The following is a 55,751-nucleotide window of genomic DNA, read 5'->3' on the forward strand; positions in this document are numbered from 1 at the left end:
TCGTAGCTGGCATGCACGCCGAGGGCGCCAAAGCTGCCGTCGTAGCCCAGCGTCCAGCCCTGGATCCGGGCACGCGGAACGTTCTGCGGCGTGGTGGTGTTGGTGATGAAGCCGGTGATCTTGTTGTCGAAGGCGACCAGCTTCACGCTGTGCGCGCCCTCCGTCCAGGTGATGCCGACGTCGATGTTCTTGCCCTCCTCCGGCTGCAGCCGCGGGTTGCTGAAGAACGGGAAGTAGAGCTGGTTGAACGACGGCGCCACGAAGCTCGTGCCGTACGACGCATTGACGCGCCAGTTTGGCGAGATGCGGTAGCCGTAGCCGGCGAACCAGGTGTCGTGGTCGCCGAACTGAGAGTTCTCGTCGCGCCGCGCATTGAGCTGCCAGCTGTGCGCACCGGCATTGCCGTTCAGCCCGACGAAGGCCGAGTTGATGGCGCGGCTGGTGACGTCATAGGCCGTGCTGCTGTCGATGGACTGCACCGTGCGCTCGAGCCCCGCAATGACGGTGCCGATCGGCGTCGTCACGTTGTTCTGCCAGTTGAACTGGCTCTGCGTGGTCCTGAAGGTACCCGGCAGGCTGAAGGCAGCCGCCACCTTGGCCTGCGACAGGTCGACACCCTGCGCCACGCGAAACTGCGTGGTCCAGTTGTCCATCACCTTGCCCTGCAGGCCCACGTATTCCGTTTCAGTGCGCACGACGCCGAAGGTATCGCGGTTGGGACCGTCGTCATAGTGGTTCTCGCCGTTGGCATAGGTCACGCCGGCGCTGAGCTTCCAGTCGTTGTTGAACTGGTAGCCGAGCGAGAGGGTGCCGGCATCCTGCGTGAACGGATCAGTGTCCGGGTTGAACTGGCCGAAGGGTACGCGCGGATTGGTGGCGGAAAAGCCCTTGTCGCGCGTGTGCTGCAGGTCCAGCGAATAGGTGAAGCCCCCCTCCGCGCCGCTGAAGCCCAGCCCCTCCTGCGAATAGCCCTGACTGCCGATCGTGACCGAGGCCCGCGGCACGAAGGCCGGATCGCCCGGCTGCCCCTTGCGCATGAACACCTGCACCACGCCGCCCACGCCGTCGCTGCCGTAGAGCGCCGAGGCCGGCCCCTTCACCACTTCGATGTGGTCGATCAGGTCGACCGGAATGTTGTCCCAGATCGGCGTGCCGGCCGTGGCCGAGCCGTAGCGCACACCGTCGATCAGCAGGATGGTGTGGCGCGCCTCGGTGCCGCGGATGAAGACGCTGCTCAGCTTGCCGGCGCCGCCATTCGACGAGACCTGCACGCCGGCTGTGCGGGCCAGCAACTCGGGCAAGGTGCGCTCGCCCAGCTGATCGATCTGCGCGCGGTCGATGACGACCACGTCGGACACGAGTTGATCGGCGCGCGTGGGCGTCCGGGTGGCGGTGACCACGGTTTCACGCAGCGTCGGCGGCTCCGACTGCGCATGCGCAGGCAGGATCGCGAATGCGCCGAGCGCAAGCGTGACGGCCGGGAGACGCGTGGTGGCCCGGGAGGTGGTATCGCAGGAAGTCATGATGAGAAAGGAGTCGCAGACAAATGCCCGTCCCCGGCTTCCCCGCCGGTGCTTGGGCGTATGGCCGCCTCGCAGAGGAGGCAGCCGCCTCGTTGGCCGGTATCCGGGCTGGCAGCGCTTCCTTCACCCGCCTTCCCAGGCGCCTGTTTCAGGGCGCCCAGTGGCTTGTGGGGTGAAAGTGGCGCCTGAAGCCTGGACTTCGGACGCCGTCTGCTTGACCGTTGCGGGGGCAGCGCAGGTGGCTTTGGCCGGTGACACGGCGTCGACTCCTGCTTCCCGTTGAACTGCGCCGCGTGAACCACGGCGCGAGCACCAACGGGCGGGATTTTAGGCGCACGGCGGGGCGCTCCATCAGGAGGTCGGAAAGGCAGTGTTTTCCCCCTGCTCCGGGCGACAAGGCGCACGGCGCGGCGCGCCGGGGGCCACATACAATCCCCAGCCATGCCCGCCCCCAGCCCCATCGACCAGATCGCCGAGCGAGTCGAACGTTTGCTCGTGCGCCATGAAGAGGTGCAACGCACCAATGCGCTTTTGCAGGAGCAGGTCGAGTCGCTGACGCGCGAACGCGATGCGCTCAAGGCACGGCTGGCGGCGGCACGTACCCGCATCGACGCCATGCTCGAGCGCCTGCCAGAAGAACCGCCCGCCACCGAATAAATTCCAGTCGAGATGATGAAGCAGATCGAAGTTCAGATCATGGGCCAGAGCTACCTGCTCGGCTGCCCCGAAGGCGGAGAAGAGCAGTTGCGCAGCGCGGTCGAGCGCGTCGATGCCGCCATGTGCAAGATCCGCGATGCCGGCAAGGTCAAGGCGCGCGACCGCATCGCCGTCCTGGCATCGCTGAACCTGGCCTTCGACTTGGTGCAGTCCGAGGCGGCGACCTCTGCCGCGGCGGCCGCCCTGCTCGCCGTCACGACCGGCGCTGCACCGGAGAATTCCGGTACCACCGATCCCCGCGTGCCGCAACTCATCCATAGGCTCGATCAAGCCCTCGCGGGCGATGGCCATTTGCTCTGAAATTTAGGACTTTCAGGGCGGCGTCGAGGGCGTAAAATCCACACCGTCTGCAGTACGCGCCGGGCTTAATATTTCCTTGTTCCAATGCTCTACGGAGCAGGGCTTGGTACATCGCTTGACGGGCGTGATCATCTCGCGTCAGATGAACCCGAAGTCTTGCTGCCCTCGCCCACCTGAACCCTGGTTCAGGATGCGGGTCCGGTGCACCCTACTGCAGACACCTATTCCAGAAGCCAGCGGCCCTCCTCGTAGGGCCGTTGGCTTTTTTGTTTCCGCCGCGCCCAAGGGTCAAGCTCGTGCATCCGATGGACTGGCGTTATAAGCGGGTGTCCTGAACCAAAGAGGTACGTCATGAAAATCGTGATCGCGGTCGATGGCAGCAAGCACAGCCAGAAGGCGATGGACTACCTGGCCAAGCACCGGGCCAACCTGGTCGACGGCCATGAGTTGGTCGTGGTGCATGTCTGCAGCGGTATCCCGAATCACGCGGCGCGCCATGTCGGGAAGGAAGTGCTCGAGGGCTACTACGCCGAGGAAACCGGCAAGGTGATGGGGCCAGTCAAGGCTGGATTGGCCGAGCGCGGCATCACCGACTACACGCTCGAGCAGCGCCACGGCAATGCAGCCGAGGAAATCCTCAAGGTCGCCACCAAGGTCCATGCCGACCTGATCGTGATGGGCACGCACGGCCACGGCATCTTCGGCCGTGCGCTGATGGGCTCGGTCACCACCAAGGTGATTGCCGAGACCGATATTTCGGTGCTGCTGGTGCAGTAATCAGCGCCGCGCGAACAGGCCCTTGTGCTGCTCGCGCAGCAGTGCCTTCTGCACTTTGCCCATGGTGTTGCGCGGCAACTCGGGTACCACGAAGCAGCGCTTGGGAATCTTGAAGTTCGCCAACTGCGACTTCAGCGTGGCCAGCACGGCGTCGCCATCGACCGTCGCGCCGGCTTTCGCGATGACGATGGCCACGCCCACTTCGCCGAAGTCCGAATGCGGAACGCCGACGACCGCGCTCTCAGCCACTCCCGGCAACTCGTTGATGTAGCCCTCGATCTCGGCGGGATAGACGTTGTAGCCGCCGCTGATGATCAGGTCCTTGCTGCGGCCGACGATGGTGACATAGCCCAGGCCGTCGATCTTGCCGACGTCGCCGGTCTTGAAGAAGCCGTCGTAGGTGAACTCCTCGCGCGTCTTCTCGGGCATGCGCCAGTAGCCGATGAAAACGTTGGGGCCGCTGACCTCGATCGCGCCGATTTCGTCGGTGGTGCATTCACGGCCATCCGCGCCCTCCTCCGTCGACATCACGCGCAACTGCACGCCCGGCAGCGGAAATCCGACCGTGCCGCCGCGCCGCTCGCCCTGCACCGGGTTATAGGGGTTGGAGGTGAGCATGGCCGTCTCGCTCATGCCGTAGCGCTCCAGGATGGTGTGGCCAGTGCGCTCGCGCCAATCGTTGAAGGTCTCGATCAGCAGAGGCGCCGATCCGGAGATGAACAGGCGCATGTTGCTCACCGCCTCCTTGGTGAGCGTCGGTTCCGCCAGCATCCGCACATACAGCGTCGGCACGCCCATGAACAGCGTCGCCTCGGGCAGCCTGGCGATCACGCGCTTCGGGTCGAACTTGCCGAACCACAGCATCTTGCTGCCGTTGAGCAGCGCGCCGTGCAGCGCGACGAACAGGCCATGCACATGGAAGATGGGGAGCGCATGGATCAGCACGTCGCCCTCCTTCCAGCCCCAGTAGTCCTTCAGCACCTCGGCATTCGACAGCAGGTTGCGGTGGGTCAGCATCGCACCCTTGCTGCGGCCGGTGGTGCCGCTGGTGTAGAGGATGGCAGCCATGTCGTCATCTGCCTTCTGCGCGATGACGTGCTGGTCGCTGCACTGCGCGGCCACGTCGAGCAGCGATCCGGTCCGGTCATCGTCGAGCGTGAACACATGGCGCGTGCCGGCGGCCTGCGCGATCGTGCCGACCCAGCTCGCGTTCTCGCTGGTGCACACGACCACGGCCGGTTCTGCGTTGCTGATGAAGTACTCGATTTCGGCACTCTGGTAGGCCGTGTTGAGCGGCAGGAAGACATAGCCGGCACGCAGTGTGCCGAGGTAGAGCGCCATCGCCTCGACCGACTTCTCGACCTGCACCGCGATGCGCGCGCCGGGCTCCAGTTTCAAGGCGTCCAGCAGGTTGGCCATCATCGCGCTCGCGCGGTCCAGGTCGCGCCACGAGTACAGCAGTCCGTTGTCGGTCTCGACGGCCACCGCGTCGAGGTCGGCCGGAAAAGCGGCGCGCAGGGCCGCGAAGAGATTGGCGTTGGTCGTTGTCATGGTTGTCTCAGAAAGCGGGAGATCGTTTGGCAAGAAATGCGGCGATGCCTTCGCGGTGTTCGGGCGAGTCGGCGTAACGGTAGGCGGTAGGAACCAGGTCCGATGCGGCGGAACGGTTCAACGCGAGAAAGGTGGCTTTGTTGAGCCGGGCGGCGGCCGGCGCGAGTGCGGTGATACGGGTCGCATGGGCCAGCACGGCGGCGGGCAATTCGTCGTCGGGCAGCGCCTGCAAGAGGAAGCCCGCATCGTAAAGCCGCTGCGCGCCATGCACGCTGGCCGCCAGCAGCATGTCGCGCGCCAGCACGTCGCCGACGGCACGCTGCACGAGGGCAGCTTCGCGCGGCGCCATCTTGAAGCCGAGCTTGGCGATGGGCGCACCGAATTTCGCGGAGGCGGCGGCCAGGCGGATGTCGCAGCAGCTTGCGATCTCGATGCCTGCGCCCATGCAGGCGCCCTCGATCTGCGCGACGATGGGCACCGGGCAGTCCAGCATCGCCTGCAAGCCGGCCCACACCTCGTCCTCATGAAAGGTGCGCAGGCTGTCTTCCTCGAAGCGGAAGGACGGGTACTCCGAGATGTCGCCGCCCGCGCAGAAGGCGCCGCCCTCTCCGCGGATCACGATGCATCGCAATGCCTCATCCGTCGACAAGGCTTCGAAATTCGAACGCAGGGCGAGCCACATCGCGCGCGACATGGCGTTGAGACGACCGGGATGCGACAGCGTGACGAAGGCCATGGAGCCTTCGCGACGGACCTCGACCGAACCACTCATCGACGCCTCCACGCTTGGCACTGCGCCTGACTTCCCCCCAATGCCACGCTCATTCCAGCTTGGCGCCGGAGGTCTTTGCGACCACGGCCCAGCGCTTGATTTCCGCGCTGACGAAATTGCCATAGGCCGCCATCGTGAGGTCCGGAATGTCCGAGCCGTTGGCGGCCCAGATGGTCTTCAACTCGTCGGCGGTCCAGGACTTCTTCACGCTCTCGACGATGCGCGCCTGCACGTCCGCCGGCGTGCCCTTCGGTGCCCACAGGCCGTACCAGGTCGTCACCGTGTAGTCGGGCAGGCCGACCTCGGCAGCACACGGCACGTCCGGGAACGCGGGATTGCGCTTGGCACCCGCCATCATCAGCGCCTTGATGCGCCCGCCCTTGATGTGCTGCGACGACGAACCGAGCCCATCGAAGCACACGTCCACGTTGCCGGAGATCAGGTCCTGCAGCATCGGACCGGCGCCACGGTAGGGGATGTGGGTGATGAAGGTGCCGGTCTGCTGCTTGAACAGTTCGCCCGCGAGATGGTGCGACGTGCCCGCGCCGGCCGATCCATAGTTCATCTTCGCCGGGTTCTTCTTGGCATAGGCGATGAACTCCTGGATGGTGTCCTGCGGCACCCGCTTCGGATTCACCACCACCACTTGCGGCGGCCGGGCCAGAAGCATCAGCGGCACGAAGTCCTTCTCGATGTTGTAGTCGAGCTTGGGATAGATCGCCGGTGCGATCGCATGGTGCACCGCGCCCATGAACAGCGTGTAGCCGTCGGCCGGTGCCCGCGCCGCGATGCTCGCGCCCAGCGTGCCGCCGGCACCGCCACGGTTGTCGATGACGAGTGTCTGTCCCGTGACCTTGCTGAACTGCGCCGACAGCGGCCGCGCGAAGGCATCGGTGCCGCCGCCCGCGGGAAAGGGCACGATCAACGTGACAGGCTTGCTCGGCCAGTTGGCGTCGGCGCGTGCCGCGCCGCACATGACGGCCGCACCGGCCGCGGCCATCCGCAACGCGTCTCGCCGATGAATGTTCTCGATCATCCTGAATGTCTCCTGTCGTCGTGGTGATTCAGCTCTTGAAGTAGAGCCCTTCGATGTCGCCTGACACGGCCACCCGGCCATTGGCAAGCCAGGCTCGATGTTTATCGAGACGCTTGAGGTCGTACAGGTAGTTAACCATGAGGCCCCACGACTGCTTCTGCCCCTTGGACGACGGATCGCCGCCCCAATTGAGCCGCTCCACGCGCGCGCCATTGCCCAAGTGGAAGCGCGCCACCGGGTCGACCGGCTTGCCGTCCGTCATCGCGCGACCCAGGTATTCGGCCGCGCACTGCGTCAGCCAGTGGCGCAGCGGCGACTTGGGATCGGCCAGCGAGCCTGGCGCCTCCACCGCGGCCAGCAGGCGCTCCGCGGTCGGCGGCAGCGAGCCGATCAACCGGCCGAGCTCGTTCGCGCGCTTCTCGTCGAGCAGCGGGACCAGCGTCGCCGCGTTCTTCACGAGCCAGCCTCTGAAGCCCGGAATCGGCGACAGCGTCGCAAAGACCTTCAGGCGCGGCAACTCGGCCTGCAATGTTTCGACCACGCGCTTGATCAGCGAATCGCCGAAGCTCACGCCGCGCAGGCCGGCCTGCGTGTTGCTGATTGAATAGAAGATCGCGGTGGTCGCCTTGGCCGGTTGCAGCGGAGTCGCGGTTTCGTCCAGCAGCGGCGTGATGCCGTCGCTGATGCGGTCGACCAGCGCCACCTCGACGAAGATCAGCGGCTCGTTCGGCAGCCGCGGATGGAAGAAGCCGTAGCAGCGGCGGTCGATGTGGTCGAGCCGGTTCTTCACGTCGTCCCAGCTCTTGATGTCGTGCACCGCCTCGTAGCGGATCAGTTTCTCGATCAGCGACGCGGGCGAGTCCCAGTCGATGCGGCGCAATTCGAGGAAGGCCACGTCGAACCAGGTGGAGAACAGGTGCTCCAGTTCCGCGTCGAGCGCGAGCAGGCGCTGATCGGCCTTCAGATGCGGCAACAAGTCGGCGCGCAGGTCGACCAGGAAGCGCATGCCCTCCGGCTCGACCGCGAAGCGCTGCAAGAGACGCATGCGCGGCGACACCAGCGCGCGGCGCAAGCGCATCTCGGCTTGGCCCTCCTCGGGTGTTCCGACAGCGGCCTGATGCTGGTCCCGCGCGGCCTTGAGCGTCTCCGCATCGGCGGCGAAATGCTCGCTCATCAGCGCCCAGTAGTCACGCCGCTCACCCGGGTCGGCCGCCAGGTAGTCCAGCGCTACGGCATGCGCGCGCCTTCCACCTTCGACCTCGCTGACGCGCGCGTCGATGACCGCTTCGAGGGCCGTCAGCACCTTGCGCAGCATGCGCGGCGACAGCACCTCGTCGGACTTGCGCAAGGTCGCCTGCAAGCGCTCGTGGGTCGAGCGCTCGCTCGGCTTCGCAAGCGACTTCGCAGCCGGCCAACGCGGCAGGGTGAGTGCCATCGGCACTTTCGATTTGAACCATTCCGTTGCGCTCACGATGCCCCTTTGAATACTGTTCGCGCTCTCATTGTGGAAGCTCGCACGCGCAATTCACAGCCATCTGCCGTAAGCCTTACGGATTGAACGTCCACTGGAACGCAGGCGCAGCGCGCGGGATCTCCGCGGCCTGCCCGCCCTGGATCAGCGGCTGGCAACCGCCACCGCCGGCCGCCGCGCCGCCCAGATCCACAAACCGATACCGAACACGATCATCGGCAGGCTGAGCCACTGACCCTGGCTCAGGTTCAATGCCTGCAAGCCCAGGAAATCATCCGGCTCTCGGTAGAACTCGGCGATGAAGCGGAACACGCCGTAGCCCATGGCGAACACCGCTGCCACCTGCCCCTCCTTGCGCTCCTTGCGCGCATAGAGCCAGAGCAGGACGAACAGCAGCAAGCCCTCGAGCAGGAACTGGTAGACCTGCGAGGGATGGCGCGGCAGCATCGAACCGCTTTGCGGAAACACCATGCCCCAAGGGAGGTCCGGACTCGAGAAGCGCCCCCACAACTCGCCATTGATGAAGTTGCCGACGCGCCCCGCCGCCAGGCCGGTCGGCACGCACGGCGCGACGAAGTCCATCACCTGCCAGAACGGCCGCTTGCGCGAATGCGCGAACCAGATCATCGACCCGATCACACCCAGGAACCCGCCATGAAAACTCATGCCGCCTTGCCACACCATGAAGATCTCGAGCGGGTGCGACAGGTAATAGCCGGGCTTGTAGAAGAAGCAGTACCCCAGCCGGCCGCCGATGATCACGCCGGCCACGCCGAGGAACAGGATGTCCTCGATGTCCTTGCGCTCCCAACCGCCCGGACCTCCGAGCGAACGATAGGGCTCGTGCTGCAAGCGACGCGTGCCGAGGAACCAGAACAAACCGAAGGCAGCCAGATAAGTCAGGCCATACCAGTGAATGGCGATCGGCCCGACTTGCAGCGCAATCGGGTCGATGTGGGGATACATGAGCATCCGGCTATTGTGCCAACCCGCGCTCCCGCACAAAGTCGACGAAGCGCGCAAGCGCCGGGTTGTCGCTGGCGGCCGGCCATACAAGGCTGGTTTCGCAGCCGGGCAAGGCCAACGCGGCGCGGCGCCGACCGGGCTGCGCGGCAAACTCGGTTTCCGTCCGATATACCACGCCAGCCCGACGGAACTGCGTGACGCTCTCCGGCACCCAGGCCACGCCCAGGCCACCCGACACCAGGTTCACGATGGTCTGCATCTGTATGGCTTCCTGTGCCACCTCCGGCACACGCCCGACCCCGTGATACAGCGCCAGGATCGCGTCGTGCACAGAAGGCAGGATGCGGCGCGGGAACGCGACCAGCGGTTCGGCCAGCACGTCGTCGAGCACGAGTTGCCTGGCGCGTGCAAGCGGATGCTGCGTGGGCACGGCAAGGACCAGCGGCTCCGTGGCCACGGCCAAACACGCCAGCCCCGCAGGCGCAGCGCCCGGTGAATGCAACACCAGACCCGCATCGATTTCGCCACGCGCCAACGCCTCCAGTTGCACGTCACCCGTCGCCTCAACCAGCTCCAGGGCCACCGCCGGGCACAGCGCGCGGAATTCGCGCACCCAGGCCGGCAGCCGCTCGAAGCCGATCGTCGAGACAAAAGCCAGCCGCACCCGCCCCACTTCGCCCGCCGCAGCAGCCCGCGCGCGCGCCGGCAGCGCCTGGGCCCGCGCCAGCAACTCGCGCACTTCCGGCACCAGCGCAGCACCCGCGGGCGTCAACGCGACGCTACGCCGCGTGCGGTCGAACAGGCGCACCCCAATCGCCTTTTCCAGTTGCGCAATTGCCTGCGTCACCGGCGGCTGCGTCATGTGCAGGCGCGTGGCCGCACGACCGAAGTGCAGTTCCTCGGCCACCGCCAAGAACTGCCGCCACACACGCAGGTCGATCGAAGCTGTCATTCACACAGCATATCAATAGACGCTTTGAAATGGATTGGCGGCAATCACAGAAGGAGCCGATACTTGGCGCCCCACGAGATATTCCGCTAGAGAGGCACACCACATGGCTGACACCCCGATCAACCGCCGCAGCATCAACATCGTCGACGGCAAGTCGCGCGCACCCAACCGCTCGATGTTCTACGCGATGGGCTACGAAGAGAGCGACTTCAAGAAGCCGATGGTCGGCGTGGCCAATGGCCACAGCACCATCACTCCCTGCAACTCCGGCCTGCAGAAGCTGACCGATGCGGCCATCGAAGGCATCGAGGAAGCCGGCGGCAACGCGCAGGTGTTCGGCACGCCGACCATTTCCGACGGCATGGCCATGGGCACCGAGGGCATGAAGTATTCGCTGGTCAGCCGCGAAGTCATCTCGGACTGCATCGAGACCTGCGTCGGCGGCCAGTGGATGGACGGCGTGCTCGTCGTCGGCGGCTGCGACAAGAACATGCCGGGCGGCATGATGGGCATGCTCCGCGCCAACGTGCCGGCCATCTACGTCTACGGCGGCACCATCCTGCCGGGCCGCTACAAGGGCCAGGATCTCAACATCGTCAGCGTGTTCGAGGCCGTCGGGCAGAACGCCGCCGGCAACATGAGCGACGAGGACCTGCTCGAGATCGAGAAGCGCGCCATCCCCGGCACCGGCTCCTGCGGCGGCATGTACACGGCCAACACCATGTCGAGTTCCTTCGAGGCGCTGGGCCTGTCGCTGCCCTACTCGTCCACGATGGCGAACCCGCACGACGAAAAGCAGAACTCGGCCAAGGAATCGGCCAAGGTGCTGATCGAGGCCATCAAGAAGGACCTCAAGCCGCGCGACATCGTCACGAAGAAGGCGATCGAGAACGCCGTCGCCGTGATCATGGCCACCGGCGGTTCCACCAACGCGGTGCTGCACTTCCTGGCGATCGCCCATGCCGCCCAGGTCGACTGGACCATCGACGACTTCGAGCGCATGCGCAAGAAGGTGCCGGTGCTGTGCGACCTCAAGCCCTCGGGCAAGTACCTCGCGGTCGATCTGCACCAAGCCGGCGGCATTCCGCAGGTCATGAAGATCCTGCTGAAGGCCGGCCTGCTGCACGGCGACTGCATGACCATCAGCGGCCAGACCATCGAGGAAGTGCTGAAGGACGTGCCCGACACGCCGCGCGCCGACCAGGACGTCATCCGTCCGATCGACAAGCCGATGTACGCCGAAGGCCACCTCGCCATCCTCAAGGGCAACCTCTCGCCCGAAGGTGCGGTCGCGAAGATCACCGGCCTGAAGAACCCGGTCATCACGGGCCCGGCGCGCGTGTTCGACGACGAGCAATCCGCGCTGGCCGCGATCCTCGCCGGCAAGATCAAGGCCGGCGACGTGATGGTGCTGCGCTACCTCGGCCCCAAGGGCGGCCCGGGCATGCCGGAAATGCTGGCACCGACGGGTGCGCTGATCGGCGCGGGCCTGGGCGAATCCGTCGGTCTCATCACCGATGGCCGCTTCTCCGGCGGTACCTGGGGCATGGTGGTCGGCCACGTCGCACCCGAAGCCTATGCCGGCGGCACCATCGCTTTCGTGAACGAGGGCGACTCGATCACCATCGACGCGCACGAACTGAAGCTGGAACTCAACGTGCCCGAGAGCGAGATCGCGAAGCGCCGTGAAGGCTGGAAAGCACCCGCGCCGCGCTACACGCGTGGCGTGCAGGCCAAGTTCGCGTTCAACGCATCCAGCGCCAGCTCGGGCGCGGTGCTCGACAAGTATTGAAGTGGAGCAGGCGCAGCAGGGGTCAACTCTTGCTGCGCTTTCTGCGGGACGGGCTGTTCAACATCCCCAGCCGGCTGCGTTGCCGGTCGATGCGTTCCGCCCTCCGCTCGTTTTCCTTCTTGATGACCTGGCGCTTTGTGTAGCCCGACCAGTCGGCCCAGGCCCACCAGACCACGGCGAGCGCGAAGGGAATCAGCACGATCCACCAACTCAGCGTGGCAACCGGCCCGATCTCGAAGTACTTGAGCGCAACGCCCAGTACACCCAACAGAAGAAACCACATGACGCAACCCTCGGGAAATGACTGGTGCGTCACACTTCGCCACGCACCCGCTCCCCTAGAATCTCATTGGAGACTGACTGTAACGCAACCGTAACGATTCCCCATGAGAAGAATTCATCTGTTGATAGCCCTTTCACTGTTCACCGCCGGCCCCGCCATGGCGGACCTCGCACTGGCCACCTCGAAGAACTGCATGGCCTGCCACACGGTCGACAAGAAGGTCCTCGGCCCGGCCTTCAAGGACATCGCCGCCAAGTACAAGGACGACAAGACCGCGCCCGAAAAGCTCGCGGTCAAGATCATGAAGGGCAGCACGGGCGTCTGGGGGGCGCTGGCCATGCCGGCCAACACCCAGGTCAGCGAGAGCGAAGCCGCCCGACTGGCGACCTGGGTGCTCTCGACCAAGTAATCAGCAGTTCAACCGCGCTGCGGAACCACCTCGCCGATGGCGGGGCGAAAGCGGTCTTCCAGTTGGCCGACATGCGCGGCCGTCGTGTTGTCCGACTCATCGACGCGCTGGCGCAATGAGGCTTCGAGCTGCTGGACGCGCGCCAGCAACGCTTCCTGCCGCTGGTTGGCTTGCGTCACCCGCGTGAGCTCCTGCGCTTCGAGGAAGCTGCGCAGTTCGGTGAAACGCGAGAGTTCGGCCTTGTCGGCCAGTTCGCGCTGCGATTGCAGTTCCTTGGTGTGGCGACGCGTCTCCAGCATCACCGTACTCTGCAGGTAGAACACGTAGGCCAGGAACAGCACCCCGAGTAGCGAGGTCAGTCCCAGCATGATCACGCCGAACGGCGCGGTCACCTGCATGAAGCCGATCGACATCAGGGTCGGTTGAATGAGGATGCCCCAGTTCAACGTCGCCAGTGCCGCGATCAGCACCACCAGCAGAATCAAGATACCCGATCTAACACCCATGATTTCGTCCCCGTTTTGTCTGTAAGAGCCCGTTTGTAACTCACCCGGGCTCGGAGGCGGCGTCAGACGTGGGCGCAATGCGTCTCAAGTCAAAGTGGCTTGGCCACCTCGGATTGATCGCCTGCGGGGAGCGGGCCGGGGTGAATCCGGCCGCGGGGCGCTCAGTAAGCCTGCCCCAATTGCTCCAGGATGGCGGGGTTCTCCAACGTCGACGTGTCCTGCGTGATGGCCTCGCCCTTGGCGATCGAGCGCAGCAGGCGCCGCATGATCTTGCCGCTGCGCGTCTTGGGCAGGTTGTCGCCGAACCGGATGTCCTTGGGCTTGGCGATCGGGCCGATTTCCTTGGCGACCCAGTTGCGCAGATCGGTCGCGATCTGCTTGGCCTCGTCGCCGCTGGGCCTGCCGCGCTTGAGCACCACGAAGGCGCAGACCGCCTCGCCGGTCACATCGTCCGGCCGGCCGACCACCGCGGCCTCGGCCACCAGGTCGGTCTTGGACACCAGCGCCGACTCGATCTCCATCGTGCCCAGTCGGTGCCCCGATACGTTCAGCACGTCGTCGATGCGCCCGGTGATGCGGAAATAGCCGCGGTCGGCGCTGCGGACCGCGCCGTCGCCGGCCAGATAGATCGTGCCGCCCATCTCTTCCGGGAAATAGCTCTTCTTGAAGCGTTCCGGGTCGTTCCAGATGGTGCGGATCATCGAGGGCCAGGGGCGCTTGATGACCAGCATGCCGCCGGCGCCGTTGGGCAGGTCCTTGCCGGTTTCGTCGACGATCGCGGCCATGATGCCCGGCAGTGGCAAGGTGCAGGAACCCGGCACCAACGGCGTGGCGCCCGGCAGCGGCGTGATGACGTGGCCGCCTGTTTCAGTCTGCCAGAAAGTGTCGACGATCGGACAACGCTCGTGGCCGATGTTCCGGTGGTACCACATCCAGGCTTCCGGGTTGATCGGCTCGCCGACGCTGCCGAGAATGCGCAGGCTGGACAGATCCCAGTTCTTGGGATGCACCTTCTCGTCGGATTCGGCAGCCTTGATGAGCGAGCGGATCGCCGTGGGCGCGGTGTAGAAGATCGTGACGCGGTGCTTCTCCACCATTTGCCAGAAGCGCCCGGCGTGTGGATAGGTGGGGATACCTTCGAAGACGACTTGCGTCGCGCCGGCCGCCAGCGGGCCGTAGGCGACGTAGGTGTGGCCGGTGATCCAGCCGATGTCGGCCGTGCACCAGAACACGTCCTCGGGCCGAAGGTCGAAGGTCCAGTCCATCGTGAGCTTGGCCCACAGCAGGTAGCCGCCCGTCGCATGCTGCACGCCCTTGGGCTTGCCGGTCGAGCCGGAGGTGTAGAGGATGAACAGCGGGTGTTCGGCATTGACCGGCTCGGGCGGGCACAGGCCCTGCCCTTCGACTTCGGCCAGCGCCTCGGTGAAGCTGATGTCGCGGCCCTCGACGCGCTTCCAGTCGGTCAAGGTGCGTTCATAGACCAGCACCGTCTTGATCGTCGTGCAGCCGCCCAGCGCGATGCCGTCGTCGACGATGGCCTTGAGCGGAAGTTCCTTGCCGCCACGCAGTTGGTAGTTGGCCGTGATGACCGCGACGGCGCCGGCATCGATGATGCGCTCCTGCAGCGCCTTGGCCGAGAAGCCGCCGAACACCACGCTGTGGGTCGCGCCGATGCGGGCGCAGGCCTGCATGGCGATGACGCCCTCGATGGTCATCGGCATGTAGACGATGACGCGGTCGCCCTTCTGGATGCCTTGCGCCTTCAGCGCGTTGGCGAATTGCGAGACGCGCGTGAGCAGGTCCTTGTAGGTGATCTTCGTGACGGCGCCGTCGTCGGCTTCGAAGATGATCGCGGTCTTATCCTCGGTCGGCGTGCCGATGTGCTTGTCCAGGCAATTGGCGCTGGCGTTGAGTTCGCCGTCGCCGAACCATTGGTAGAACGGCGCTTTCGATTCGTCGAGGGTGCGCGTGAAAGGCTTGGTCCACTGCACGTTCTCGCGGGCCAGGCGGGTCCAGAAGCCATCGAAGTCGGTCTCCGCTTCCTTGCACAGCGCCTCGTAGGCGGCCATGCCGGAGATGCGCGCGCCTTGGGTGGCGCGGTTGTCAGGCGGGAACACGCGGGTCTCGACCAATACGGACTCGATGTTCTTCGATGTGCTGCTCATGTCTGGAGGTCTCCTCGGCCTTGTAGTGGGTTCGGGCGTAATGTCGATCGTGGCACTTACGGGTCACTGACGTTCACATCCTAAGCCGTAAGGGCTTCAGCCGCGCATAAGGCTGGCACTTCTAGAATCGCGCCCTCGCTTTGTTAACCAACCGATGACACTTCAAGACCCGTCTTCCGCCGCGCCCCGCAAGGGCTCGCCGCTGCGTCCCCTGCCCAAGCTCATCTTCGCGAGCCGCTGGCTGCAACTCCCCCTGTACCTGGGCCTGATCGTGGCGCAGGGCATGTACGTCGTCCACTTCCTGGTCGAGCTCATGCACCTGGTGCAGGCCGCGCTCGGCAGCGACCACGCGTTGCAGGCGCTGATCACCGGCATCGGCTACAAGACGACCGCGCCCATCACCACGCTGAACGAGACGGTGATCATGCTGGTGGTACTGGCGCTGATCGACGTGGTGATGATCTCGAACCTGCTGATCATGGTGATCGTGGGCGGCTACGAGACCTTCATCAGCCGCATGGACCTCGATGGCCATCCCGACCAGCCGGAATGGCTGAGCCACGTGAACGCCTCGGTGCTGAAGGTGAAGCTGGCGATGTCGATCATCGGCATCAGCTCCATCCACCTGCTCAAGACCTTCATCAACGCCGAGAACTACACGGACAAGGTGCTGATCGCGCAGACGGCGATCCACATCACCTTCCTGCTGTCGGCCATGGCGATCGCCTATACCGACAAGATCATGTCGGCCATCGCCGAGGAAAAACACTGATCCTCATCGGCCCGTCATGTTTTCCGGGATCACCCACTGGTCGAACTGCTCGCCCGTGAGGTGACCTGACGCCACTGCCGCCTCGCGCAGGCTGCTGCCTTCCTTGTGCGCCTTCTTGGCGATGTAGGCGGCCTTGTCATAGCCGATGTGCGTGTTGAGCGCGGTCACCAGCATCAGCGAGCGCTGCACGAGTTCGGTGATGCGCTCCCGGTTCGGCTCGATGCCGACGGCGCAATGGTCGTTGAAGCTGACCATGCCGTCGGCCAGCAGCCGCACGCTCTGCAGGAAGTTGTGGGCCACCATTGGGCGGAACACGTTGAGCTCGAAGTTGCCCGAGGCACCGCCGATGTTGATCGCCACGTCGTTGCCGAACACCTGCGCGGCCAGCATCGTGACGGCTTCGCTCTGCGTGGGGTTGACCTTGCCCGGCATGATCGACGAGCCGGGCTCGTTCTCCGGGATGCTCAGTTCGCCGATGCCGCTGCGCGGGCCGCTGGCAAGCCAGCGCACGTCGTTCGCGATCTTGGTCATGCTGGCCGCCAGGGTCTTGAGGGCGCCATGGGCGTGCACCAGGGCATCGACGCTGGCCATGGCCTCGAACTTGTTGGGGGCGGTGATGAAGGGCAATCCGGTGAGCCTGGCCAGTTCGGCGGCCACCTGCTCGGCATAGCCCTTGGGCGCATTGAGGCCGGTGCCGACGGCCGTGCCGCCCAGCGCCAGCTCGCAGAGGTGGGGCAAGGCAGCTCGAACATGCGCCTCGCCATGCGCCAGTTGCGCCGCGTAGCCGGAGAACTCCTGGCCAAGCGTCAGCGGCGTCGCATCCTGGAGGTGGGTGCGTCCGATCTTGACGATGTCCATGAAGTCGGCTGACTTCTTCTCCAGCGTGCCGCGCAGCTTGGCAATGGCTGGCAGCAGCTTGCGGGTGAGTGCCTCGACCGCCGCCACATGCATCGCGGTCGGAAAGACGTCGTTGCTCGACTGGCTGCGGTTGACGTCGTCATTGGGATGCACCAGCCGCCCTTCGCCGCGCTCTCCACCCAGCAACTCGCTCGCGCGATTGGCCAGCACCTCGTTCACGTTCATGTTGGTCTGCGTACCGGAGCCGGTCTGCCAGACCACCAAAGGAAACTCGTCCGTGTGTTTTCCGGCGATCACCTCATCAGCCGCGGCGACGATGGCCTGGGTCTTCTTCTCGTCCTGCAGGCCCAGCGCATGATTGACCACGGCAGAGGCCCGCTTCACCTGCGCCAGCGCCGTGATGATCTCGCGTGGCTGCTGCTCACCGGAGATGTCGAAGTTCTGCAGCGAGCGCTGCGTTTGCGCCCCCCAGAGCTTGTCCGACGGGACGTCGATGGGTCCAAAAGTGTCACGTTCGGTACGAGTCGTCATGCCTAAGGTCTCATCTGCGAAAATGGAAGGCTGGCCAGTATCGCGCCAGCCGCATAACCCTATAAAGCCTCACCATGACCACGACGATCCAGCAAGCCGACCTGATCGAATCCGTCGCTGCCGCGTTGCAGTACATCAGCTACTACCACCCGACGGACTACATCGCCCACTTGGCCAAGGCCTACGAGCGGGAGCAGAGCCCCGCCGCCAAGGATGCGATCGCCCAGATCCTGACCAACAGCAAGATGAGCGCGACCGGCCAGCGCCCGATCTGCCAGGACACCGGCATCGTCAACGTCTTCCTCAAGGTGGGCATGGACGTGCGCTGGGGCGGCTTCACCGGCAGCCTGGACGACGCCATCAACGAAGGCGTGCGCCGCGGCTACAACCATCCGGACAACACGCTGCGCGCCTCGGTCGTGGCCGATCCGCAGTTCGATCGCAAGAACACCAAGGACAACACGCCGGCCGTGATCTTCACCGAGATCGTCCCCGGCAACACCGTCGAAGTCACCGTCGCGGCCAAGGGCGGTGGCAGCGAGAACAAGAGCAAGCTGGTCATGCTGAACCCCGGCGACAGCGTGGTCGACTGGGTGCTCAAGACCGTGCCGACCATGGGCGCCGGCTGGTGCCCGCCGGGCATGCTGGGCATCGGCATCGGCGGCACGGCCGAGAAGGCCGCGCTGATGGCCAAGGAAAGCCTGATGGACGACCTCGACATGCACGAGCTGCAAGCGAAGAAGGCCTCCGGCGCCGAGCTGACGAAGGTCGAGGCGCTGCGCATCGAGCTCTACGAGAAGGTCAATGCACTCGGCATCGGCGCGCAGGGCCTGGGTGGCCTGTCGACCGTGCTCGACATCAAGATCAAGATGTACCCGACACACGCGGCCAGCAAGCCGGTCGCGATGATTCCCAACTGCGCGGCCACCCGCCACGCGCATTTCGTGCTCGACGGCAGCGGCGCGGTCTACCTCACGCCGCCCTCGCTGGACCTGTGGCCCGACGTCAACTGGGCGCCCGACTACAACAAGAGCAAGAAGGTCAACCTCGACACGCTCACGCCCGAGGAAGTCGCGAGTTGGAAGCCCGGCGACACACTGCTGCTCAACGGCAAGATGCTCACCGGTCGCGACGCCGCGCACAAGCGCATCCAGGGCATGCTGGCCAAGGGCGAGAAGCTGCCGGTGGACTTCACCAATCGCGTCATCTACTACGTCGGCCCGGTCGATCCGGTCAAGGGCGAAGCGGTCGGCCCGGCCGGCCCCACCACCGCCACGCGCATGGACGGCTTCACCGACATGATGCTCGCGGAAACCGGCTTGATCGCGATGATCGGCAAGGCCGAGCGCGGCCCGGTCGCCATCGAGGCGATCAAGAAACACAAGAGCGCCTACCTGATGGCCGTGGGCGGCGCCGCCTACCTGGTCAGCAAGGCGATCAAGACCGCGAAGATCGTGGGCTTCGAAGACCTCGGCATGGAAGCGATCTACGAGTTCGACGTGGTGGACATGCCCGTCACCGTGGCGGTCGATTCCGGCGGCACCAGCGCCCACATCACCGGCCCGGCCGAATGGCAGAAGCGCATCGCCTCGGGCGAGTTCAAGACCATCACGCTGGAACCGGCTTGAGCCTGCTGCCGATCGATGAGCCTGCGAACGCCGCTCGATCGATCGGCGAGCGGGCAGCCGCAAACGACCCCATTGGCGTGTTCGACAGTGGCGTAGGCGGCCTGAGCGTCCTCAACGCACTGCGCGCCGAATTGCCGCACGAGCGCTTCGTGTATTTCGCCGACACCGCGAACGCGCCCTATGGCGAACGCGGCGAAGACTTCGTCACGCAGCGCACGCTGGCGATCACGGCCGACCTGGTCGAGCGGCATCGCATCAAGGCGCTGGTGGTGGCCTGCAACACCGCGACCGCCGCGGCCATTCACCTGGTGCGGACGACGTATCCAGCGCTCCCTGTGGTCGGCGTGGAACCGGCGCTCAAGCCCGCCGTGGCGCTGAGTGCGACCGGAAGCATCGGCGTGCTCGCCACGCGCGGCACGCTCGCCAGCCTGAAGTTCAGGAAGCTGCACGACAGCCTTGCGGGCCAGGCGAAGTTCAGCCTGGTGCCCTGCGACGGACTGGCGGCGGCGATCGAAGCCTCGGCCACCGCAGCCATTGGCGAACTGTGCGTGCGGTACATGCGAGCGGCAGGCCGCTTCGGCACAGCCCCGGGGCAAATCGACACGTTGGTGCTCGGCTGCACCCACTATCCCTTCGTGGCGGACGAACTGCGGCGCCATGCAGGCCCCACCGTGCGCTTCATCGACACCGGCGCGCCGGTCGCCCTGCAGACGCGCCGCCTTCTGGCCGCCACGCATGCATTGGCCGCTGAACGCGATGGCAGCACAGCTCCCGTGCTCGAGACCAGCGGCCCACCGGAGGCGCTGGCGGCGGCTGCCGCGCGCTGGCTGCACCGAGCCACCGTGCCCGCCTGATGGCGCGGAACCAAACGAACGTGCGCCCCTCCCGATTCGCCGCGGCCCTGCTCCTCGCCCTGCCCACCCTCGCGGCGCAGGCCGCTTGCGAGAGCGGCCTGGCCGAACGCATGCACGCCAAGCTGCATCCGGACCGGCCACTCGACGAGGAGCGCGCCGCCTGCAAGCCCTGGCCCGCCTACCCGGGCCGCAGCATCGTCGTGCTGCCGATGCCGCGCCCCTCTTCCGATCCCGGCGTGACCAGCTACGACCTCGAGCTGCTCGTCATCCAGCGGCCCGACAACGGCAACACCGAGCGCGACACCATCCTCGCCCGGATGTTCGAGCCCAATGCGCTGACCGAAGACGCTGTCGCCATCCAGGACATCCGCATCGACACCGGCCGCTACGCGCTCGCGGCCAACACGCGCGCCTTCGGCATCCGCGTGCGCTACCGCGGCGCATCGCGCGTCAACCCCTATGCCAGCGAGACGCTGCAGCTCTACGTGGCCCAGGGCGCCAAGGTGCGCAAGGTGCTCGACGAGATCGAACTCGACATGGACGGCGGCGAGTGGGACGCCACCTGCACCGGCCATTTCGAGCATGTACGCGGCACGCTGGCGGTAGGGCACGGCGTCAGCGAAGGCTTTGCCGACCTGATCGTGCAACGCACCCAGACCCAAAACCGAGCCGAGTGGCAAGAAAGCGGCGAGTGCATCGAGAAAGCGCTGCCGGTGAAGCTGCGCACCTTCACGCTGCGCTACGACGGCGAACGCTACCCGATTCCCAAGGCGCTGCGAACCGAGTAGCAGCCCCGCCTCAGCGCGCGGCCTCCAGGGCGGCTGCCCGACCGCGCTTCATGTCGATCGGCAGCAGCAACAGCAGGCCGGCAATGAACAAGCCCGAGGTCGCGAAGATCGCAATGCGCTGGTTGCCACCGGCCATCCAGGTGATGGCGCCATAGCTCAGGGGCCCAATGATGCTGGCCAGCCGCGTCGAAAAGCTCCAGAGGCCGAAGAACTCACCCAGCTGCTGCGGCGGCGCCAGCACACCCGCCATGGCGCGCCCCGCCGATTGGCTGGAGCCCATGGCGAGCCCTGCGATGGCGGCGGCGCACCAGAACCCGCCCTTGGTGGTGACAGAACCCGCAATGATGCACACCGCAATCCAGGCCACCAGCGTCGTCGAGAGCGAGATCTTGTGACCGATGCGGTCCTGCAAGTAGCCGAAGCTGAACGCACCCGCCGCCGCGGCCAGGTTCAGCGCAAAGATTAGGACCATCGTCTCCTGCGGCTTGAAACCGATCACCTGCTCTGCATAGATCGCCGCCAGCGTGATCGCCACCGCCACGCCGCCCTGGTAGGCCACGGTGCAGGCCAGCAGCCACATGAAATCGGAGAAGGCGCGTGCCTGGTCGAAGGTGCGGCGCAACTGACGCCAGGAGTCGCTCCACGAGACACGGCCGGAAGCCGCCGCCGGCTTGGCGCGCTCGGGCAGCAAGGCAAAGGTCACGCACGCCGCCAGCCCATACATCAACGCGGTCACCAGCATCGTCACCGGCACGAAGTGCGAGGCCGGCAGCCCCTGCGACTGCGCCCACAGCACATAGGCCAGACACACGCCCAGCGTCAGCATACCGCCGATGTAGCCAAAGCCCCACCCCCATCCGCTGACCTTGCCCATGCCCTCGGCAGTGGCCAGTTCAGGCAGGAAGGCGCCGGTGAGCGATTCCCCGTACGAGTAGAAGGTGTTGGACACGATGACCAGCAGCATCGCGAGCCCGACCGCTTCCATGCCGGAGAGACGCGGCGTCAGCGCCAGCGCGGCGGTGCTGAGGATGCAACCCGCCGTCGCCAGCATCAACACCCGCTTCTTGGCGGCGCGCAGGTCCGCCCAGGCGCCGATCATCGGCATGGTGAACATCACGATCGCGTACGCGATGCTCAGCGACAGCGTCCAGGCGAAGGCGCCCCAGGCCGCCCCCTTCGCCAGGCCACCCACGAAGTAGGCGGCGAACACCGCGGTGATGACGACCGTGGTGTAGCCCGAGTTGGCAAAGTCGTACATCGCCCAGCCGAACACCTCGCGCTTGCGCACGCCAGCATTCAAGGCCGAGGAAGGAAACAGCGCCAAGCGTTGTGTTGCGTAGTCGGGATCAGTGGAGATGGCGCGGACGGCGACCGCCGCCGTGCCCACCCGCTCCCGGCGCACCGCCGCTGCCGCGCGGGCGCTTGCCGATCTCGAGCGAGCTGACCAGCGCGTCGAAACGGTCGCCGAACAGCTTGTCGATCTCGCCGACCACGCCGCCGAGCTCCGAGCCGTCGAAGTGGCGCTCCATCAGCGCCACCACGTCCTCCACCAGCAGGTCGCGTTGCACCTGCATGATCGCGGCGGGGTTCGGCCCCACGAACAGCATGATGAAGTCGTCGCGCGATTCTTCGTCGGCGTCGCCTTCTTCCTCGTCGTAGTCGGTGTCGTAGAAGGTGATCTCGATGGCCGCGCCCTGCTCGGCCAGCTCGTTGAGCGCCATGCACATCTCGTCGAGTTCCTGGCGGAAGTCCTCGTCGCCGGGGACGGTCCAGCACATCGTCAGCATGTGCTCCTTCTGGTCGAAGCGGATGCCGGGCTCTTCTTCATAGGCGCTGGTGGCGCCGTCGGCCAGCGACTTGGCGCCGGCGTACTTCCAGAGCGGGCGCAGGGCCTCCTGGATCTGGTCGAAGCTGACGTCGGCGCGCAGCGGCACATCGCCGTGCACGTGTATTTCGAACGGAGCGTTGTAGCGAGGCATGTCTTGCTCCCTTGTAAGTTGGTGCCCGGGGCCGGAATCGAACCGGCATGCCCCTTTTCAGGAAGCGGCGGATTTTAAGTCCGATGTGTCTACCAGTTTCACCACCCGGGCGATGGAGGTCAATGCGTCGAAGATAACCCAAACAAAAACAGCCTCTCCAACGAAGTTGATGAGGCTGTACAAATGGTCTCTCGCGAACGATGACCCAAGAGGTGGAGGCGCGATCCGGAGTCGAACCGGACTAACCGGATTTGCAATCCGGGGCATAACCGCTTTGCTATCGCGCCACGCTTGTCACTGACATTCAACCATACCGACTCGTCGTCGACTGGTCGAAAAAAAGGGAAGCGGAAGCTTCCCTTTTTCAAAAACTGGAGCGGGAAAAGAGTCTCGAACTCTCGACCTCAACCTTGGCAAGGTTGCGCTCTACCAACTGAGCTATTCCCGCGTTTCGAGCCTCGAATTATATACCGGTTTTTCGAGACTTGGCAAACATCCCGCTCAATGTTTCACGGAAGACGAATCTTCCGCGGGTTGCACGGCCGCACGTTGCTTGGCCAGTTCGGCGACGGCGGCTGCGGATGCGGCCACCTCTTCGTCGGACAGCGGCGTCGGCGTCTTCTCGAGCGCGATCTCCAGCACCTTGTCGATCCACTTGACCGGGATGATCTCTAGGCCGTTCTTCACGTTCTCGGGAATGTCCTGCAAGTCCTTGGCGTTCTCTTCGGGGATCAGCACCGTCTTGATGCCGCCGCGCAAGGCGGCCAGCAGCTTTTCCTTCAGGCCGCCGATGGCAGTGACTTCACCGCGCAAGGTGATCTCGCCGGTCATCGCGACGTCGGCCCGCACCGGGATGCCGGTGAGCGCCGACACGAAGGCCGTCGTCATCGCCGCGCCCGCGCTCGGGCCGTCCTTCGGCGTCGCGCCATCGGGCACGTGGATGTGGATGTCGCGCTTCTCGAAGATCTCGTCCTTGATGCCCAGGCGGCGCGAACGGCTGCGCACCACCGTGCGTGCAGCCTCGACCGATTCCTTCATCACGTCGCCGAGCGAACCCGTGCGGCTGATGATGCCCTTGCCCGGCATGGTCACGGCCTCGATCGTCAGCAGGTCGCCGCCGACTTCGGTCCACGCGAGGCCGACCACCTGGCCGACCTGGTTCTGCTTCTCGGCACGGCCGAAGGTGTACTTGCGAACGCCCAGGAAGTCGTTGAGGTTCTCGCCGGTGACCGTGACCTGCGGCGTCATCTTCTTCAGCAGCAGGCCCTTGACCACCTTGCGGCAGATCTTGGACAGCTCGCGTTCCAGCGAACGCACACCGGCTTCACGGGTGTAGTAGCGCACGATGTCGCGTACGGCTTCCTCGGTGACCAGCAGTTCGCCTTCCTTCACGCCGTTGTTCTTCAGCTGCTTGGGCAGCAGGTACTTCAGCGCGATGTGGGTCTTCTCGTCTTCCGTGTAGCCGGCCAGGCGGATGACTTCCATCCGGTCCAGCAGGGCCGGTGGGATGTTCATCGAGTTGGACGTCGCCACGAACATCACGTCGCTCAGGTCGAAGTCGACCTCGACGTAGTGGTCGCCGAAGGTGTGGTTCTGTTCCGGGTCCAGCACTTCCAGCAGCGCGCTCGACGGGTCGCCACGGAAGTCCGTGCCAAGCTTGTCGATCTCGTCCAGCAGGAACAGCGGGTTGCGCGTGCCGACCTTGTTCAGGCTCTGCAGCACCTTGCCCGGCAGCGCGCCGATGTAGGTGCGGCGATGGCCCCGGATCTCGGCCTCGTCGCGCATGCCACCCAGCGCCATGCGGGTGTACTTGCGACCGGTCGCCTTGGCGATCGACTGGCCCAGCGAGGTCTTGCCCACGCCCGGAGGGCCGACCAGGCACAGGATCGGGGCCTTCACCTTGTCGACGCGCTGCTGCACCGCGAGGTATTCGAGGATGCGGTCCTTGACCTTGTCGAGGCCGTAGTGGTCCTCGTTGAGCACTTCCTCGGCATGCGCCAGGTCGTGCTTGATCTTGGTCTTCTTGCTCCACGGCAAGCCGACCAGCACGTCGATGTAGTTGCGCACGACGGTCGCTTCGGCCGACATCGGCGACATCAGCTTGAGCTTCTTGAGTTCGCTCTCGGCCTTCTTGAGCGCGTCCTTCGGCATCTTGGCAAGCTTGATCTTCTTCTCGATCTCCTCGATGTCCGCGCCCTCTTCGCCTTCGCCCAGTTCCTTCTGGATCGCCTTGACCTGTTCGTTCAGGTAGAAGTCGCGCTGGTTCTTCTCCATCTGGCGCTTCACGCGGCCGCGGATCTTCTTGTCGACGTTGAGGATGTCGACTTCGCGTTCGAGCTGGCCAAACAGGTTTTCCAGGCGTGCCTTGACATCAGCCAGGTCCAGCACGGACTGCTTGTTGTCGAGCTTGAGCGGCAGGTGCGCGGCGATGGTGTCGGCGAGGCGGCCCGCATCGTCGATGCTGGAGATGGACGTGAGGATCTCGGGCGGAATCTTCTTGTTGAGCTTCACGTACTGGTCGAACTGCTGCATCACGGCGCGACGCAGCGCTTCGATCTCGGTGCCGGTCTGCGCGGCGCCTTCGCCGCCGCCGATCGGGCTCACGTTGGCCGAGAAGTGCGTCTCGCCATCGTCGATGCGGTTGACGCGGGCGCGTTGCTGGCCTTCGACCAGCACCTTGACCGTGCCATCGGGCAGCTTGAGCATCTGCAGGATGGTCGAGACGCAGCCGACTTCGAACATGTCCTCGACGGCGGGCTCGTCCTTGGCTGCGGCCTTTTGCGCGACCAGCATGATGCGGCGCTCGGCTTCCATCGCGAGTTCCAGCGCCTTGATGCTCTTGGCGCGGCCGACGAACAGCGGAATCACCATGTGAGGGAACACCACGACGTCCCGCAGCGGCAGCAGCGGCAGGTCGATGGCTTCAGGTGGCAGGGGTGTATGACCGGACATGCGAATCCTCTTGTTGTGTCAGGCAAAGATGGAACGCGCCGCGCGAATTTCAAGCCCGCGCGGCGCGTTCAATGTGAGGCACACGCCGCCTGGCGTGTGAGAGGTCGGCGTGAAGACCGCGGCCACCTACGCCTTTTTGGCCGCCTCGCGGTAGACGAGCAACGGTGGCTTGCTTTCGTCGATGGTCGATTCCTCGACCACGACCTTGTCGACATTGGTGGCATTCGGCAGTTCGAACATCGTGTCGATCAGCGACTGCTCGAGGATCGAGCGCAGGCCGCGCGCGCCGGTCTTGCGGGCCAGTGCCTTGCGGGCGATGGCCTTCAGAGCGGCGGGGCGGATCTCCAGGTCCACGCCCTCCATCTGCAGCAGCTTGGTGAACTGCTTGACGACGGCGTTCTTGGGCTCGGTCAGGATCTGCACCAGCGCGTCTTCGCTGAGCTCGGCCAGCGAGGCGACGACCGGCATACGACCCACCAGTTCAGGAATCAGGCCGAACTTGATCAGGTCTTCGGGCTCGACCTCGCGGAACACTTCCGTGAGGCTGCGCTGCTGCTTGCTGCGCACCGATGCGCCGAAGCCGATGCCCGAAGCCTCCGTGCGGTTCTCGATGACCTTCTCCAGCCCCGCGAACGCACCGCCGCAGATGAACAGGATGTTGGTCGTGTCGATCTGCAGGAAGTCCTGGTTCGGATGCTTGCGGCCGCCCTGCGGCGGCACGCTGGCCATGGTGCCTTCGATGAGCTTCAACAGCGCCTGCTGCACGCCCTCGCCCGACACGTCGCGCGTGATCGACGGGTTGTCGGACTTGCGCGAGATCTTGTCGATCTCATCGATGTAGACGATGCCGCGCTGGGCACGTTCCACTTCGTAGTTGCAGCTTTGCAGCAGCTTCTGGATGATGTTCTCGACGTCTTCGCCGACATAGCCGGCCTCGGTCAAGGTGGTGGCGTCGGCCATCACGAAAGGCACGTCGAGCATGCGCGCCAGCGTCTGCGCGAGCAGCGTCTTGCCGGAGCCCGTGGGGCCGATCAGCAGGATGTTGCTCTTGCTGAGTTCGACGTCGTCGCCCTTGGCCTTTTCCTTGTGGCGCAGGCGCTTGTAGTGGTTGTAGACCGCCACCGCGAGCATGCGCTTGGCCGGCTCCTGGCCGATCACGTAGTTGTCGAGGTTGGCCTTGATTTCGAGCGGCGTCGGCAGGTCGTTGCGGGCGTCGCGTGCTTCCTCGCCGGCCGGCAGTTCATCGCGAATGATCTCGTTGCACAGGTCGATGCATTCGTCGCAGATGAACACCGACGGACCGGCGATCAGCTTCTTGACCTCGTGCTGGCTCTTCCCGCAGAACGAGCAGTAAAGCGTCTTTTCGCTGGAGGAGCCTTTTTTCTCGGCCATGAAGGTGCCTCGTAACTGGAATTTAACAATGATAGCGAAACAAAAACGGCGTTCCCCGTGTGGGCAAACGCCGTTGTTGCTCGAATACCCGCCCCCGGCGGGGTACTGGCGCCGCAGCGCAATGCAGCCGAATCAGCTGCGCTTGGAAATCACCTGGTCGATGAGGCCGTATTCCTTGGACTCGTCGGCCGTCAGGAAATAGTCGCGCTCGGTGTCGCGGGCAATTTTCTCAAAGCTCTGGCCGGTGCGTTCGGCCAGAATTTTGTTCATTTGCTCGCGCGTCTTCAAAATATCACGGGCATGGATCTCGATGTCCGTGGCCTGGCCGCGTGCGCCGCCAAGCACCTGGTGGATCATGATCTTGGAATTGGGCAGCGAGAAGCGCTTGCCCTTTTCACCCGCCGCCAGCAGGAAGGCGCCCATGCTGGCCGCGAAGCCGATGCACAGCGTCGACACGGCCGGCTTGATGAACTGCATGGTGTCGTAGATCGCCATGCCGGCGCTCACGCTGCCGCCCGGAGAGTTGATGTAGAACGAGATGTCCTTGTCCGGGTTTTCGCTCTCGAGGAACAGCAACTGCGCCACCACGAGATTGGCCGTCTGGTCGTTGACCTCGCCGACCAGGAAAATCACGCGCTCTTTCAGCAAGCGCGAGTAGATGTCATAGGACCGCTCGCCGCGGCCCGATTGCTCGATCACCATCGGCACCATGCCGAGAGCTTTAGTGTCCAGTGCGCTCATGAATTGCTCCGTTCAGTGCTTGACCTTGCCAGCGGATGCCGGCACGGTGCAAATGGGGTGGGCCTGCGCAGTTGCAAGCCCGCCCGATCGTGCAGTATCGGTCAGACCCGCGATCAGCCTTGTTGCTGCTGCGCCATCAGTTCGTCGAATGAGACGGCCTTGTCGCTGACTTGCGCCTTGCTCATGACGAAATCGGTCACGTTGTTCTCGATGACCACGGATTCGACTTCGGCCAGGCGGTTGTTGTCGCTGAAGTACCAGCGCACGACGTCTTGCGGCTTCTCGTAGCTGGCGGCCATTTCGTCGACGTGGGCCTTGATCTGCTCCGGCTTGGCTTGCAGGTTGTTGGCGCGCACGAGTTCGGCGACGACCAGGCCCAGGCGCACGCGGCGCTCAGCTTGGGCCGTGAAGATCTCTTCGGGGATCGGCGCCTTGTCGGCGTCCTTGATGCCGCGTTGCTTGAGTTCGGCGCGGGCGCCTTCGACCATGCGCTGGACTTCCTGCTGCACGCTGGCCTTGGGCAGGTCGAGTTCGGCATTGGCGATCAGCGCGTCCATGACGGCGGTCTTGTTCTTGGCCAGCAGGCGGAACTTCACTTCGCGCTCGAGGTTGCGCTTGATGTCGGCGCGCAGGCCTTCCACGGTGGCTTCGGCGATGCCGAGCGACTTGGCCAGCTGCTCGTTGACTTCGGGCAGGTTCGTCGATTCGATCTTCTTCACGGTGACCATGAAGTCGGCTTGCTTGCCGGCCACGTCCTTGCCGTGATAGTCGGCCGGGAAGGACAGCGGGAAGGTGCGGCTGTCGCCGTTCTTCAGGCCGCGCACGGCGTCTTCAAATTCCTTGAGCATCTGGCCTTCGCCGACGATGAACTGGAAGTCCTCGGCCTTGCCGCCCTGGAAGGTCTCGCCGTCGATCTTGCCTTCGAAGTCGACCGTCACGCGGTCGGTGTCCTGCGCTTGCGCGTCGAGCGCGCGTTGCGCGAAGGTGCGGCGCTGCTTGCGCAGGATGTCGAGGGTCTTGTCGATGGCTTCGTCGCTGACATCGGCGGTCAGGCGCTCGATGGTGGCGCCGGACAGGTCGTTGATCTTGACTTCAGGGAACACTTCGAAGACGGCGTCGAAAGCGAGCTGGCCTTCGGGCGCTTCTTCCTTTTCCGTGATGCGGGGCTGGCCGGCGACACGGAGCTTGGCCTCGTTGGCGGCTTGCGAGAAGGCTTCGCCGACCTTGTCGTTCATGACCTCGTAGTGCACCGAGTAGCCATAGCGCTGGGCCACGACGTTCATCGGCACCTTGCCCGGACGGAAGCCGTCCATCTTGACGGTGCGCGCGAGCTTCTTGAGGCGCGAATCGACTTCGTTCTGGATGGAGCCGACCGGCAGGGTCAGCGTGATCTTGCGCTCGAGCTTTTCGAGGGTCTCAACAGTCACGGTCATTTTTTGTTCCTCAAAAGGAGTTTGGAGCTGGTGCGCGGGGCCGGACTCGAACCGGCACGTTCTTGCGAACGTCAGGACCTAAACCTGGTGCGTCTACCAATTTCGCCACCCGCGCGGTCCGATGAAATCAACGAAAAACGGGCGGCCCTCTGTGGAGACCACCCGCTCGAAATCGGTCAACTGCGCATTTTAAACTGGAACGGAACCCGCTTTTGGTTCGCGCCTGATGCGAAACGCCGCGGCGTACATCGCGGGCAGCGCCAGCAGGGTCAATACGGTGGCCACGATGAGACCGCCCATGATCGCCACGGCCATCGGGCCCCAGAACACGCTGCGCGACAGGGGGATCATCGCCAGCACCGCGGCGGCGGCCGTCAGCACGATCGGGCGCAGGCGGCGCACGGCCGATTCCACGATCGCATCCCAGGCCGGCACGCCGGCGCGCCGGTCGCTTTCGATCTGGTCGATCAGGATCACCGAATTGCGCTGGATCATGCCCATGAGCGCGATCACACCCAGCAGCGCGACGAAGCCGAAGGGCCGGTCCAGCAGCAGCAGCGCACCGGCCACGCCCGCAATGCCCAGCGGACCGGTGATGAAGACCAGCAGCGAGCGGCTGAAGCTGTGCAGTTGCAGCATCAGCAGCGTGAAGACCAGGAACAGCATGATCGGCACGCCGGCCACGATCGACGAGGAGCCCTTGCTGCTCTCCTCCACCGCGCCGGCGACGGCGATGCGGTAGTTGACCTGGCCGTCGGCATGCCATTTGGCTTCGAGTTCGCGAAGTTTCGGCAGCACTTCATTGGTGACCGTTGCGCCTTGCAGGCCTTCAACGATGTCGCCCTGCACGGTGATGGCGTAGTCGCGGTTCTCGCGCCACATGACACCCGGCTCCCAGGTGAAGACTGGTTTGGCGATCTGCGTGAGCGGGATCGAGCGGCCCGAGGCGGTGGGCAGGTAGGCGTTGCCGATATCGGAGATGGCTTCGCGTTCGTCGGGCGACTGGCGCAGCACGATGTCGATGAGCTTGTCGCTCTCGCGGTACTGGCCGACGGGCGTGCCGGTGAACATGGTGCGCGAGGCCTGCGCGATGGCCTGGCTGGTGATGCCGAGTGCGCGCGCCTTGGCCTGGTCGACCTCGAGACGGATGACCTTGACCGACTCGTTCCAGTTGTCGTTGACGCCGCGCATGTGCGCGTTCGCGCGCAGGGCCGCCTTGACCTCGTCGGCGCGCAGGCGCAACTGGGTCGGGTCGGTACCGGTGACGCGGAACTGCACCGGATAGGTGACCGGCGGGCCGTTGGGCAGCAGCTTCACGCGGCCTCGCACCTCGGGGAATTCGCGGGCCAGCAGCGCGGGGACCTTCATGCGCAGCGCCTCGCGCTCCTTCAGGTCGCGGGCCAGCACGATGAACTGCGACACGTTGGTCTGCGGGAACACCTGGTCGAGCGGCAGGTAGAAGCGCGGCGCGCCGGAGCCGACCCAGGTGGCGACGGAACTCACACCGGTTTCTTCCATGAAGCGGCGCTCGACGCGCCTGGTGACTTCCTCGTTGGCCGCGAAGGAGGTGCCTTCGGGGAACCAGATCTCGACCATCAGTTCCGGCCGGCTCGAATCGGGGAAGAACTGCTGCTGCACCTTGCCCATGCCGAAGATGCCGAGGCCGAAGATCAGCACGGTCGCGCCGATGGTGATCCAGCGGTGCGTCACGCACCAGTTCACGGCGCGGCGGAAGCCGTTGTAGAAGGGCGTGTCGAAGAGTTCGTGCGGCGGCGCCTCGGGGTCGTGCGGCTTGATCTTGAGCAACACGGTGCCGAGGTAGGGCACGAAGTACACGGAGACGATCCACGACAGCACCAGCGCCACCACTGTCACGCCGAAGATCGCGAAGGTGTATTCGCCGACCTGCGACTTGGCCAGGCCGATCGGCAGGAAGCCGGCCGCGGTGATCAGCGTGCCGGTGAGCATGGGCATGGCCGTGACTTCATAGGCGAAGGTGGCGGCGCGAACCTTGTCGTAGCCCTCCTCCATCTTGCGCACCATCATCTCGACCGCAATGATCGCGTCGTCCACCAGCAGGCCCAGCGCGATGATCAGCGAGCCCAGCGAGATCTTGTGCAGGCCAATGCCGAAGTAGTTCATCGCAAGGAAGGTGACGGCGAGCACCAGCGGGATGGTGATCGCCACCACCAGGCCCGGGCGCAGGTCCACATACCAGCCGCCGGTGAAGCGCGTCCAGCCCTGCTTGCTGCCCTTGTGCAGGCCGAGCGAAATGAAGCTCACGCCCAGCACGATCACCACCGCCTCGATCAGCGTGCCGACGAACTCGTTGACCGAGCGCGACACGGCCACCGGCTGGTCCTGCACCTGGGCGAGTTGCACGCCGGCGGGCAGGCGCTTCTGGATGTCCGCCGTGGCAATGCGCAAGGCCTTGCCCAGCGCGATGATGTCGCCGCCCTTGGCCATCGAGATGCCGAGGCCTATCACCTCCTCGCCTTGGTAGTGCATCTTGACGGCCGGCGGGTCGACATAGCCGCGCTTGATCTCGGCGATGTCGCCCAGCTTGAGCAGGCTGCCGGAGCTGCCGCGGATCGGCATCGCGCGCAGTTGCTCGACGCTGGTGAACTGGCCGCCGACGCGCACCTGCAGCACGTCGTTGGGCGACTGGATGGTGCCGGCGCTTTCCACCGCGTTCTGCGCGCCAAGTTGGGCAAGCACTGCGTTGAAGTCGAGGCCCAGTTGCGCCAGGCGCTTCTGCGAGACCTCGATCCAGACCTTCTCGTCCTGCACGCCGAACTGGTCGACCTTGGCCACGTCCTTCACGCGCAACAGTTGCTGGCGCACGTCGTCGGCGAAGTCCTTGAGCTCGGCATAGCTGAAGCCGTCGCTTTCCAGCGCGTAGATCACGCCGTACACATCGCCGAACTCGTCATTGAAGAACGGGCCCTGGATGGTGCCGGGCAGCGTGTAGCGCATGTCGCCGATCTTCTTGCGCACCTGGTACCAGACGTTCGCCACCTCGGCGGGCTTCGACGAGTCCTTGATGGTGAGGATGATCTGGGACTCGCCGGGCTTGGAATAGCTTCGGATGCGGTCGGCAAACGGGACTTCCTGAAGCGTCTTCTCGAGCTTGTCCGTGACCTGCTCCGCCACTTGCTGCGCCGTGGCGCCGGGCCAGTAGGTGCGCACCACCATCGCACGGAAGGTGAAGGGAGGATCTTCGTCCTGGCCGAGCTGGAAGTACGAGGCGAAGCCCAGCAGCATCAGCACCAGCATCAGGTAGCGGGTGAGCGGGCCGTGGTCGAGGGCCCACTTTGAGAGGTTGAAGCCGGATTTGGGTTCGGTGGCGGGCGTGCTCGTTGCGCCTGCGCCCTGCACTTCATGCCCTCGCGGCCCGCCGGTAGAAGGCGAGCCTTGTTCGTTCACCGCGCTCATCGCGTGGCACCCGCTGCCGACGTGCCGAGCGCCCTCACCTCGCGCTGCGAAGGCGCCGCCGGCGCCGAGATCACCTTGGGCTCATAGAGCGTCACCTTCTGGTTCGGCTGCAGCACATGCACGCCCGCGACCACCACCAGCATGCCCGGCGCAAGGCCGCCCGCGACCACGGCTTCGTTGCCGTCGGCCGTGGCCAATTGCACTGGCTGCGAGCGCACGGTCATCGTGTTCTTGTCGAGCACCCAGACTGCGCTGGCCATGCCGTCCTGGCGCAGCGCGCTGGTCGGCAGTTTGATCACTGCCACGCCGCTGTGCGACAGCGACTTGGGTCGCGCATAGACAGTGCTGCCGAGCGGCGGAGATTTGGCGGCGTCGATCGCGACCTTGACCGTGTAGGTCCGCGTCACCGGGTCGGCGCTGGCAGCCACCTCGCGCACCGTGCCTTCGATCTCGCGCTCGTCCGACCAGCCGCGCACGGCGACAGGCGAGCCGACCTTGACCAATGCGGCGCGGTCTTCCGGCACGGAGAACACCACGTCGCGAGCGCCATCCTGCGCGATGCGCACCACCGGCATGCCGGCCGTGACCACCTGCCCCGGCTCGGCCTCGATGGCCGTGACCACGCCGGACACATCGGCCACCAACGTGGTGTAGCTCGCCTGGTTGCCTTGGGACGAAAGTTGCGCCTGCGCCTGTTCGAACTGGGCCTGCGCCGCCTTGAAGGTGTTCTCCCGGTTCTCCAGGTCGGCGCCGCTGATGAAGTTCTGATCGCGCAGTTCCTTGTAGCGCTTGAGATGCGCCGCCGCCAAGTCGCGGTTTGTGGTGGCGGCCGCCAGTTGGGCGCGGGCGGCTTCGGCGGCGAGGCGGTAGTCCTGCGGATCGAGCTGGGCCAGCACCTGGCCGGCCTTCACCTGCTGGCCGACTTCCGCCTGGCGCTTGGTGAGCTTGCCGGCCACGCGGAAGCCCAGGCGCGATTCGATGCGGGGCTTGACCTCGGCCGAGAACTCGGGCTCGGTGCCGAAGGCGCTGGCGCCGACGGTCATGACTTTGACGGAACGGATCGGCTCTTCGGTGGCGGCGGGCTTGTGACAAGCCACCAGCGCGGCAGCGGCCAGCAGCAAGGCGCTGGCGCGGATCGGGAGGGTGAATAAGCGGCGCGAAACGGTTTCGGTCATGGAACACCCTGGGGAAATGGAGCGGTCCAGTTACTGACCGAGCGGTTAGTAATCTAGGGTAAACGCGAATCCTTGTCAACAACAACGATCGCCAAAAGTCACGGGGCCGGACCAGCCGCCGTGAACCGGGGCTAGTTCCGTTGCCCCATCTCCACCAGGCGATTCCCCGGCAACTCGAAATAGTCCGACGCCCGGCCCGCGTTGCGCTGCAACCAGCTGAACAGCGCCTGCCGCACCGGGTTCATGCCCGGCAGCTGCTCGGCCGTGACCGACGCACGCGAGGTGAAGTACGAGGTGCTCATCGCCTCGCAGGCCAGTCCCTTCTGGTAGGCAAAGATGCGGATGAACTCCGGTACGTCGGGCCGCTCCATGAAGCCGTGGTTGGCCGTCACCGCCCAGATGCCGTGCCCCAGGTCGCGCGCCACGATCCGGTTGGCGGCATCGACGCGCGGCGTGGGGCTGGACTGCACCACCAGCACGATCACCTGCGCGTGGAGCACCTGGTTGTGCTTGAGGTTGTGCAGCAGGGCGTGAGGCACCGAAACCGCATCGCGGTTCAGGAAAACGGCCGTGCCACTGACCCTGTGCGGCATATCCCCCGCCAGCGATTCAATGAAGGGCTCCAGCGGCAACTGTTGCGCTTCGGCGGCCTTGAGTCCCAGCCGGCGCCCCTTGGACCAGGTCGTGAAGAGCACCATCACCAGCGCCGCCACGGCCAGCGTCAGCCAGCCGCCCTGCGCCACCTTGAGGCTGTTGGCGACGACGAAAGTCAGGTCGATCGCGGCAAAGACGCTCGCGCCGACGATCACCGCCACGCGGTTCCAGCGCCACAGCTTGTAGGCCACCACGCTCGCCAGCAGGGTCGTCGTGACCATCGTGATCGACACCGCGATGCCATAGGCCGCCGACAACGCACTGGAACTGCCGAAGCCGACCACCAGCAACAGCACGCCCACCATCAGCATCCAGTTGATGCCAGGGACGTAGATCTGCCCAATGGCAGTGCCGGAGGTCTGCACGATGCGCATGCGCGGCAGGTAGCCCATGCGCATGGCCTGCGCCGTGAGCGAGAAAGCGCCCGAGATCACCGCCTGCGACGCGATCACCGTGGCCATCGCGGCCAGCACCACCATCGGCAGCACGGCCCAGGACGGGAACATGCGGAAGAAGGGGTTGTCGATGGCGCCCGGATTGGCCAGCACCAGCGCGCCCTGGCCGAAGTAGTTGAGCACCAGCCCCGGCATCGCGACGAAGAGCCACGCAATACGGATCGGCCTGGCGCCGAAGTGGCCCATGTCGGCATAGAGCGCCTCGCCGCCGGTGAAGGCCAGGAACACGGCCCCGAGAACCGCCAGCGACTGCGCCCGGTGCGTGACCAGGAAGCCAACCGCCCGGCTCGGGTCCAGCGCCGCCAGCACCTGCGGTTGCTTCAGCACCTGCATCAGGCCGGCCAGGCCCAGCACCACGAACCACAGCAGCATGACCGGCCCGAACACCTTGCCGACCACATGCGTGCCATGGCGCTGCACCGCGAACAATGCCACCAGGATGGCCATGGTGATCGGTACCACGAAAGGCTTCAGTGCATGCGCCTCCACCTCCAGGCCCTCGACGGCGGACAGCACCGAGATGGCGGGCGTGATGAGGCTGTCGCCGTAGAACATCGCCGCGCCGATCAGGCCCAGCAGGCCGAGGAGGCGCCAGACCCAGTAAGGCGTCCGCGCCTCGTCCACCGAACGCCGCGCGAGTGCCTGCAAGGCCAGGATGCCGCCCTCGCCGTCGTAGTCGGCACGCAGCACGAAGGTCACGTACTTGAGCGTGACGACCACCATCAGGCCCCAGAAGATCAGCGACAGCAAGCCCAGCACGGCATCGGGTGTGAAGGCCACCCCGTGTTCCGGATTCAGAGTCTCCTTGAAGGCGTAGAGGGGCGAAGTGCCGATGTCGCCGAAGACCACGCCCAGGGCCGCCACCATCACCCCCACCGATCCGCCACCGTGGGCGGCGTGGCCGGATGGAGAAGGCGTGGCCGGGGAAGTCGAGGAGCTCATTGCGAAGGGATGGTACAGGCGTGCCCGACAATTCGCCGCGTGGCTGAACATTACGAAAACTTCCCTGTCGCCTCGCTGCTGTGTCCGCCGCGGTTGCGACCTCCCATCACGGCCATCTACGGCTTTGCGCGCACGGCGGACGACATCGCGGACGAAGGCGATGCCAGCGCGGACGAACGACTCGCGCAACTGAAGGCCTATCGCGCCGACCTTCGCGCCTTGGCAAAAAGCGGCAAGGTTTCGGCCCGCTGGCCCGAGGTGTTCGGCCCGCTGGCCAAGGCGATGCACGACTTCTCGCTGCCGGAGCCGCTGCTGGCCGCGCTGCTGTCGGCCTTCATGCAGGACATCGAGAAAACCCGCGACGGCACCGACTACATCGACCGCGCCCAACTGCTCGACTATTGCGCGCGCTCGGCCAACCCTGTCGGGCGGTTGATGCTGCACCTGTTCGACATCCATGAGCCCGAGTCGCAAGCACGCAGCGACGCGATCTGCACGGCCTTGCAGCTCATCAATTTCTGGCAGGACCCGAGCGTGGACCTGCCGCGCGGTCGCTTCTACTTTCCGCTGGCCGATTGCGCGGCGCATCGCGTGAAGCCCGGCAAGCTCAAGGCCTTCGCGCCATCGTCGTCCACGCCGCCCACGCAAGCCATGAAGAAGCTGATCGCCGCAGAGGTCGCCTGGGCCCGGGAACTGATGCAGGAAGGCGCGCCGCTGGTGCACCGCGTGCCGGGCCGCATGGGCTGGGAACTGCGGCTCGTGGTGCAGGGCGGGCTGCGCATCCTCGACAAGATCGAGGCGCTGGACTTCGACACGCTGCGCAATCGCCCGACCGTCGGCGCGACTGACGCGCCGCTGCTGGCCTGGCGCGCGATGATGATGTGAGCGACCGCGGGTCGTCGACAATCGGGGGCAATGATTCCGGATTCACGATGACCACGCCCGAGCAATACGTCCAGCAAAAAGCCGCCGCATCGGGCAGCAGCTTCTACTACGCCTTCCTGTTCCTGCCGAAGCCGCGCCGTGCGGCAATCACGGCTTTCTACGCCTTCTGCCGCGAGGTCGACGACGTGGTCGACGAGGTGCGCGACCCCGGCGTCGCCGCCACCAAGCTGGCCTGGTGGCGCACCGAGGTGGCCCAGGCCTTCGCCGGCCAGCCGAGCCATCCGGTGATGAAGGCCCTTATGCCCTGCACCGCCGAATTCGGCATCGAGGCCAGGCAGTTGCAGCAGATCATCGACGGCTGCCAGATGGACCTGGAGCAGACGCGGTACCTCGCCTTCCCCAACCTCGCGCAGTACTGCCATTTGGTGGCCGGCGTGGTCGGCGAGGTGGCGGCACGCATCTTCGGCCAGACCGAGCCGGCCACGACCGAGTACGCGCACAAGCTGGGCCTGGCGCTGCAATTGACCAACATCATTCGCGACGTGGGCGAGGACGCGATGCGCGGCCGCATCTACCTGCCTGTGAACGAACTGCAGCAGTTCGACGTGAAGGCGCATGAGCTGCTCAACCGCGTGCATTCGGAGCGCTTCGTCGCGCTGATGAAGTTCCAGGCGGCGCGGGCGCATGCAGCCTACGACGAGGCGCTGGCGCTGCTGCCGCCCGCCGACCGGCGCACGCAGAAGCCCGGCCTGATGATGGCCAGCATCTACCGCACGCTGCTGCGCGAGATCGAGGGCGACGACTTCCAGGTGCTGAACCAGCGCGTGAGCCTGACGCCCGTGCGCAAGCTGTGGCTCGCATGGCGAGTGCAGGCGTTGGGCCGCATGTGACTGCGGTCTTTCTCCCTCTCCCTCCGGGAGAGGGTTGGGGTGAGGGCACGTGCCGATGAGCAAGCGCATCGCCATCATCGGCGCCGGCTGGGCCGGCCTTGCAGCCGCGGTAGAGGCCACTTCGGCGGGCCACACCGTCACCGTCTTCGAAACCGCCCACACCCTCGGCGGCCGCGCACGCGCCGTGCAAGCCATGCGCGCCGACGGGACGCCCATCACTCTCGACAGCGGCCAGCACATCATGATCGGCGCCTATGCGCAGACCTTGCGGCTGATGCGGGAGGTGGGCATCGACATCGACCAGGCGTTGCTGCGCACGCCGCTGGCGATGGTGTTCCCCGATGGCAATGGCCTGCGCCTGCCAAAGCTGCCGGCGCCGATCGATGCGCTGGTCGGCATCCTCCGGGTGCGCGGCTGGTCGTGGCGAGACAAGTTCGCACTCCTTCGCGTGGCCATCGGCTGGCAGCGAACGGGCTTTCAATGCGATGCGGCCCTGTCCGTCGCGGAGCTGTGCGCCAGCCTCACGCCGCGCGTACGCGACGAGATGATCGATCCGCTGTGCGTGTCCGCGCTCAACACGCCCACGGCGCAGGCCAGCGGACAGGTCTTCCTGCGGGTGTTGCGCGACGCGATGTTCGGGACGAGCGGCGGCTCCAACCTGTTGCTGCCGCGACAGGACCTGGGCGCCTTGTTTCCCGATGCAGCAGCCCGCTGGATCGGCGAGCGCGGCGGTCGTATTGCCGTCGGCCATCGGGCGCAAGCGATCGCGCCGACCGCAGACGGTTGGCAGGTCGACGGCGAAGGCTTCGATGCGGTCCTCCTCGCCTGCCCACCCGGCGAGGCCGCACGGCTCGTGGAAGGCAGCGGTGTCGGCAATACCGCCTGGTGCGCCCAGGCCCGCGCGCTGCGCTTCGAAGCCATCGCGACGATCTACCTGGAAGGCGGACACCGCCTGCCGGAGCCCATGCTGGCGCTGCATTCGACACCGGACGCGCCCGCGCAGTTCGTATTCGACCGCTCGCAACTCTGCGGCGACGCGGGCGTGTGGGCGATGGTCGTGAGTGCCAGCGAGACCGAGCGCGCCAAGCTGGAGGCCCAGGTCTGCGCACAGGCCACCACGCAATTGGCGTGCGTCGAACCGCGCGTGCTGCAAACGGTCATCGACAAGCGGGCAACCTTCGCCTGCACCCCCGGCCTCCAGCGCCCGCCCATGGCCATCGCACCCGGCCTGATCGCATGCGGTGACTACGTCGAAGGGCCCTACCCTGCGACGCTGGAAGGTGCAGTACTTGCTGCCATCGCTGCTGTATCGGCTTCTTGATGCGCCGCATTTCAACTGCTCGCACGACGTAGCCGATGCTGGATCGAGGGCATCGGGTGTTCCCCGCAGCGAAATAAAGGAGGAGGCCGAAGGCCGGGGGACATTCGCGGAGGGGAATACCCGGTGTCCTCGGTCCTCGCGCCGCCCTGCCCGATTCAGTTCGGCCCGGGCTCCAGCGCCGCACACAGCGCCTGCAGGTTCGGCACGATCAGATGCGGATGCATGCCATGCACCCAGGGCCGCTCGTCGCGCACCAGCCAGGCCGCCTGCATGCCGGCATTTAGCGCACCGACCACGTCGAGCTCGGCGTCGTCGCCGACATGCAGGATGTCGCGCGGCAACAGCCCGATCGATGCGGCGGCGGCACGGAAGATCGGCGCCTGCGGCTTGCCGCTGCCGAAGGAGCGCGCACTGAACGCGGTGCGGAACCAGCGCCCCACGCCGGTGAGATGGATGTCGGCATTGCCGTTGGAGATGGCCACCAGCGGATAGCGTTCGCTGAGCCAGCGCAGTGCGGGCAAGGCATCGTCATAGAGCTTGACCCGCTGGCGCGCGGCGAAGAAAGCGTCGAAGGCCGGCTCGGCCAGCGCCGGGTCCTCGCCCGCGCGCTTCAAGGCCGCACGAATCGACTCCAGCCGCATCAAGCTCATGTCGTGCGCAAGGTCCGAGCGCTCCTTCTCCGTAGCCTCGCGCAATTCGCGCATCACGCCTGGCGTCAGCAGCATGGCCGCGGTCTTCGGCGCTTCGGCTTCCAGCCACTTGTGCAACGTGCGCTCGGCGTATTCGATGGTGGGCCAGATCGGCCAGAGGGTGTCGTCGAGGTCGAGGGTGATGCCCGCGATGCGCTTCACATCGAGCGGTGGGGCCAGGGCTGCGGAGGTCATGCGCCAGAATACCCCATGCCTTTTCGCCCCGAACCGCCTGCAGTTTCTCCTGCCGACGAGCGCGTTGCCGTGCTCTGGTGCAACCTTGGCTCGCCCGACGAGCCGACCGCCCGCGCCGTGCGCGCCTACCTTGCCGACTTCCTCGGCGACCCGCGCGTGGTCGAGATACCGAAGCTGCTGTGGTCGCTGATCCTGCACGGCATCATCCTGCGCACCCGGCCGGCCAAGTCGGCCGCCAAGTATGCGAGCGTGTGGACGCCGGAGGGTTCACCCCTGAAGGAGTGGACGCGGAAGCAGGCGGTGATGCTGACCGGCTGGCTCGGCGAGCGCGGCCATCGCGTGAAGGTGGTCGAGGCGATGCGCTATGCCAACCCATCGATCGCGTCGCAGCTCGATGCGCTCAAGGCCGAAGGCGTGACCCGCGTGCTGGTTCTGCAGGCCTATCCGCAATACTCCGCGACCACGACCGCCAGCATGATCGATGCGGTGAACGACTGGAGCCGCGAGGTGCGCCGCCTGCCCGAGTTCCGCTTCGTCAACCAGTACCACGACGATCCGCTCTACATCGAGGCGCTGGCCGCCAGCGTGGAGGCGCACTGGAAGCACCACGGCCGGCCCGACCAGCTGGTGATGAGCTTCCACGGCATTCCGGCGCGCAATGTGCAGCTGGGCGACCCGTACCAGGCACAGTGCCTGGAAACCGGGCGCCTGCTGGCCGAGCGCCTGCAACTGCCGATCGACCGGCACCGTGTGACTTTCCAGTCGCGCTTCGGCCGCGCCAAGTGGCTGGAACCCTACACCGAGCCGACCTTGCGCGCGCTGGGCGCGGCGGGCACGGGCCGTGTCGACGTGATGTGCCCCGGATTTCCGGCGGACTGCCTCGAGACGCTGGAGGAGATCGCGATGGAGGGACGGGACGCGTTCCTGCAATCGGGGGGCAAGGAGTTTCACTACATCCCCTGTCTCAACGACAGCCATGCCTGGATCACCGCGCTGGCCGGGATTGCGGAACGGAACCTGCTGGGTTGGCCGACCGGCGCGGAATGAGCGGCCGTCGCGCGCACTGGGGAAAACGCTTGTAGTGATCCGGCTATGCCGAAAGAGAGACGCCATCCGGCAACGGATTGCGCCAATCGGCACATTGACCCCATGCACTGGACGGGTGATTCTCGACACCCATGAAAACCGCATTCAGGCTCGCCGCCACCACCCTGTCGTTGATCGCTTGCATCGTCGCACTGGGCGCGGTGGCGACCCTGCTGTATGACGCGATCATGGGGACCCGGCAGAACTTCGGGACACTGGGCATCCTGATGCTCGTCGGCCTGCTCGTCGGTCAGCTCCGGATTCTCTGGGTGTTGCTGCAACCCGGGACGGCGGAGGAGCCGAAGGCGCCGTACACCCCCGCCATCTTCAAGACTCAGGCCCGGCCGAGATAGTCCCGCTTGCCGATTGGCACGCCCTTGTGGCGGAGGATGTCGTAGGCGGTCGTGACGTGGAAGAAGAAATTCGGCAGAGCGAAATGCAACAGGTAGCCTTGGCCGACGAAGTTCAGTTCCGTCGGGCCGGCCTTGAAGCTGACCGCGCGCTCCTCGCTGGCGGCAAAGGCCTCGCGTGACAAGCCCTGGAGCCACTCGCGTGTCTTCGCGATGCGGGCTTTCAACTCTTCAAAGGTGGATTCGTTGTCTTCGTAGCTCGGCGCGGTGAGGCCGGTCAGGCGCGCCGCGGCGAGCTTGGCGGTGTCGCTGGCGATCTGGACTTGCTTGGAGAGCGGCAGCATGTCCTCCGCGAGGCGCGCACCGATGAGCGCGGCCGGGTCGAGGCCGGCGGCTGTGGCATGCGCCTGGCCCTTGTCGAGCAGGTGCGAGAGCTGGTTCAGGTTGTGCAGGAAAACGGTGACGGAGGCGTCGTACATCGAGAGGGGCATGGCGGGTCTCAGTGTTGTGTGGATAGGCGCGCGATTGTGCCGCCAAAAATCACTCAACCCGCCGCGCGGATGAATGCCTCGATCGGCTCCAGGTGCGCCGGCACATTCAACGCTGGCGCATGGCCGCAGCCCGGCACTTCGATCACTTGCAACTTGCCCTTGGCCCCGGGCCCGCGCGTGTGCATCTCGGTGATCGTCTCGCGCCGCACCAGGTCGGAGTCCACGCCGCGCAGGCACAGCACAGGCGCCTCGATCTCGTCATAGTGCGTCCAGATCAGGTAGTCATCGGGATGCGCGATGAACTGCCGCACCATGGCCGGGTCGTAGTGCGGCGTGACGCGGCCATCGGGCAGACGGCGCGTGGAGGTCTCGGTGAGGCGGCGCCATTGCGTATCGCTGAGCCAACCGTAAGGCTTGTAGACGGTACGGAAGAAGGCCTCGAGTTCGAGCACACTTTCGAAGGCAGGCGGGCTGCCGGCATAGGAACGGATGCGCTCGATGGCAGAGGCCGCGACTTCGGGCGCGGTGTCGTTGATGACCAGGCTTTGGATCCGCTGCTTCATGCGGGGCTGCACCAAGCCGGACGCGCACACCATGCCGATCGCGCCGCCCATCGAGGTGCCGACCCAGTGCAGGCGATCCAGCTTCAGCGCATCACAGAAGGCATCGGCGAGTTGCGCATAGAAGGAGAGCTGGTATTCATCGTCCGGCACCGGGCTCCACTGGCTCAGGCCGCGGCCGATGGTGTCGGGGCAGAGCACCCGAAAGCCGCGTTCGGCGAAGTGCTGCGCCAGTTCGTCCATGTCACGGCCGGTGCGCGCCAGGCCGTGCCATGCGACGATGACCTCGCCATCGCGCGGCCCCCAGTCCATGTAGTGAACCTCGCGGCCGACGAGTTGGACATAGTTGGAAGTCGGTGCAGCAGCGTTCATCCCAAAGCCCTTGTGCGAAGCCGGCCGACGATGCCGGTCGGGAAGTAGTAGACCGAGAGCACGAACAACACGCCGAGCCACAGCAGCCAGCGGTCCGGCGACAGCAAGGCCGACAGCCACGGCAGGTCGCTGGCGGCGCTGCTGCCCAGCTTGAGCAGGTCCTGCAGGTAGCTCTGCGCAATGACGAACAGCGTCGCGCCGATGACCGCGCCGTAAATGGTGCCCATGCCGCCGATCACCACGATGAGCAGCACGTCCACCATGATCTCGAAGCTCAGCGACGTATCCGGCCCGTTATATCGAAGCCAGATCGCCAGCATGGCGCCGGCCAGCGTGGCGAACAGCGCCGACAGCACGGCCGCCGTGGTGCGGTAGACCACCACGCGATAGCCGATCGCCTCGGCACGGAATTCGTTCTCGCGAATCGCCTGGAGCACCCGGCCGAAGGGTGAGTTGACGATGCGCAGCATGGCCAGCACCAGCACCACCGCGGCGACGAACAGAAAGTAGTAGCAGAGCAGGCGCCCATCGAGCGAGACGCCGAGGAAGGGTTCGTCGGAAAATTCGAAGCTCGGCGAGATCAGTTCCGGCAGCTTGAAGGTCAGCCCGTCTTCACCACCCGTGATGTCGGACAGTTGGGAGGCGAGTGTCTGGAAGGCCGAGGCCACGGCCAGCGTGATCATCGCGAAGAAGATCGCCCGCACGCGCAGCGAGAAGAGTCCGACCGCGAAGGACAGGACCAGTGACACAACGAGCGCGCCGCCGAGCCCGACCAGCATCGCGCCCCACCCTGCCCCGAGCCGCGTGGCCGCGATCGCGATGCCATAGGCGCCAATGCCGAAGAACATCGTGTGCGCAAAGCTCACGATGCCGGTGTAGCCCAGCAGCAGGTCGAAGCTCGCAACCAGCACGATGAACACCAGCACCTTGGCCGCCACGCTGAGCGCCTTGACGCCGGGAAAGATGAAGGGCGCGAAGGCCAGGCCGAGCACAACCGTGATGAGCAACATCGCGAGCAGGTGGCTGCGCGGCGAGTCGTGGGAGAGGAGTCTTTTCAGCATGGGGTGACGCCTGAAAGCGGAAGTGGGAACGGGTTCATCGATTCGCCACCGGATACACGCCCTGCGGGCGCCACAACAGGATGCCGACCATCAGCAGGATGTTCGAGAACAGCGCCAGCTTGGGCAGCAGGAAGCCGCTGTAGTTCGCCATCAGTCCGACCAGCAAGGCGCCGATCAATGCGCCGCCCGTGGAGCCCAGCCCGCCGATGATGATGACGATGAACAGCAGCACGTTCACCTGCGCGCCGATCTGCGGCACCACGCTCTGCTGGAACAGGCCCCACATCACGCCGCCGAGGCCGGCCAGCGCGCTACCGACCACGAAGATGCCGATGAACAGCCTGCGAATGCGGTAGCCGAGCGACTCGACCATCTCGCGATCCTGCACGCCGGCGCGGATCAGCAGGCCGACCTTGGTGCGCGACAAGGTCCACGCCATGCCACCGAATACGACCAGCCCGACGGCCACCGCGAAGAGCCGGTACTTCTCGATCGCCGCACCGAGCCAGAACACCGTGCCCGCCATTGCCGTGGGCGGCAGCAGCGGCAATTGCGCCGGCCCCCAGATCACCTTGATGAGTTCCTCGCCGATGATCATGCCGCCCATCGTGATGAGGATCTGCTTCAGGTGCTGGCCGTACACCGGCCGCACGATGAAGCGCTCGAACAGCAGCCCCAGCGCCCCGGCCGCGACCATCGCGATGACGAGCGCCGGTACGAGCGCCATCAGGTTGCGGCCCAGCGCGTCGGCCGTCGACCAGTCGCTGAGCCCACCAAGCACCGTGGTCGCCATGTAGGCACCGAGCGCGATGAAGACGCCATGGCCAAAGTTCAGCACGTCCATGAGACCGAACACCAGCGTCAGGCCCGAGGCGATGATGAAGATGATCATGCCCATCGCCAGGCCGGCGATGGTGAGCGTGAGCCAGGTCGAGAAGGAGCCGGTGAGCGGCAACGCGATGAGCGCAAGCACGGGCACGAGCAGCAGCGGCTTCCAGTCGAAATCCATACCCTTCATACCGCCATCTCCCCGCTTCGCTCCCTCTCCCGCCGGGAGAGGGTTGGGGTGAGGGCACCGGCCCTTTGCAATCGCATGCACCCCCATCGACCGCCGCCTGCCCTCACCCTGCCCTCTCCCGGAGGGAGAGGGAAAAGACCATAAACCTTCATAGCGCCAACCCCAACAGCGATTGCTGCAACTGCGCATCCGCCGAGAACGCCGCCATGCTGCCGCTGTGCACCACGCGACCGTTGTCCATCACGGCCACGGTGTCCCCCAGACGCTGCGCGAAATTGATGTTCTGCTCCACCAGGAGAATCGTCACGCCGCTGCGCTTGAGTTCATCGAACGCATCGATCATGTTGTTGATGATGGCCGGCGCCAGCCCCTTGCTGGGCTCATCGATGATCAGCAGTTCACGCGGCTCGACGATCGCGCGCGCCACGGCCAGCATCTGCTTCTGCCCGCCGGAGAGCTTGCCGGCCGGGTGATTCCAGAACTTCTCTACCGCGGGGAACAGCTTGAAGATCCACTTCAGCCGTGCATCGTCCATCTGCGACGCATTCTTTGCGGAGCGCGCGGCCAGCACCATGTTCTCCTTCACCGTGAGGTCGGCGAAGATGCCCATGTTCTCGGGAACGTACGCGATGCCGAGCCCCGCAATCTGCGGCGTCTGCATCTGCGTGATGTCCTTGTCGGCGAAGCGCACCGAGCCTTGCGACGCATGCCACAGGCCCATCACCGTCCGCAGCGTCGTCGTCTTGCCCGCGCCGTTGCGCCCGAGCAGCATCGTGAGCTGCCCCTTCGGCACCGCGAGGTCCACGCCATGCAGGATGTGATACGCCCCGATGTGCGTGTGCACGCCGCTGAGTTCAAGCAGGTTCATGCGGCCTCCTTCGGCGCCACGCCCAGGTAGGCTTCCTGCACCACCGGCGAGGCGATCACCTCGGCTGGATCGCCATCGGCCACCAGCGTTCCGTTGTGCAGCACGATGATGCGGTCGGCCAGTTCGCGCACCACGTCCATCTTGTGCTCGACCAGCAGGATGGTCTTGCTCTTGTCCTTCTTCAACTGCCGGATCAGGTCGAGGATCACCGGCGCCTCGGCCGCGTTCATCCCGGCCGTCGGTTCGTCGAACATGAAGACCTTGGGTTCCAGCGCCATCAGCAACGCGACTTCGAGCTTGCGCTGGTCGCCGTGCGGCAGGCTGGCAACTGTTGCGTGTTCCTTGGCCTTCAGGTTGATCTGGGCCAGCAGTTCATCGGCCCGCCGGGTCAACGCCCTGTGGTCGCTCCAGATGCTCCAGAGGTTGAGCCCATGCCGGTGGGCACCGGCGCGCGTGGCCTGCACGGCCAGGCGCACGTTCTCCAACACCGTGAGATTCGGAAACAGGTTGGTGAGCTGGAACGCCCGCCCCAGCCCCGCATGCGTGCGCGCTGACGGCGACATGCCCGACAGCGACTTGCCATCGAGCGACACCGTGCCCGCACTCGCCTTGAGCTGGCCGGAGATGAGGTTGAAATACGTCGTCTTGCCGGCGCCGTTGGGGCCAACGATGGCGGTCAGCGTGCCGGGCGCAAAGGCGCACGAGACGGCATTCACCGCCACATGGCCGCCGAAGCGAATGGTCAGGTCTTTGGTTTCGAGCATTGGATTTGTCTGGCTCCCTCGCCCCTTTGGGGAGAGGGTTGGGGTGAGGGGCTTGCGTCGCAGGAAGCATGCCCCTCACCCTGCCCTCTCCCCGGCGGGGAGAGGGAAAGGCATCAACGCTTGTTGCGGATGGGAATGTTCATTTCCTCGGGCTTGATCTCGTGCACCAGCTCCGGCACGCCCCACGCGAACGCCGGGTCCACCTTGATCTTGAAGTGGTACATCGACTGCATCGCCTGATGGTCTTCCTTGCGGAAGGTCATCTTGCCCTTGGGCGTCTCGAAGCTCATGCCTTCCATGGTCGAGATGAGCTTGTTGGTCGTCGTGTCGCCGCCGGTCTTCTTGAGCGCGGTGACGATGGCCGTGGCTGCCGCGAAGCCACCGGCGGTGAAGAAGTCCGGCGGTGCCTTGTACTTCTTGTAGTGGTTCGACACGAGCCACTCGTTGACCGGGTTCTTCGGGATGCCGAAGTAGTAGTAGATCGAGCCTTCCATGCCCGGGAAGGGCTTGTAGTTGACCAGCGCCGGCAGGATGTTGCCGCCGCCCGCGATCTCGATGCCGTTGCTCTTCAGGCCCAGGTCCGACACCTTGAACGGATTGGCCGCGCCGGCCCAGACGATGTAGACCACCTTGCGGCCGCCCTGCCCCTTGAACTTGTCGAGGATGCGCTGTGCGGCGGCAGTGAAGTCGGTGGTCGCGGGCGGCAGGTATTCCTCGCCCACCACCTTCGCCTTCTTCAACGACTCCTTGAACGCCGTCATGCCGTCGCGGCCGAAGGCGTTGTCCTGCGCCAGCAGCACGATCGAGGTGCCGTCCTTGTCCTGCGCGACCGCATTGCTGATCGCATCCTGCGAGCTGTTGCGCGCGGTGCGGAAGATGTACTTGTTCCACTTGTCGCCGGTGATCGAATCGGCCACGGCGGGCTCGACGACCAGCAGCTTCTTGTACTCCTCGGCCACCGGCAGCATCGCCAGCGCGGCGCCGGACGACGAGGTGCCGACGGCCAGGTCGGCCTTGTCGTCGCTGTAGGCCGCGGCCAGCAGCGACTTGGCGACGTCCGGCTTGCCCTGGTCGTCCTTCTCCATCACGACGATCTTGCGACCGTTGACCGTCATGGTGCCCTCGGTCGCGTACTCCAGGCCCAGGTTGAAGCCGATCGCGGTCTGCTTGCCATAAGCCTCCAGCGGGCCGGTGTTGCTGTAGATGTGGGCGATGCGGATGTCCTTGCCGGACTGGGCAAGGGCGGGGGCGGAAGCGGCGGCTGCGATGGCGGCGAGGGCTGCGATCGCGACGAGGCTGCGACGGTTCATGGATCAGGTCTCCTGGTTGGAATGGCTAAATATTGCACAGTCCGTGCCAGCCTGGAGACGTTTGATTACAAAGGGGTTTCCCTTGTGACACGCAAGGTACTGCGCTCTTTCAGACAAAATTTGTGTTCGCGAAAAAGACAATTGTCTAATTCATGAACAGGGTTTTCCATCACTCACTGGCCGGTTGCGAACTTCTCAATTCCGCCGCCGTGCGCGCCCAGGTCTTTCGCAGCACCCGCGACAGGTACGACCCTGACTCCCACCCCACTTGCTGCGCAATCGACAGCACCGAATCGCTGGTCGTCTGCAACAGGTAGCGCGCCCGCTCGATGCGCCGTGCTTGCTGGAATTCCAGCGGCGACATGCCGAAGGCCGAGCGGAACTGACGCTCCACCTGCCGGCGCGACAGCCGGTGCTTGTCGGCAAAGGCATCGAGCGACAAGGGCCGGGCCAGGTCCGCGTCGATGAAGTCGGTCAGCAGCTGCGCCACCATCCGGGCCGGCGTGCCGCGCTCGTGCAGCACCGGGTTCGCGCTGAGCCGTGCGGCCTCCATGATCAACGCGCCGCAATAGACCGCATTGGCCTCGCTGTCGGCGCCGTCGAGTGAAGTCTGCAAGAGCTTCTGCGAAAGCATGTTCATCGCCACGCTCCCGGAGCGCATGCCTTGCACCGGTCGCTCGATGCCCTGCGCGCGCAGCACCAGCGACCAGAAATCGGGATCGACATAGATTGCCAGGTGCGTCTGCCGCAAGGTCTGCGCCGTGGTCGCATGCCCCTCGCCCGCCGCGAACCAACTGAACTCGCCGGGCCCCGACGTGAGCGGCTCACCGTCCGGCCCGACCACGTCGAAGCGGCCTGCCACCGGCACGAACAGCATGTCGCAATCGTGCGCATGCCAGGGCGTCTGGTAGCCCTCCCGCACGTTGACGACCGTCTTCGTGCGACCGCTGAGTTGTTCCGCGTACGGCGACAGCCGCGGCGCCGGCCCTTCGTCCTTGGGTTGCATGGCGTCGATTGTCGCGATTGTGGTTGTCCGCGTCGCGATCGGAGCCATCGGCTGGCGCGTGCTCGACAAAACTGCGGACACCCCAGCAAAGGATCCACCCATGACCCCCATCCGAATCCTCCGCCGCAGCCTGTTCCGGCTTGCCGCCGCCAGCGCCGTGCTTGCCACCGGCATCGCATCGGCCGCGCCTGAAGCCTGGCCCGCCAAGCCCATCACCATCGTCGTGCCCTTTCCTGCCGGCGGCGGCACCGATGTGATCTTCCGCGCGGTGCAGGTGCGCCTGCAGGCCGAACTCGGCGTGCCGGTCATCATCGACAACCGGGCCGGCGCCGGCGGCACCGTGGGCACCGGCTACGCGGCGAAGACCACGCCGGACGGCTACACGCTGGTGGCCGCCACCACGACGACGATCGCCTCGGCCCAAGCGGTCTATCCCAAGCTGCCCTACGACCCGGTGAAGGACCTGGTGCCGGTGGCGACGCTCGGGTCCACACCCTTCGTGCTGGTCGCGAGTCCGACGCTGCCGGCGCAGAACGTTCAGGAACTCATCCGCTACGCCAAGTCCAGGCTCGGCACGCTGAACTACGGCAGCATCGGCAACGGAAGCTCCAGCCATCTTGTTGCCGAGCTGTTCAGGCAACGCACCGGCATCGACATGACGCACATCCCCTACAAGGGCGCGGCGCCAGCACAGGCCGACCTGATGGGCGGCCAGATCCAGTTGCTGTTCGACAACCCGACGGCATTGGTCGCGCAGGTGCGTGCCGGGCGCATGCGCGCCCTCGCCATCAGCGAGGCATCGGCCGTGTTCCCGGAGGTGCCGACCTTCGAATCCGCGGGCGTCAAGGATTTCAAGCCCGAACTCTGGTACGGCCTGATGGCGCCGGCCGCAACGCCGAAGGACGCGCTCCAGCGACTGCGCGCCGCGATCGACAAGGTGATGCAGGACCGCGCCCTGCGCGCCGACATGCTGGCCAAGGGCGTGGCGCCGCTGTCGCTGGCGCCCGATGCCTTCGCGCAGAAGATCCGCGCGGACATCGCACTGTGGGGCGGCATCGCACGCGCCGTCAATGCCAAGGCGGATTGAACATGGCCACGATGCAGATGATCCGTGTCTTCGGCCTGCCGGGCCGCGAGGATGGCGGGAACCCCGCGCCCGTGTGGCTCGATGCCGACACGATGACCACCGATGAGATGCTGGCCCAGGCGCGCCGCAGCGGCCATGAGTCGGTGTTCGTGCTGAAGCCCGGCGACGCGGCGCATGCCCTTCGCCTGCGCTACTTTGTGCCACGGCACGAGATGGAAATGTGCGGGCACGCGACGGTGGCTGCGCTTTGGCTGCTGCACCGGCGCGGCGAATGGAACGGCAGCGCCACGACGATCGAGACACTGAGCGGCACCGTGTGCGGACGCTTCGTCGATGGCATGGTGGAGATCAGCCAGCCGCCCGCCGTTGTGCATCGTGTCGACAATGCGTTGGTCGCGGAGATCGCGGCTTGCCTGCGCATCCAGGTCGGCGACATCCGGGGGCCGGTGCTGAATTCATGCACCAGCCGCGTGAAGACCCTGATCCCGCTCGATGCGGCGATGCTCGCGGGTCTGCAGGTCGATCTCCCGCGGGTCGAGTCGCTCTGCGAGCGGCTCGGCTCCACCGGGCTCTATCCCTATGCCTTGGCCGGCAGCGAAGCGGCCACCGCGAGCGCCAGGCAGTTCCCGAAATCCTCGGGCTACCCGGAGGACCCCGCCACCGGCATCGCTGCCGCGGCCTTGGCCTGGGGCCTGCGCCAATGCGGCGCGGTGGGCGACGCCGAAGTGCTGGTGACCGTGCGGCAAGGCGAAGCCATGGGTTCGCCCTCGGAGATCTTTGTCCGCCTGCCAGCGGCCGATGCGGCGCCCGAAGGTTGCTGGCTGCGCGGAGACGCACGACCGATGCCGGTCGATTCGGATCGGCGATTGGACGTGGTGGCTCCAGGCGACGACACCTCCCGCGCACGGCCATCCGGCCACTACGCCAGCCTGGCGCGCGTGGGCGATCTGCTCCACACCAGCGGCGTCGTGGGCCGCGAAAACGGCCGCGTCATCACGGGCCGCCTCGAAGGCCCCGATGACGTACCCCGCGGGCAGCTTGCCGCCATGGCCGCAGTGCGGTCGCTTTTGCGCGCCGTGCAGCATGAACTGGGCAGCCTCGGCCAGGTGCGCCGTGTGGTCGCGTTGAATGGCTACCTCGCCGCCTCGGCCAGCTTCACGGATCATGTGCAGGTGATGGACGCTGCATCGAAGCTGTTGCGTGAGGTCTTCCCCGATGCGGCCCTGCCCGTGCGAACGACCGTGGGCGTGTCTTCGCTGCCAGGCGGAGGCGTGGTCGAGGTGTCGATGGTGTTGGAACTTCAAACGCCCTGACGCGCCTACTTCACTTGCGGATCGGTCATCCGGTCGTACAGCGTCGCGCGCGAGATGCCGAGCAGCCGAGATGCCGCGAGCTTGTTGCCACCGGTCTTCGCCATCGCAGCGGCGATTGCCCGCTGCTCCAGCTCCGCGATCTGCTCGGTGAGCGGACGCAGCAGGTGTTCACCTTCGGCGTCGCCATGCGCTTCGGCCATCGGCGCGGGCGTGGCGATCTGCTCCAGGCCGGTCTCCGCGAGCACGCGCTTGACTTCGGCCGCATCGATGCGCGTCGAGTCGCTGCGCATCGCGAGCTGCTCCAGCACGTTGCGCAACTCGCGCGTGTTGCCGCGCCAGTGCTGCGCTGCCAGCAGGGCCAGCGCATCGGGCATCAGCTCCGGCGGTGCCTCGCCGCTGCGCTGTGCCATGTCCTCACCCAGCGCCTCGACCAACGCGGGAATGTCGCCACGGCGCTCGCGCAGCGGCGGCACGCGCAGGGGCAGCACGTTGAGCCGATAGTAGAGGTCTTCGCGAAAGCGCCCGTCACGCACCAGCGCCGCCAGGTCGCGTGAGGTGGCCGCGATCACGCGCGCATCGAAGGCCACCAGTTTGTTGGATCCCAGCGGCTCGATCTCGCCCTCCTGCAGCGCCCGCAGCAGCTTGGCCTGCAGGCTCATCGGCATGTCGCCGATCTCGTCGAGGAACAGCGTGCCACCATCGGCCAGCTTGAACTTGCCTTCGCGGCCGCGGCGATCGGCACCGGTGAAGGCGCCGGGCGCAAAGCCGAAGAACTCCGCCTCCAGCAAGGTGTCCGGCACCGCTGCGATGTTCAGGCTGACGAAGGGCCCGTTGGCCCGCGCAGACGCCGTGTGAATTGCATGCGCCAGCAGTTCCTTGCCCGTGCCGGTCTCGCCGAGCAGCAGCACCGGGCTGGACGACTGCGCCGCGCGCCGCGCATGCCGCTTCACATCCACCGCAGCCGGGCTGCTGCCGATGAAGCTCGCGAAGGTGTACTTGGCGCGGCGCTGCCCGTCGCTCGATTGCCGCAGCAGCGGATTGGCACGCTGCGTGGCCAGCTCGCGCCGCGCGTCGTCCAGGTCGCGCTGCAGCATCGCGAACTTGCTGATGAGTGGCTGCAGTGTGGTCTCCGGATGGTCGAACAGCACGATGCCGATCGCGCCGATCACCTCGCCCAGCACGTATCCCTCGTCGCCTTCGCGCTCCGCATGCAGCGGAATGCGGCTGACCACGAAAGTACCCGCCTTGTTGGTCAGCAGGTCGATCAGGATCGGCTTGCCGGTCTCCAGCACCTGGCGCATCAGCGTGTTGGGGATCACGTCCTCGACCATGCGCCCCATGAACTGGTCCACCGAGGAGAAACCGAGCGCCGGCAGGAAGCGCTTGTAGCCCTCGTTGACCCAGACGATGCGCCCGCTGCGATCGACCAGGAACATGCCCTGGCTGATGCTGGAGAACAGGTGGAACATCGAACGGGCGGCCAGCGCGTGGATGGCGTTGGCATCGAGGGGAAGCGCGGGGCTGGCGGGAGATGGCATGGCGCGGATCGTAGCTGGCGCGTCCGTTGCGGGCCCGCGGGCGCCTCGCCGGACGCATGGCCCGCTCACAAACGGTCACCGCAACAGTGACCGCCAGCTACCAGGATGGTTGACGGCCCGCCGGAATTCATCAACCATGCAGGCCCATCCACCGGGGAGAACACCATGCAGAACATCGGTCGGCATCTGGTTTGGCTCGTCATCGCCGTGCTCGGGGCCTTTGCGCTCGGCACGGTGGCCCTCTCGCGCGGCGAGTCCATCAACGCACTCTGGATCGTGGTCGCGGCGATGTGCGTGTATCTCATCGCCTACCGCTACTACAGCCTGTTCATCGCCAACACGGTGCTGGCCGTGGACCCCAAGCGCAAGACGCCCGCGCACCGCCACAACGACGGGCTCGACTACGTGCCCACCGACCAGAAGGTGCTGTTCGGCCACCACTTCGCGGCCATCGCGGGCGCCGGTCCGCTGGTCGGCCCGGTGCTGGCGGCGCAGATGGGCTACCTGCCCGGCCTGCTGTGGATCCTGGCCGGCGTGGTGTTCGCCGGCGCGGTGCAGGATTTCATCATCCTGTTCATCTCGACCCGGCGCGACGGCCGCTCGCTCGGCGAGTTGATCAAGACCGAGATGGGCACGGTGCCCGGGATGATCGCGCTGTTCGGCACCTTCATGATCATGATCATCATCCTCGCGGTGCTGGCGCTGATCGTGGTGAAGGCGCTGGCCGAATCGCCGTGGGGCACCTTCACCGTGGCGGCGACGATTCCCGTGGCGATCTTCATGGGCATCTACCTGCGCTTCATCCGGCCGGGCAAGATCGGCGAGATCTCGGTGATCGGCTTCGTGCTGCTGATGGCGTCCATCTTCGGCGGGCAGGCGGTGAGCCACAGCGCCTATTGGGCGCCGCTCTTCACCTTCGACGGCACCCATCTGACCTGGATGCTGATCGGCTACGGCTTCATCGCCGCCACGCTGCCGGTGTGGCTCTTGCTGGCGCCGCGCGACTACCTGTCGACCTTCCTCAAGATCGGCACCATCGTCGCCTTGGCCATCGGCATCGTGTTCGTCGCGCCGACCCTGCAGATGCCCGCCATCACGCAGTTCGCGCAGGGCAACGGGCCGGTGTGGTCGGGCAACCTGTTCCCCTTCCTGTTCATCACCATCGCCTGTGGCGCGGTGTCAGGCTTCCATGCGCTGATCTCCTCGGGCACCACGCCCAAGATGGTCGACAACGAAAGCCACATGCGCCTGATCGGCTACGGCGGCATGCTGGCCGAGTCCTTCGTCGCGGTGATGGCGCTGGTGGCGGCCGCGTGCATCGAGCCCGGCGTGTACTTCGCGATGAACAGCCCGGCCGCGCTGGTCGGGACCACGCCGGAAGCGGTGGCGCAGGCGATCTCGGGCTGGGGCTTCGCGGTGACGCCGGAGATGCTGACGCAGACCGCCAAGGACGTGGGCGAGACAACGATCCTCGGCCGCGCCGGAGGCGCGCCCACCCTGGCCGTGGGCATGGCGCACATCCTCCAGCAGGCGGTCGGCGGCCCGGGGATGATGGCCTTCTGGTACCACTTCGCGATCCTGTTCGAGGCGCTGTTCATCCTCACCGCCGTCGACGCCGGCACACGCGCCGGGCGCTTCATGCTGCAAGACCTGCTCGGCAGCTTCGTGCCGGCGCTGGCAAAGACCGATTCACTGCCGGCCAACCTGGTGGCCACGGCCTTGACGGTGGCGGCCTGGGGCTACTTCCTCTACCAAGGTGTGGTCGACCCGCTCGGCGGCATCAACACCTTGTGGCCGTTGTTCGGTATCTCCAACCAGATGCTTGCGGCGGTGGCGCTGATGCTCGGGACCGTGGTGCTGTTCCGCATGAAGCGCGAGCGCTACGCATGGGTGGCGATGGTCCCGGCGACCTGGCTGTTGATCTGCACGCTGACGGCAGGCTGGCAGAAGATCTTCTCGTCGGACCCGAAGGTCGGCTTCCTGTCGCATGCCAGCAAGTACGCCGAGGCACTCGCGCAAGGCACCTTGCTTGCGCCCGCCAAGACGCCGGAGGCCATGTCGCGCATCATCTTCAACGACCGGCTCGACGCTGCCTTGTGCGGCGTGTTCATCTTCGTGGTGCTCAGCGTGCTGTTCTACAGCGTGAAGACCTCGCTGGCCGCGCGGGCAGAGAACCGCCCGACCACGCGCGAGACGCCGTTCGAGCCGGCGACCTCGGCTGGATGACCGGATGAGGCAGCGATGAACGCCTCGCTCCCCGAAGCCGGCCGCTACCTGGCCCGCACGCTGACGCGGACGCTGCGGCTGATGGTCGGGGTGCCGGACTACGACACCTACGTGGCACACATGAGGACGACGCATCCGGACCGGGAGCCGATGAGCTACGAGGCCTTCTTCCGGGAGCGGCAGCAGGCGCGCTATGGGACGGGTCGGGGGCGCTGCTGCTGATCGCGTCACTCGTCCACGACGACCTTCACCGACGCGCCCTGCTTCACGATCACGTTCAGCCCCACTTCGGCCTCGTCGACGTTGTCGAAAGGAGGGATGCGGACGGCGGAGAGTTTCTCGACCACGCAGTCGCCGAAGGGCGGCGCCTTCAGGATGCAAGAGCCGGAAGCGAAGTACACGTTGCGCACGCTGCCGTCGGGCTTGAAGCTGAAGACCAGGGGACACTCGCCCGCCAGGCTGCTTGCCGGCTTGCACTTGCCCGCTGCTTTCGTGGTGGCTGCCAGGGTGATGTCATGGGCCCGGCCTCGGTCGAAGGCGGCGGGCGCCGGCGGCGACTTCAACGCCAGCCAGGCCACGGACGCGGCCAGTGCGGTGAGAACGACCCCGCCTGCCACGACCCACCGCACCGGATACCGGGCCAGCCTGAGCGCGACCCGCAGTTCGCGCGCCAGGTGCGCCACGTCGTCCTGCCACCGATCGTCCCGGATGACCGTCGCCTGTCGATTCGCCAGGGCTTGCAGATCTGCTGGCAGTTGCGCGGCAGTGGGCAGGCTCGCCCCCTGCATCAGCACGGGCACCACCCGCACATCCGCCTGCGCGAGCGCCTGTGCCAGTTCGAATCGCACATAGTCCTGGCCCTCGCGCGGCGCCTCCAGGGCTTCACGCCACCGTGGGCCGATGACCGCGAGC

49 protein-coding genes, 4 tRNA genes and 1 riboswitch (2 of these 54 cut by a window edge) are annotated in these 55,751 nt (G+C 65.8%); of the genes, 18 read left to right on the plus strand and 35 right to left on the minus strand.

Going from position 1 to position 55,751, the window contains the following annotated elements; translation table 11 throughout:
* On the minus strand, window positions 1-1,523 hold the 5' portion of the coding sequence (locus tag WKW79_RS17890) for a TonB-dependent receptor domain-containing protein (RefSeq protein WP_340336524.1). The gene continues 331 nt to the left of window position 1, outside the view; 1,523 of the gene's 1,854 nt are visible here — the first part of the coding sequence; its start codon is at window positions 1,521-1,523; its stop codon lies beyond the left edge, outside the window.
* A 77-nt stretch (window positions 1,524-1,600) separates the two neighbouring features.
* Window positions 1,601-1,854, minus strand: a riboswitch (cobalamin riboswitch).
* 110 nt (window positions 1,855-1,964) lie between these two features.
* Here WKW79_RS17890 and WKW79_RS17895 point away from each other — a divergent pair.
* From WKW79_RS17895 to WKW79_RS17905, 3 genes are all read left to right on the plus strand, one after another.
* A complete protein-coding gene (locus WKW79_RS17895; RefSeq protein WP_340336525.1) occupies window positions 1,965-2,180 on the plus strand; it encodes a DUF904 domain-containing protein in 216 nt (71 codons plus the stop codon).
* A gap of 15 nt (window positions 2,181-2,195) precedes the next feature.
* Complete coding sequence (locus WKW79_RS17900) at window positions 2,196-2,540, plus strand: cell division protein ZapA (protein WP_340336738.1); 345 nt, start codon at window positions 2,196-2,198, stop codon at window positions 2,538-2,540.
* Between the two features lie 351 nt (window positions 2,541-2,891).
* On the plus strand, window positions 2,892-3,317 hold the full coding sequence (locus tag WKW79_RS17905) for a universal stress protein (protein WP_340336526.1): 426 nt from the start codon (window positions 2,892-2,894) through the stop codon (window positions 3,315-3,317).
* On the opposite strand, the gene WKW79_RS17910 is transcribed toward WKW79_RS17905, so the two are convergent.
* The 6 genes from WKW79_RS17910 to WKW79_RS17935 all read right to left on the minus strand — a co-directional run bounded on the left by WKW79_RS17910 (window position 3,318) and on the right by WKW79_RS17935 (window position 10,065).
* Entirely contained in the window at window positions 3,318-4,868 is a 1,551-nt protein-coding gene (locus WKW79_RS17910) for a malonate--CoA ligase (RefSeq protein ID WP_340336527.1), read from the minus strand.
* A 7-nt stretch (window positions 4,869-4,875) separates the two neighbouring features.
* Complete coding sequence (locus WKW79_RS17915; protein ID WP_340336528.1) at window positions 4,876-5,640, minus strand: enoyl-CoA hydratase/isomerase family protein; 765 nt, start codon at window positions 5,638-5,640, stop codon at window positions 4,876-4,878.
* A 49-nt stretch (window positions 5,641-5,689) separates the two neighbouring features.
* A complete protein-coding gene (locus WKW79_RS17920) occupies window positions 5,690-6,676 on the minus strand; it encodes a Bug family tripartite tricarboxylate transporter substrate binding protein (RefSeq protein ID WP_340336529.1) in 987 nt (328 codons plus the stop codon).
* Window positions 6,677-6,704: 28 nt separating this feature from the next.
* A complete protein-coding gene (locus WKW79_RS17925) occupies window positions 6,705-8,111 on the minus strand; it encodes a malonyl-CoA decarboxylase (protein ID WP_340336530.1) in 1,407 nt (468 codons plus the stop codon).
* A gap of 180 nt (window positions 8,112-8,291) precedes the next feature.
* Entirely contained in the window at window positions 8,292-9,119 is an 828-nt protein-coding gene (gene lgt, locus WKW79_RS17930; protein ID WP_340336531.1) for a prolipoprotein diacylglyceryl transferase, read from the minus strand.
* Window positions 9,120-9,123: 4 nt separating this feature from the next.
* Complete coding sequence (locus WKW79_RS17935; RefSeq protein ID WP_340336532.1) at window positions 9,124-10,065, minus strand: LysR family transcriptional regulator; 942 nt, start codon at window positions 10,063-10,065, stop codon at window positions 9,124-9,126.
* A 103-nt stretch (window positions 10,066-10,168) separates the two neighbouring features.
* On the opposite strand from WKW79_RS17935, the gene ilvD reads away from it, so the two are divergent.
* Window positions 10,169-11,857, plus strand: coding sequence for a dihydroxy-acid dehydratase (ilvD, locus tag WKW79_RS17940; protein WP_340336533.1), 1,689 nt, complete (start codon window positions 10,169-10,171; stop codon window positions 11,855-11,857).
* A gap of 22 nt (window positions 11,858-11,879) precedes the next feature.
* Here ilvD and WKW79_RS17945 read toward each other — a convergent pair whose 3' ends face one another.
* Window positions 11,880-12,140, minus strand: a complete 261-nt coding sequence (locus tag WKW79_RS17945) for a TIGR04438 family Trp-rich protein (protein WP_340336534.1) — start codon at window positions 12,138-12,140, stop codon at window positions 11,880-11,882.
* A 103-nt stretch (window positions 12,141-12,243) separates the two neighbouring features.
* On the opposite strand from WKW79_RS17945, the gene WKW79_RS17950 reads away from it, so the two are divergent.
* Window positions 12,244-12,549 (plus strand): c-type cytochrome, encoded by a 306-nt coding sequence (locus WKW79_RS17950; protein ID WP_340336535.1) that lies wholly within the window; start codon window positions 12,244-12,246, stop codon window positions 12,547-12,549.
* 8 nt (window positions 12,550-12,557) lie between these two features.
* Here WKW79_RS17950 and WKW79_RS17955 read toward each other — a convergent pair whose 3' ends face one another.
* Together WKW79_RS17955 and acs are read right to left on the minus strand one after the other, a co-directional pair.
* A complete protein-coding gene (locus WKW79_RS17955) occupies window positions 12,558-13,055 on the minus strand; it encodes a LapA family protein (RefSeq protein WP_340336536.1) in 498 nt (165 codons plus the stop codon).
* Window positions 13,056-13,216: 161 nt separating this feature from the next.
* Window positions 13,217-15,220 (minus strand): acetate--CoA ligase, encoded by a 2,004-nt coding sequence (gene acs, locus WKW79_RS17960; protein ID WP_340336537.1) that lies wholly within the window; start codon window positions 15,218-15,220, stop codon window positions 13,217-13,219.
* 154 nt (window positions 15,221-15,374) lie between these two features.
* Between acs and WKW79_RS17965 the strand changes: the two genes are divergently transcribed.
* Window positions 15,375-15,992, plus strand: a complete 618-nt coding sequence (locus WKW79_RS17965; RefSeq protein ID WP_340336538.1) for a TIGR00645 family protein — start codon at window positions 15,375-15,377, stop codon at window positions 15,990-15,992.
* Between the two features lie 3 nt (window positions 15,993-15,995).
* On the opposite strand, the gene fumC is transcribed toward WKW79_RS17965, so the two are convergent.
* Window positions 15,996-17,381: a class II fumarate hydratase gene (gene fumC / locus WKW79_RS17970; protein ID WP_340336539.1), complete on the minus strand. Its 1,386-nt coding sequence runs from the start codon at window positions 17,379-17,381 to the stop codon at window positions 15,996-15,998.
* 74 nt (window positions 17,382-17,455) lie between these two features.
* Between fumC and WKW79_RS17975 the strand changes: the two genes are divergently transcribed.
* Genes WKW79_RS17975 through WKW79_RS17985 form a run of 3 tightly spaced genes read left to right on the plus strand, consistent with a single transcriptional unit; the run spans window position 17,456 to window position 20,651 of the window.
* Window positions 17,456-19,009, plus strand: a complete 1,554-nt coding sequence (locus WKW79_RS17975; protein WP_340336540.1) for a fumarate hydratase — start codon at window positions 17,456-17,458, stop codon at window positions 19,007-19,009.
* A 41-nt stretch (window positions 19,010-19,050) separates the two neighbouring features.
* Entirely contained in the window at window positions 19,051-19,863 is an 813-nt protein-coding gene (murI, locus tag WKW79_RS17980) for a glutamate racemase (protein WP_340336739.1), read from the plus strand.
* 20 nt (window positions 19,864-19,883) lie between these two features.
* On the plus strand, window positions 19,884-20,651 hold the full coding sequence (locus WKW79_RS17985) for a PA3715 family protein (RefSeq protein WP_340336541.1): 768 nt from the start codon (window positions 19,884-19,886) through the stop codon (window positions 20,649-20,651).
* 10 nt (window positions 20,652-20,661) lie between these two features.
* On the opposite strand, the gene WKW79_RS17990 is transcribed toward WKW79_RS17985, so the two are convergent.
* The 13 genes from WKW79_RS17990 to WKW79_RS18050 all read right to left on the minus strand — a co-directional run bounded on the left by WKW79_RS17990 (window position 20,662) and on the right by WKW79_RS18050 (window position 35,809).
* On the minus strand, window positions 20,662-21,975 hold the full coding sequence (locus WKW79_RS17990; RefSeq protein ID WP_340336542.1) for an MFS transporter: 1,314 nt from the start codon (window positions 21,973-21,975) through the stop codon (window positions 20,662-20,664).
* Between the two features lie 22 nt (window positions 21,976-21,997).
* Window positions 21,998-22,630 carry a DUF6806 family protein gene (locus WKW79_RS17995; RefSeq protein ID WP_340336543.1) on the minus strand — a complete coding sequence of 211 codons (633 nt, stop codon included), beginning with the start codon at window positions 22,628-22,630 and terminating at the stop codon, window positions 21,998-22,000.
* Window positions 22,631-22,649: 19 nt separating this feature from the next.
* A tRNA-Leu gene (locus WKW79_RS18000) sits at window positions 22,650-22,741 on the minus strand.
* Window positions 22,742-22,843: 102 nt separating this feature from the next.
* Window positions 22,844-22,917 (minus strand) — tRNA-Cys (locus WKW79_RS18005).
* Window positions 22,918-23,002: 85 nt separating this feature from the next.
* Window positions 23,003-23,078, minus strand: a tRNA-Gly gene (locus tag WKW79_RS18010).
* Window positions 23,079-23,131: 53 nt separating this feature from the next.
* The gene (lon, locus tag WKW79_RS18015; protein ID WP_340336544.1) at window positions 23,132-25,582 is read right to left on the minus strand and encodes an endopeptidase La; all 2,451 of its coding nucleotides are present in this window, start codon (window positions 25,580-25,582) and stop codon (window positions 23,132-23,134) included.
* 126 nt (window positions 25,583-25,708) lie between these two features.
* Window positions 25,709-26,974 carry an ATP-dependent Clp protease ATP-binding subunit ClpX gene (gene clpX, locus WKW79_RS18020; protein WP_340336545.1) on the minus strand — a complete coding sequence of 422 codons (1,266 nt, stop codon included), beginning with the start codon at window positions 26,972-26,974 and terminating at the stop codon, window positions 25,709-25,711.
* Between the two features lie 132 nt (window positions 26,975-27,106).
* Entirely contained in the window at window positions 27,107-27,715 is a 609-nt protein-coding gene (gene clpP / locus WKW79_RS18025) for an ATP-dependent Clp endopeptidase proteolytic subunit ClpP (RefSeq protein ID WP_340336546.1), read from the minus strand.
* Between the two features lie 113 nt (window positions 27,716-27,828).
* Window positions 27,829-29,148 (minus strand): trigger factor, encoded by a 1,320-nt coding sequence (tig, locus tag WKW79_RS18030; RefSeq protein ID WP_340336547.1) that lies wholly within the window; start codon window positions 29,146-29,148, stop codon window positions 27,829-27,831.
* A 28-nt stretch (window positions 29,149-29,176) separates the two neighbouring features.
* Window positions 29,177-29,263 (minus strand) — tRNA-Leu (locus WKW79_RS18035).
* A gap of 74 nt (window positions 29,264-29,337) precedes the next feature.
* Window positions 29,338-32,583 carry an efflux RND transporter permease subunit gene (locus tag WKW79_RS18040; RefSeq protein ID WP_340336548.1) on the minus strand — a complete coding sequence of 1,082 codons (3,246 nt, stop codon included), beginning with the start codon at window positions 32,581-32,583 and terminating at the stop codon, window positions 29,338-29,340.
* The gene (locus tag WKW79_RS18045) at window positions 32,580-33,758 is read right to left on the minus strand and encodes an efflux RND transporter periplasmic adaptor subunit (protein WP_340336549.1); all 1,179 of its coding nucleotides are present in this window, start codon (window positions 33,756-33,758) and stop codon (window positions 32,580-32,582) included. The genes WKW79_RS18040 and WKW79_RS18045 overlap by 4 nt, the downstream gene beginning before the upstream one ends.
* A 131-nt stretch (window positions 33,759-33,889) precedes the next feature.
* A complete protein-coding gene (locus WKW79_RS18050) occupies window positions 33,890-35,809 on the minus strand; it encodes a potassium transporter Kup (RefSeq protein WP_422823911.1) in 1,920 nt (639 codons plus the stop codon).
* A gap of 9 nt (window positions 35,810-35,818) precedes the next feature.
* Between WKW79_RS18050 and hpnC the strand changes: the two genes are divergently transcribed.
* The 3 genes from hpnC to hpnE are packed head-to-tail and all read left to right on the plus strand — an operon-like array spanning window position 35,819 to window position 38,905.
* Complete coding sequence (hpnC, locus tag WKW79_RS18055; RefSeq protein ID WP_422823912.1) at window positions 35,819-36,694, plus strand: squalene synthase HpnC; 876 nt, start codon at window positions 35,819-35,821, stop codon at window positions 36,692-36,694.
* A 47-nt stretch (window positions 36,695-36,741) separates the two neighbouring features.
* Complete coding sequence (gene hpnD, locus WKW79_RS18060) at window positions 36,742-37,584, plus strand: presqualene diphosphate synthase HpnD (protein ID WP_340336551.1); 843 nt, start codon at window positions 36,742-36,744, stop codon at window positions 37,582-37,584.
* Window positions 37,585-37,639: 55 nt separating this feature from the next.
* Window positions 37,640-38,905, plus strand: coding sequence for a hydroxysqualene dehydroxylase HpnE (gene hpnE / locus WKW79_RS18065; RefSeq protein WP_340336552.1), 1,266 nt, complete (start codon window positions 37,640-37,642; stop codon window positions 38,903-38,905).
* A 155-nt stretch (window positions 38,906-39,060) separates the two neighbouring features.
* Here the strand turns inward: hpnE and WKW79_RS18070 are convergent, their stop codons facing one another.
* On the minus strand, window positions 39,061-39,789 hold the full coding sequence (locus tag WKW79_RS18070; protein WP_340336553.1) for an HAD family hydrolase: 729 nt from the start codon (window positions 39,787-39,789) through the stop codon (window positions 39,061-39,063).
* 15 nt (window positions 39,790-39,804) lie between these two features.
* Here WKW79_RS18070 and hemH point away from each other — a divergent pair, with 15 nt between their 5' ends.
* Window positions 39,805-40,836 (plus strand): ferrochelatase, encoded by a 1,032-nt coding sequence (hemH, locus tag WKW79_RS18075; RefSeq protein ID WP_340336554.1) that lies wholly within the window; start codon window positions 39,805-39,807, stop codon window positions 40,834-40,836.
* A 131-nt stretch (window positions 40,837-40,967) separates the two neighbouring features.
* The gene (locus tag WKW79_RS18080; RefSeq protein WP_340336555.1) at window positions 40,968-41,228 is read left to right on the plus strand and encodes a hypothetical protein; all 261 of its coding nucleotides are present in this window, start codon (window positions 40,968-40,970) and stop codon (window positions 41,226-41,228) included.
* Here WKW79_RS18080 and WKW79_RS18085 read toward each other — a convergent pair.
* The 8 genes from WKW79_RS18085 to WKW79_RS18120 form a co-directional block, all read right to left on the minus strand.
* Window positions 41,210-41,716, minus strand: a complete 507-nt coding sequence (locus WKW79_RS18085; RefSeq protein WP_340336556.1) for a DUF1993 domain-containing protein — start codon at window positions 41,714-41,716, stop codon at window positions 41,210-41,212. The two genes, WKW79_RS18080 and WKW79_RS18085, sit on opposite strands and share 19 nt — an antisense overlap.
* Window positions 41,717-41,769: 53 nt before the next feature.
* Window positions 41,770-42,648 (minus strand): alpha/beta fold hydrolase, encoded by an 879-nt coding sequence (locus WKW79_RS18090; RefSeq protein WP_340336557.1) that lies wholly within the window; start codon window positions 42,646-42,648, stop codon window positions 41,770-41,772.
* Window positions 42,645-43,709, minus strand: coding sequence for a branched-chain amino acid ABC transporter permease (locus WKW79_RS18095; RefSeq protein WP_340336558.1), 1,065 nt, complete (start codon window positions 43,707-43,709; stop codon window positions 42,645-42,647). The genes WKW79_RS18090 and WKW79_RS18095 overlap by 4 nt, the downstream gene beginning before the upstream one ends.
* Before the next feature lie 34 nt (window positions 43,710-43,743).
* Complete coding sequence (locus tag WKW79_RS18100) at window positions 43,744-44,727, minus strand: branched-chain amino acid ABC transporter permease (RefSeq protein ID WP_340336559.1); 984 nt, start codon at window positions 44,725-44,727, stop codon at window positions 43,744-43,746.
* Between the two features lie 148 nt (window positions 44,728-44,875).
* Window positions 44,876-45,595 (minus strand): ABC transporter ATP-binding protein, encoded by a 720-nt coding sequence (locus WKW79_RS18105; RefSeq protein ID WP_340336560.1) that lies wholly within the window; start codon window positions 45,593-45,595, stop codon window positions 44,876-44,878.
* Window positions 45,592-46,359, minus strand: coding sequence for an ABC transporter ATP-binding protein (locus tag WKW79_RS18110; RefSeq protein ID WP_340336561.1), 768 nt, complete (start codon window positions 46,357-46,359; stop codon window positions 45,592-45,594). The genes WKW79_RS18105 and WKW79_RS18110 overlap by 4 nt, the downstream gene beginning before the upstream one ends.
* Window positions 46,360-46,472: 113 nt before the next feature.
* The gene (locus WKW79_RS18115) at window positions 46,473-47,669 is read right to left on the minus strand and encodes a substrate-binding domain-containing protein (RefSeq protein ID WP_340336562.1); all 1,197 of its coding nucleotides are present in this window, start codon (window positions 47,667-47,669) and stop codon (window positions 46,473-46,475) included.
* A 169-nt stretch (window positions 47,670-47,838) separates the two neighbouring features.
* A complete protein-coding gene (locus WKW79_RS18120) occupies window positions 47,839-48,675 on the minus strand; it encodes an AraC family transcriptional regulator (protein ID WP_340336563.1) in 837 nt (278 codons plus the stop codon).
* A 100-nt stretch (window positions 48,676-48,775) separates the two neighbouring features.
* On the opposite strand from WKW79_RS18120, the gene WKW79_RS18125 reads away from it, so the two are divergent.
* On the plus strand, window positions 48,776-49,762 hold the full coding sequence (locus WKW79_RS18125; RefSeq protein WP_340336564.1) for a Bug family tripartite tricarboxylate transporter substrate binding protein: 987 nt from the start codon (window positions 48,776-48,778) through the stop codon (window positions 49,760-49,762).
* A 2-nt stretch (window positions 49,763-49,764) separates the two neighbouring features.
* A complete protein-coding gene (locus WKW79_RS18130) occupies window positions 49,765-51,075 on the plus strand; it encodes a PhzF family phenazine biosynthesis isomerase (RefSeq protein ID WP_340336565.1) in 1,311 nt (436 codons plus the stop codon).
* Between the two features lie 5 nt (window positions 51,076-51,080).
* Here the strand turns inward: WKW79_RS18130 and WKW79_RS18135 are convergent, their stop codons facing one another.
* Complete coding sequence (locus WKW79_RS18135) at window positions 51,081-52,613, minus strand: sigma-54 interaction domain-containing protein (RefSeq protein ID WP_340336566.1); 1,533 nt, start codon at window positions 52,611-52,613, stop codon at window positions 51,081-51,083.
* 165 nt (window positions 52,614-52,778) lie between these two features.
* Here WKW79_RS18135 and WKW79_RS18140 point away from each other — a divergent pair, with 165 nt between their 5' ends.
* Both WKW79_RS18140 and WKW79_RS18145 read left to right on the plus strand, forming a co-directional pair.
* A complete protein-coding gene (locus WKW79_RS18140; protein ID WP_340336567.1) occupies window positions 52,779-54,839 on the plus strand; it encodes a carbon starvation CstA family protein in 2,061 nt (686 codons plus the stop codon).
* Between the two features lie 15 nt (window positions 54,840-54,854).
* On the plus strand, window positions 54,855-55,061 hold the full coding sequence (locus WKW79_RS18145) for a YbdD/YjiX family protein (RefSeq protein WP_340336568.1): 207 nt from the start codon (window positions 54,855-54,857) through the stop codon (window positions 55,059-55,061).
* Between the two features lie 5 nt (window positions 55,062-55,066).
* Here the strand turns inward: WKW79_RS18145 and WKW79_RS18150 are convergent, their stop codons facing one another.
* Window positions 55,067-55,751: the 3' portion of a toll/interleukin-1 receptor domain-containing protein gene (locus WKW79_RS18150; protein WP_340336569.1), read on the minus strand. The gene runs 218 nt beyond the window's last position; 685 of the gene's 903 nt are visible here — the last part of the coding sequence; the start codon falls outside the window, past its right edge — the gene reads right to left on this strand; its stop codon occupies window positions 55,067-55,069.

The sequence above is a fragment of the Variovorax robiniae genome, from assembly GCF_037889955.1.
In the GTDB taxonomy this organism is placed as follows: Bacteria; Pseudomonadota; Gammaproteobacteria; order Burkholderiales; family Burkholderiaceae_C; genus Variovorax; species Variovorax robiniae.

What these genes read in the sequence shown, in the direction of transcription:
- WKW79_RS18105 (WP_340336560.1), bottom strand. Translation starts at nt 45,595, where the DNA reads ATGAACCTGCTTGAACTCAGCGGCGTGCACACGCACATCGGGGCGTAT.
- ilvD (WP_340336533.1), top strand. Translation starts at nt 10,169, where the DNA reads ATGGCTGACACCCCGATCAACCGCCGCAGCATCAACATCGTCGACGGC.
- WKW79_RS18145 (WP_340336568.1), top strand. Translation starts at nt 54,855, where the DNA reads ATGAACGCCTCGCTCCCCGAAGCCGGCCGCTACCTGGCCCGCACGCTG.
- WKW79_RS17935 (WP_340336532.1), bottom strand. Translation starts at nt 10,065, where the DNA reads ATGACAGCTTCGATCGACCTGCGTGTGTGGCGGCAGTTCTTGGCGGTG.
- hpnD (WP_340336551.1), top strand. Translation starts at nt 36,742, where the DNA reads ATGACCACGCCCGAGCAATACGTCCAGCAAAAAGCCGCCGCATCGGGC.
- WKW79_RS18070 (WP_340336553.1), bottom strand. Translation starts at nt 39,789, where the DNA reads ATGACCTCCGCAGCCCTGGCCCCACCGCTCGATGTGAAGCGCATCGCG.
- WKW79_RS17975 (WP_340336540.1), top strand. Translation starts at nt 17,456, where the DNA reads ATGACCACGACGATCCAGCAAGCCGACCTGATCGAATCCGTCGCTGCC.
- WKW79_RS18110 (WP_340336561.1), bottom strand. Translation starts at nt 46,359, where the DNA reads ATGCTCGAAACCAAAGACCTGACCATTCGCTTCGGCGGCCATGTGGCG.
- WKW79_RS18140 (WP_340336567.1), top strand. Translation starts at nt 52,779, where the DNA reads ATGCAGAACATCGGTCGGCATCTGGTTTGGCTCGTCATCGCCGTGCTC.
- WKW79_RS18050 (WP_422823911.1), bottom strand. Translation starts at nt 35,809, where the DNA reads ATGAGCTCCTCGACTTCCCCGGCCACGCCTTCTCCATCCGGCCACGCC.
- hpnC (WP_422823912.1), top strand. Translation starts at nt 35,819, where the DNA reads ATGGTACAGGCGTGCCCGACAATTCGCCGCGTGGCTGAACATTACGAA.
- hpnE (WP_340336552.1), top strand. Translation starts at nt 37,640, where the DNA reads ATGAGCAAGCGCATCGCCATCATCGGCGCCGGCTGGGCCGGCCTTGCA.
- WKW79_RS17965 (WP_340336538.1), top strand. Translation starts at nt 15,375, where the DNA reads ATGACACTTCAAGACCCGTCTTCCGCCGCGCCCCGCAAGGGCTCGCCG.
- WKW79_RS17920 (WP_340336529.1), bottom strand. Translation starts at nt 6,676, where the DNA reads ATGATCGAGAACATTCATCGGCGAGACGCGTTGCGGATGGCCGCGGCC.
- WKW79_RS17945 (WP_340336534.1), bottom strand. Translation starts at nt 12,140, where the DNA reads ATGTGGTTTCTTCTGTTGGGTGTACTGGGCGTTGCGCTCAAGTACTTC.
- WKW79_RS18090 (WP_340336557.1), bottom strand. Translation starts at nt 42,648, where the DNA reads ATGAACGCTGCTGCACCGACTTCCAACTATGTCCAACTCGTCGGCCGC.
- tig (WP_340336547.1), bottom strand. Translation starts at nt 29,148, where the DNA reads ATGACCGTGACTGTTGAGACCCTCGAAAAGCTCGAGCGCAAGATCACG.
- WKW79_RS18135 (WP_340336566.1), bottom strand. Translation starts at nt 52,613, where the DNA reads ATGCCATCTCCCGCCAGCCCCGCGCTTCCCCTCGATGCCAACGCCATC.
- WKW79_RS18095 (WP_340336558.1), bottom strand. Translation starts at nt 43,709, where the DNA reads ATGCTGAAAAGACTCCTCTCCCACGACTCGCCGCGCAGCCACCTGCTC.
- acs (WP_340336537.1), bottom strand. Translation starts at nt 15,220, where the DNA reads ATGAGCAGCACATCGAAGAACATCGAGTCCGTATTGGTCGAGACCCGC.
- hemH (WP_340336554.1), top strand. Translation starts at nt 39,805, where the DNA reads ATGCCTTTTCGCCCCGAACCGCCTGCAGTTTCTCCTGCCGACGAGCGC.
- WKW79_RS17950 (WP_340336535.1), top strand. Translation starts at nt 12,244, where the DNA reads ATGAGAAGAATTCATCTGTTGATAGCCCTTTCACTGTTCACCGCCGGC.
- WKW79_RS17895 (WP_340336525.1), top strand. Translation starts at nt 1,965, where the DNA reads ATGCCCGCCCCCAGCCCCATCGACCAGATCGCCGAGCGAGTCGAACGT.
- WKW79_RS18100 (WP_340336559.1), bottom strand. Translation starts at nt 44,727, where the DNA reads ATGAAGGGTATGGATTTCGACTGGAAGCCGCTGCTGCTCGTGCCCGTG.
- WKW79_RS18120 (WP_340336563.1), bottom strand. Translation starts at nt 48,675, where the DNA reads ATGCAACCCAAGGACGAAGGGCCGGCGCCGCGGCTGTCGCCGTACGCG.
- WKW79_RS18085 (WP_340336556.1), bottom strand. Translation starts at nt 41,716, where the DNA reads ATGCCCCTCTCGATGTACGACGCCTCCGTCACCGTTTTCCTGCACAAC.
- WKW79_RS17995 (WP_340336543.1), bottom strand. Translation starts at nt 22,630, where the DNA reads ATGCCTCGCTACAACGCTCCGTTCGAAATACACGTGCACGGCGATGTG.
- WKW79_RS18115 (WP_340336562.1), bottom strand. Translation starts at nt 47,669, where the DNA reads ATGAACCGTCGCAGCCTCGTCGCGATCGCAGCCCTCGCCGCCATCGCA.
- WKW79_RS17905 (WP_340336526.1), top strand. Translation starts at nt 2,892, where the DNA reads ATGAAAATCGTGATCGCGGTCGATGGCAGCAAGCACAGCCAGAAGGCG.
- fumC (WP_340336539.1), bottom strand. Translation starts at nt 17,381, where the DNA reads ATGACGACTCGTACCGAACGTGACACTTTTGGACCCATCGACGTCCCG.
- WKW79_RS18125 (WP_340336564.1), top strand. Translation starts at nt 48,776, where the DNA reads ATGACCCCCATCCGAATCCTCCGCCGCAGCCTGTTCCGGCTTGCCGCC.
- WKW79_RS18130 (WP_340336565.1), top strand. Translation starts at nt 49,765, where the DNA reads ATGGCCACGATGCAGATGATCCGTGTCTTCGGCCTGCCGGGCCGCGAG.
- clpP (WP_340336546.1), bottom strand. Translation starts at nt 27,715, where the DNA reads ATGAGCGCACTGGACACTAAAGCTCTCGGCATGGTGCCGATGGTGATC.
- lon (WP_340336544.1), bottom strand. Translation starts at nt 25,582, where the DNA reads ATGTCCGGTCATACACCCCTGCCACCTGAAGCCATCGACCTGCCGCTG.
- WKW79_RS18040 (WP_340336548.1), bottom strand. Translation starts at nt 32,583, where the DNA reads ATGAGCGCGGTGAACGAACAAGGCTCGCCTTCTACCGGCGGGCCGCGA.
- WKW79_RS17910 (WP_340336527.1), bottom strand. Translation starts at nt 4,868, where the DNA reads ATGACAACGACCAACGCCAATCTCTTCGCGGCCCTGCGCGCCGCTTTT.
- lgt (WP_340336531.1), bottom strand. Translation starts at nt 9,119, where the DNA reads ATGCTCATGTATCCCCACATCGACCCGATTGCGCTGCAAGTCGGGCCG.
- WKW79_RS17915 (WP_340336528.1), bottom strand. Translation starts at nt 5,640, where the DNA reads ATGAGTGGTTCGGTCGAGGTCCGTCGCGAAGGCTCCATGGCCTTCGTC.
- WKW79_RS18045 (WP_340336549.1), bottom strand. Translation starts at nt 33,758, where the DNA reads ATGACCGAAACCGTTTCGCGCCGCTTATTCACCCTCCCGATCCGCGCC.
- WKW79_RS18080 (WP_340336555.1), top strand. Translation starts at nt 40,968, where the DNA reads ATGAAAACCGCATTCAGGCTCGCCGCCACCACCCTGTCGTTGATCGCT.
- WKW79_RS17925 (WP_340336530.1), bottom strand. Translation starts at nt 8,111, where the DNA reads ATGGCACTCACCCTGCCGCGTTGGCCGGCTGCGAAGTCGCTTGCGAAG.
- WKW79_RS17900 (WP_340336738.1), top strand. Translation starts at nt 2,196, where the DNA reads ATGAAGCAGATCGAAGTTCAGATCATGGGCCAGAGCTACCTGCTCGGC.
- clpX (WP_340336545.1), bottom strand. Translation starts at nt 26,974, where the DNA reads ATGGCCGAGAAAAAAGGCTCCTCCAGCGAAAAGACGCTTTACTGCTCG.
- WKW79_RS17955 (WP_340336536.1), bottom strand. Translation starts at nt 13,055, where the DNA reads ATGGGTGTTAGATCGGGTATCTTGATTCTGCTGGTGGTGCTGATCGCG.